At 69.0% G+C, this 57,423-nt stretch carries 46 protein-coding genes, 3 pseudogenes and 1 riboswitch (1 of these 50 only partly in view); of the genes and pseudogenes, 28 read left to right on the top strand and 21 right to left on the bottom strand.

Features of this window, described 5'->3' with window-relative positions:
- The 11 genes and pseudogenes from JCM7685_RS15650 to JCM7685_RS15600 form a co-directional block, all read right to left on the bottom strand.
- Positions 1–259, bottom strand: partial view of a type VI secretion system protein TssA gene (locus tag JCM7685_RS15650; protein WP_074967487.1) — the 5' portion only. It extends 1,070 nt beyond the left edge of the window; only the first 259 of its 1,329 coding nucleotides appear in the window; it begins with the start codon at positions 257–259; the stop codon falls past the left edge of the window.
- Between the two features lie 33 nt (positions 260–292).
- Complete coding sequence (tagH, locus tag JCM7685_RS15645; RefSeq protein WP_074967489.1) at positions 293–1,435, bottom strand: type VI secretion system-associated FHA domain protein TagH; 1,143 nt, start codon at positions 1,433–1,435, stop codon at positions 293–295.
- Between the two features lie 6 nt (positions 1,436–1,441).
- On the bottom strand, positions 1,442–2,026 hold the full coding sequence (locus JCM7685_RS15640; RefSeq protein ID WP_231964731.1) for a DUF6931 family protein: 585 nt from the start codon (positions 2,024–2,026) through the stop codon (positions 1,442–1,444).
- 92 nt (positions 2,027–2,118) lie between these two features.
- Positions 2,119–3,626, bottom strand: a pseudogene (locus tag JCM7685_RS15635) (aldehyde dehydrogenase (NADP(+))).
- Between the two features lie 10 nt (positions 3,627–3,636).
- Positions 3,637–4,548 carry a Gfo/Idh/MocA family protein gene (locus JCM7685_RS15630; protein ID WP_074967495.1) on the bottom strand — a complete coding sequence of 304 codons (912 nt, stop codon included), beginning with the start codon at positions 4,546–4,548 and terminating at the stop codon, positions 3,637–3,639.
- Positions 4,548–6,290 carry an L-arabinonate dehydratase gene (gene araD, locus JCM7685_RS15625; protein WP_074967497.1) on the bottom strand — a complete coding sequence of 581 codons (1,743 nt, stop codon included), beginning with the start codon at positions 6,288–6,290 and terminating at the stop codon, positions 4,548–4,550. Before araD ends, JCM7685_RS15630 begins: the two co-directional genes overlap by 1 nt.
- Positions 6,291–6,299: 9 nt before the next feature.
- Entirely contained in the window at positions 6,300–7,289 is a 990-nt protein-coding gene (gene araD1 / locus JCM7685_RS15620; RefSeq protein WP_074967499.1) for an AraD1 family protein, read from the bottom strand.
- A 243-nt stretch (positions 7,290–7,532) separates the two neighbouring features.
- Positions 7,533–8,144, bottom strand: coding sequence for a response regulator transcription factor (locus JCM7685_RS15615; protein ID WP_074967501.1), 612 nt, complete (start codon positions 8,142–8,144; stop codon positions 7,533–7,535).
- Positions 8,145–8,171: 27 nt separating this feature from the next.
- Positions 8,172–10,523: a cache domain-containing protein gene (locus JCM7685_RS15610; RefSeq protein ID WP_074967503.1), complete on the bottom strand. Its 2,352-nt coding sequence runs from the start codon at positions 10,521–10,523 to the stop codon at positions 8,172–8,174.
- 311 nt (positions 10,524–10,834) lie between these two features.
- On the bottom strand, positions 10,835–12,178 hold the full coding sequence (locus JCM7685_RS15605; protein ID WP_074967505.1) for a sigma-54-dependent transcriptional regulator: 1,344 nt from the start codon (positions 12,176–12,178) through the stop codon (positions 10,835–10,837).
- Positions 12,175–13,851: a sensor histidine kinase gene (locus JCM7685_RS15600; RefSeq protein ID WP_269458836.1), complete on the bottom strand. Its 1,677-nt coding sequence runs from the start codon at positions 13,849–13,851 to the stop codon at positions 12,175–12,177. Before JCM7685_RS15600 ends, JCM7685_RS15605 begins: the two co-directional genes overlap by 4 nt.
- 221 nt (positions 13,852–14,072) lie before the next feature.
- Here JCM7685_RS15600 and JCM7685_RS15595 point away from each other — a divergent pair, with 221 nt between their 5' ends.
- From JCM7685_RS15595 to JCM7685_RS15545, 11 genes and pseudogenes are all read left to right on the top strand, one after another.
- Complete coding sequence (locus tag JCM7685_RS15595; protein WP_074967509.1) at positions 14,073–15,440, top strand: dicarboxylate/amino acid:cation symporter; 1,368 nt, start codon at positions 14,073–14,075, stop codon at positions 15,438–15,440.
- A 168-nt stretch (positions 15,441–15,608) separates the two neighbouring features.
- Positions 15,609–17,878: pseudogene (locus JCM7685_RS15590) on the top strand (4Fe-4S binding protein).
- 1 nt (position 17,879) lies between these two features.
- Positions 17,880–19,811 (top strand): TAT-dependent nitrous-oxide reductase, encoded by a 1,932-nt coding sequence (nosZ, locus tag JCM7685_RS15585; protein ID WP_074967511.1) that lies wholly within the window; start codon positions 17,880–17,882, stop codon positions 19,809–19,811.
- A gap of 55 nt (positions 19,812–19,866) precedes the next feature.
- Complete coding sequence (locus JCM7685_RS15580) at positions 19,867–21,132, top strand: nitrous oxide reductase family maturation protein NosD (RefSeq protein WP_100526132.1); 1,266 nt, start codon at positions 19,867–19,869, stop codon at positions 21,130–21,132.
- Positions 21,129–21,962, top strand: coding sequence for an ABC transporter ATP-binding protein (locus tag JCM7685_RS15575; protein ID WP_074967515.1), 834 nt, complete (start codon positions 21,129–21,131; stop codon positions 21,960–21,962). The genes JCM7685_RS15580 and JCM7685_RS15575 overlap by 4 nt, the downstream gene beginning before the upstream one ends.
- Positions 21,962–22,780: an ABC transporter permease subunit gene (locus JCM7685_RS15570; RefSeq protein ID WP_074967517.1), complete on the top strand. Its 819-nt coding sequence runs from the start codon at positions 21,962–21,964 to the stop codon at positions 22,778–22,780. The genes JCM7685_RS15575 and JCM7685_RS15570 overlap by 1 nt, the downstream gene beginning before the upstream one ends.
- Entirely contained in the window at positions 22,777–23,292 is a 516-nt protein-coding gene (locus JCM7685_RS15565) for a nitrous oxide reductase accessory protein NosL (RefSeq protein ID WP_074967519.1), read from the top strand. The genes JCM7685_RS15570 and JCM7685_RS15565 overlap by 4 nt, the downstream gene beginning before the upstream one ends.
- Complete coding sequence (locus JCM7685_RS15560; protein ID WP_074967521.1) at positions 23,282–24,199, top strand: FAD:protein FMN transferase; 918 nt, start codon at positions 23,282–23,284, stop codon at positions 24,197–24,199. The genes JCM7685_RS15565 and JCM7685_RS15560 overlap by 11 nt, the downstream gene beginning before the upstream one ends.
- Before the next feature lie 36 nt (positions 24,200–24,235).
- Positions 24,236–24,736, top strand: a complete 501-nt coding sequence (locus tag JCM7685_RS15555) for a DUF2249 domain-containing protein (RefSeq protein ID WP_074967523.1) — start codon at positions 24,236–24,238, stop codon at positions 24,734–24,736.
- 77 nt (positions 24,737–24,813) lie between these two features.
- Complete coding sequence (locus JCM7685_RS15550; protein WP_074967525.1) at positions 24,814–25,356, top strand: NADPH-dependent FMN reductase; 543 nt, start codon at positions 24,814–24,816, stop codon at positions 25,354–25,356.
- A gap of 77 nt (positions 25,357–25,433) precedes the next feature.
- Positions 25,434–26,426 carry an aldo/keto reductase gene (locus JCM7685_RS15545; RefSeq protein WP_074967527.1) on the top strand — a complete coding sequence of 331 codons (993 nt, stop codon included), beginning with the start codon at positions 25,434–25,436 and terminating at the stop codon, positions 26,424–26,426.
- A gap of 13 nt (positions 26,427–26,439) precedes the next feature.
- Here JCM7685_RS15545 and JCM7685_RS15540 read toward each other — a convergent pair.
- Positions 26,440–27,199 (bottom strand): annotated as a pseudogene (locus JCM7685_RS15540) (IS5 family transposase).
- 139 nt (positions 27,200–27,338) lie between these two features.
- Between JCM7685_RS15540 and JCM7685_RS15535 the strand changes: the two are divergent.
- Both JCM7685_RS15535 and JCM7685_RS15530 read left to right on the top strand, forming a co-directional pair.
- Complete coding sequence (locus JCM7685_RS15535) at positions 27,339–28,229, top strand: DMT family transporter (protein WP_074969701.1); 891 nt, start codon at positions 27,339–27,341, stop codon at positions 28,227–28,229.
- Positions 28,226–28,702, top strand: a complete 477-nt coding sequence (locus JCM7685_RS15530; protein WP_074969699.1) for a YbaK/EbsC family protein — start codon at positions 28,226–28,228, stop codon at positions 28,700–28,702. The genes JCM7685_RS15535 and JCM7685_RS15530 overlap by 4 nt, the downstream gene beginning before the upstream one ends.
- Here JCM7685_RS15530 and JCM7685_RS15525 read toward each other — a convergent pair.
- Positions 28,699–31,800 carry an efflux RND transporter permease subunit gene (locus tag JCM7685_RS15525; RefSeq protein WP_074969697.1) on the bottom strand — a complete coding sequence of 1,034 codons (3,102 nt, stop codon included), beginning with the start codon at positions 31,798–31,800 and terminating at the stop codon, positions 28,699–28,701. The genes JCM7685_RS15530 and JCM7685_RS15525 overlap by 4 nt on opposite strands.
- Before the next feature lie 3 nt (positions 31,801–31,803).
- Positions 31,804–33,012 (bottom strand): efflux RND transporter periplasmic adaptor subunit, encoded by a 1,209-nt coding sequence (locus JCM7685_RS15520; RefSeq protein WP_074969695.1) that lies wholly within the window; start codon positions 33,010–33,012, stop codon positions 31,804–31,806.
- 396 nt (positions 33,013–33,408) lie between these two features.
- Between JCM7685_RS15520 and JCM7685_RS19675 the strand changes: the two genes are divergently transcribed.
- Positions 33,409–33,738 carry a hypothetical protein gene (locus JCM7685_RS19675; RefSeq protein WP_139218116.1) on the top strand — a complete coding sequence of 110 codons (330 nt, stop codon included), beginning with the start codon at positions 33,409–33,411 and terminating at the stop codon, positions 33,736–33,738.
- Between the two features lie 440 nt (positions 33,739–34,178).
- Here JCM7685_RS19675 and JCM7685_RS15515 read toward each other — a convergent pair whose 3' ends face one another.
- The 3 genes from JCM7685_RS15515 to JCM7685_RS15505 all read right to left on the bottom strand — a co-directional run bounded on the left by JCM7685_RS15515 (position 34,179) and on the right by JCM7685_RS15505 (position 36,430).
- Positions 34,179–34,448, bottom strand: coding sequence for a DUF982 domain-containing protein (locus JCM7685_RS15515; RefSeq protein ID WP_100526143.1), 270 nt, complete (start codon positions 34,446–34,448; stop codon positions 34,179–34,181).
- Between the two features lie 118 nt (positions 34,449–34,566).
- Complete coding sequence (locus JCM7685_RS15510; RefSeq protein WP_074969693.1) at positions 34,567–34,773, bottom strand: cold-shock protein; 207 nt, start codon at positions 34,771–34,773, stop codon at positions 34,567–34,569.
- A gap of 220 nt (positions 34,774–34,993) precedes the next feature.
- A complete protein-coding gene (locus JCM7685_RS15505; RefSeq protein WP_074969691.1) occupies positions 34,994–36,430 on the bottom strand; it encodes a helix-turn-helix domain-containing protein in 1,437 nt (478 codons plus the stop codon).
- A gap of 132 nt (positions 36,431–36,562) precedes the next feature.
- Between JCM7685_RS15505 and aceB the strand changes: the two genes are divergently transcribed.
- Positions 36,563–38,182, top strand: coding sequence for a malate synthase A (gene aceB, locus JCM7685_RS15500; protein WP_074969689.1), 1,620 nt, complete (start codon positions 36,563–36,565; stop codon positions 38,180–38,182).
- A gap of 120 nt (positions 38,183–38,302) precedes the next feature.
- Complete coding sequence (locus JCM7685_RS15495) at positions 38,303–39,913, top strand: isocitrate lyase (RefSeq protein ID WP_074969687.1); 1,611 nt, start codon at positions 38,303–38,305, stop codon at positions 39,911–39,913.
- A gap of 123 nt (positions 39,914–40,036) precedes the next feature.
- Here JCM7685_RS15495 and JCM7685_RS15490 read toward each other — a convergent pair whose 3' ends face one another.
- Complete coding sequence (locus JCM7685_RS15490) at positions 40,037–40,573, bottom strand: histidine phosphatase family protein (RefSeq protein ID WP_074969685.1); 537 nt, start codon at positions 40,571–40,573, stop codon at positions 40,037–40,039.
- Positions 40,574–40,786: 213 nt separating this feature from the next.
- On the opposite strand from JCM7685_RS15490, the gene JCM7685_RS15485 reads away from it, so the two are divergent.
- The 7 genes from JCM7685_RS15485 (at position 40,787) to JCM7685_RS15455 (ending at position 47,844) form a co-directional block, all read left to right on the top strand.
- Entirely contained in the window at positions 40,787–40,996 is a 210-nt protein-coding gene (locus JCM7685_RS15485) for a CbtB domain-containing protein (RefSeq protein ID WP_074969683.1), read from the top strand.
- A gap of 10 nt (positions 40,997–41,006) precedes the next feature.
- Positions 41,007–41,828: a CbtA family protein gene (locus JCM7685_RS15480; protein WP_074969681.1), complete on the top strand. Its 822-nt coding sequence runs from the start codon at positions 41,007–41,009 to the stop codon at positions 41,826–41,828.
- A 266-nt stretch (positions 41,829–42,094) separates the two neighbouring features.
- A riboswitch (cobalamin riboswitch) is annotated at positions 42,095–42,298 on the top strand.
- A gap of 135 nt (positions 42,299–42,433) precedes the next feature.
- Entirely contained in the window at positions 42,434–44,305 is a 1,872-nt protein-coding gene (locus JCM7685_RS15475; RefSeq protein ID WP_074969679.1) for a TonB-dependent receptor plug domain-containing protein, read from the top strand.
- Positions 44,299–45,120, top strand: coding sequence for an ABC transporter substrate-binding protein (locus tag JCM7685_RS15470; RefSeq protein ID WP_074969677.1), 822 nt, complete (start codon positions 44,299–44,301; stop codon positions 45,118–45,120). Before JCM7685_RS15475 ends, JCM7685_RS15470 begins: the two co-directional genes overlap by 7 nt.
- Positions 45,117–46,103, top strand: coding sequence for a FecCD family ABC transporter permease (locus JCM7685_RS15465; protein WP_074969675.1), 987 nt, complete (start codon positions 45,117–45,119; stop codon positions 46,101–46,103). The genes JCM7685_RS15470 and JCM7685_RS15465 overlap by 4 nt, the downstream gene beginning before the upstream one ends.
- Positions 46,100–46,855, top strand: a complete 756-nt coding sequence (locus tag JCM7685_RS15460) for an ABC transporter ATP-binding protein (RefSeq protein ID WP_074969673.1) — start codon at positions 46,100–46,102, stop codon at positions 46,853–46,855. Before JCM7685_RS15465 ends, JCM7685_RS15460 begins: the two co-directional genes overlap by 4 nt.
- Entirely contained in the window at positions 46,852–47,844 is a 993-nt protein-coding gene (locus JCM7685_RS15455; protein ID WP_074969671.1) for a DUF6925 family protein, read from the top strand. The genes JCM7685_RS15460 and JCM7685_RS15455 overlap by 4 nt, the downstream gene beginning before the upstream one ends.
- Before the next feature lie 132 nt (positions 47,845–47,976).
- Here the strand turns inward: JCM7685_RS15455 and JCM7685_RS15450 are convergent, their stop codons facing one another.
- Complete coding sequence (locus JCM7685_RS15450; RefSeq protein ID WP_074969669.1) at positions 47,977–49,353, bottom strand: short-chain fatty acyl-CoA regulator family protein; 1,377 nt, start codon at positions 49,351–49,353, stop codon at positions 47,977–47,979.
- 116 nt (positions 49,354–49,469) lie between these two features.
- Here JCM7685_RS15450 and JCM7685_RS15445 point away from each other — a divergent pair, with 116 nt between their 5' ends.
- From JCM7685_RS15445 to prpB, 4 genes are read left to right on the top strand one after another with little or no spacing between them, the layout of a single operon-like run.
- Entirely contained in the window at positions 49,470–49,856 is a 387-nt protein-coding gene (locus JCM7685_RS15445; protein WP_083412869.1) for an acyl-CoA thioesterase, read from the top strand.
- The gene (locus JCM7685_RS15440; RefSeq protein WP_074969665.1) at positions 49,856–51,379 is read left to right on the top strand and encodes an MmgE/PrpD family protein; all 1,524 of its coding nucleotides are present in this window, start codon (positions 49,856–49,858) and stop codon (positions 51,377–51,379) included. Before JCM7685_RS15445 ends, JCM7685_RS15440 begins: the two co-directional genes overlap by 1 nt.
- 9 nt (positions 51,380–51,388) lie before the next feature.
- Positions 51,389–52,558: a bifunctional 2-methylcitrate synthase/citrate synthase gene (gene prpC, locus JCM7685_RS15435; protein WP_074969663.1), complete on the top strand. Its 1,170-nt coding sequence runs from the start codon at positions 51,389–51,391 to the stop codon at positions 52,556–52,558.
- A gap of 4 nt (positions 52,559–52,562) precedes the next feature.
- Complete coding sequence (prpB, locus tag JCM7685_RS15430) at positions 52,563–53,474, top strand: methylisocitrate lyase (protein WP_074969661.1); 912 nt, start codon at positions 52,563–52,565, stop codon at positions 53,472–53,474.
- Between the two features lie 48 nt (positions 53,475–53,522).
- Here prpB and JCM7685_RS15425 read toward each other — a convergent pair whose 3' ends face one another.
- Positions 53,523–54,479 (bottom strand): ParB/RepB/Spo0J family partition protein, encoded by a 957-nt coding sequence (locus JCM7685_RS15425; protein WP_074969659.1) that lies wholly within the window; start codon positions 54,477–54,479, stop codon positions 53,523–53,525.
- Complete coding sequence (locus JCM7685_RS15420; protein ID WP_074969657.1) at positions 54,476–55,675, bottom strand: AAA family ATPase; 1,200 nt, start codon at positions 55,673–55,675, stop codon at positions 54,476–54,478. Before JCM7685_RS15420 ends, JCM7685_RS15425 begins: the two co-directional genes overlap by 4 nt.
- 595 nt (positions 55,676–56,270) lie before the next feature.
- On the opposite strand from JCM7685_RS15420, the gene JCM7685_RS15415 reads away from it, so the two are divergent.
- On the top strand, positions 56,271–57,293 hold the full coding sequence (locus JCM7685_RS15415) for a replication initiation protein (protein ID WP_074969655.1): 1,023 nt from the start codon (positions 56,271–56,273) through the stop codon (positions 57,291–57,293).
- The last annotated feature ends 130 nt before the right edge of the window (positions 57,294–57,423 follow it).

The raw sequence follows: 57,423 nt of genomic DNA, 5'->3' as shown, positions 1-57,423 counted from the left end.
GGCCCATCAGCCGCAGGTCGCGCGAACGCCGCAGAAGCGCGCGGATCGTCGCCGTCTCGGCGGCCAGATCGACCGAGCGCGGATCGAACAGCCGGTCCTCGCGTCCGTCGCCGGCATTGCCGGGAATGAAATAGCGCTCGGGCATGCGCGCTTCCGCCTCGAAGTAATAGTCGAGGAAGGCGGCATCGTCCTGCCGCTCCAGATCCGGGCCGCAGGGATCATCGGGCGAAATGGGATCGAGCAGGTTGAAATCGGACACGGCGCAAGACCTTTCATCAATCGGAGGCAGAGCCTAGGGCAGCGCGGCGTCGCCGTCATGCGCCTTGCGATAGGCTTCCGCGAAAAGCCGCAGGAATTCGTCGAGGATGCCGTTCTCGCTGGCGGTGCGGGCGTCCCAGCGGGCGACGTATTCGTCCCAGGCGCGGGCCTTGCGGTTGCCCATCAGCCCGCCGCCCTTGACCTCGCCCTCGATCCGCTCGGGGGCAAGATCGCCGACCAGCCCGATCAGCGCCGGCTGCAGCGCGGCAAACAGCGCGGTCTGGTGCCGGCGCAGGTCGCCGAGCGCCAGGTCGAACCCGGCCGCGCCGGTCAGGAACCCGGCGCGCGGGCGCAGGAACAGCGCATCCAGCGCCTCGGCGGCGTCGGGCAGGAATTTCAGCGGGTTGTTGTCGCTGGCGCCGCGCATCGTGCGCTCGGCCGAGCGGGTGAAATGCCGCGCCGCCGCCCGATCCTGCAAGCCGGCCATGACCTGCCCGGCGACGGCGCGCATGGACTGGCCAAGCGCGCGGGCGAGGTCCTCGGGGGCGACGTTGCGGGCAAGGTCCGGGGGGATGCCGGCGCCTTCGCAAAAGGCGCGCAGGAAGGCCGAGGGATCCTCGGGCGCGGCGACCGGCGCGGGCGGCGGCGGGGCGGATGCGGGTGCCGGCGCGGGCTCGTGGACCGGGAAGGCCACGAAATCGCTGGCGAAATCGGGACCGCGGCGCAGGTCCGCGGCCGGGGTCACGTCGATGGGCGCCGGCGCCGGCGCCAGGGCCCAGGGATCGTCCAGCACCGGCTCGTCCACCGGGCTGTCCACCCGATGCGCGGGCAGCGATCCGGGCGTCATCGGCCGGCCCTGCGGCTGGTCGAACAGCGCCGCCACGATATATTGCCCGACCTGGAAGCGGTCGCCGTGCGCCAGCACATGCGGCCCGTCCAGCCGGTGGCGGTGGCCCTGCAGGAAGGTGCCGTTGGTCGAGCGGTCGCGCAGCACCCAGCGCCCGTCCTCGAACCCGACGTCGAAGTGATGGCCCGAGATGTAGCGGCTGGCGTCGGGCAGCACCCAGTCCATGCCAGGCCGCCGCCCGACCTGGATGCCGCCTTCGGGCACGGCGATGCTGACCGGCCCGCCGTCGTCCAGCACATGGAAGTTCTCGATCTCAAGCGTCAGCATCATGTCTCATCAATAGGCGCGGAACAGTGCCTCGGCCATGTCCAGGAATCGGGCAAGATAGAACGAGCGCCGCGACAGGTCCGCCCGGGCGAGGCAGGACAGCACCGCGCTGTTCAGCGCCACCGGCGCCTTGTGCGGCGCCGAGCGTTCGGGGTCGTTCGGCGCCGGCGTGCCGGTGGACCAGCCCACCGCCAGCGCCAGCAGCACCGAAGGGCTGCGGGTCGGCGCCCAAAGCGCCTCGCGCATGATCTCGTGGCGCTGGCGGGTGCTGGGCTGCGCGAGCCAGGTCGCGATCCGCTCCATGGTCGGACGTTCCTGCGGTTGCAGGTGGCCGGCCATCAGCCGCAGGCATTCATAGCCCCAGCCGGCGGCCACGCTGGGCAGGGCGGCGAAGGCGGTGAAGGTGACCGCCTCCTCGGGCGTGGTCGAGGCGCGCAGCCGGTTCAGGAAGGCCAGCCCGTCCTCGCCCTCGCGCGGGCGCAGCTTGATCAGGTCGGCCAGCTGCGGGATGGCGGCGAACAGCGCCAGCGGCGGCGGCTCGCGCAGCATCCGCCGGGGAGGCTTGGTCTTTTCATCCGCCGCGTCTGCGTCCATCGCTGCCGTCTCGCCGCTGCCTTCGCACCGGGGCGACTATGAAAGCAGCGGCGCCGATCCGCAACCCGCAGGCTGGCGGCCGACCGGCGCGATCAACCGCGCAGATCCTCGGGCAACAGCGCGTCGGGCAGGTTCTGGAAGCAGACCGGCCGCAGGAAGCGGCGGATCGCCAGGGTGCCGACGCTGGTGGCGCCGAAATTCGTCGATGCCGGGTAAGGGCCGCCATGCACCATCGCATCGCAGACCTCGACCCCGGTGGGCCAGCCGTTCGCCAGCACCCGGCCGGCCTTGCGTTCCAGGACCGGCATCAGCCGCCGGGCCAAGCCCACGTCGCCGGCGTCCATCTGCAAGGTGGCGGTCAGCTGGCCGTCCAGCGCGCGGGCAAGGCCCAGCATCTCGTCGTCCGAGGTGGTGGTGACGACAAGGCCGAGCGGGCCAAAGACCTCTTCCCCCAAGGCGTGGCTTTGCAGGAAGTCCCGCGCGCTGGTCCGGTAGATGCCGGGCCGCGCATTGCGCCCCCGGCCGTCATGGTGCAGCACCGCCGCGGCATGGGTGCCGATGCGGGCGGCGCCTTCGCGATAGGCGGCGGCGATGCCCTCGGTCAGCATGACCTGTTCCGGGGCGCCTGCCAGCGCCTCGGCGGCGGCGGCGGTGAAGGCGTCGGCATCCTCGGCGCGCAGCACCAGCAGGCCCGGATTGGTGCAGAACTGCCCCGCGCCCATGGTCAGGCTGGCGGTCCAGTCCCGCGCGATCTGCGCGCTGCGCGCCGCCAGCGCATGGGGAAGCACGAAACAGGGGTTGATGCTGCCCAGTTCGCCGAAGAAGGGGATCGGCTCGGGCCGCGCGGCGCAAAGGTCGTAAAGCGCCCGGCCGCCGCGCAGGCTGCCGGTAAAGCCGACCGCCCGGATCAGCGGGTGCTGCACCAGCGCCGCGCCGACCTCGTGCCGGTCGCCGTGGATGAAGCCGAAACTGCCGGCCGGCATTCCGGTGGCGCGGATGGCGGCATGGATGGCCTCGGCCACGATCTCGCCGGTGCCGGGATGGGCGGGGTGGCCCTTGACCACCACCGGGCAGCCCGCCGCCAGGGCCGAGGCGGTGTCGCCGCCCGCCGTCGAAAACGCCAGCGGAAAGTTCGAGGCGCCGAAGACCGCCACCGGCCCGATGGGCCGCTGGATCAGCCGCAGGTCCGGGCGCGGCAGCGGCTGGCGGTCGGGCAGCGCCTTGTCGTGGCGGCGGTCGAGGTAATCGCCCTTGCGGATATGGTCCGCGAACATGCGCAACTGGCCGGTAGTCCGGCCACGCTCGCCTTGCAGCCGGGCCTCGGGCAGGCCGGTTTCCTGCGTGCCGATGGCGGTGATCGCCTCGGCGCGGGCCTCGATCTCGTCGGCGATGGCGTCGAGGAAAGCCGCGCGGTCCTCGCGCGCGGTCCAGCCATAAGTCCAGAAGGACTCTTCGGCCGCCTCGCAGGCGCGGTCCACCAGATCGGCGCTGCCGCTGGCGAAACCATGCGCCGGGCCATGCGCGGGGGCCGAGCGGAATGTCGCCCCGCCCCGACCCATTCGCCCGCGATCAGATGCTTGCCTTGCGGTGTCCAGTCCATCGGTCTTCCTTCAGAATTCGAATGCGTCCACGGTGTTGCGGCTGCCGAGGGTAAAGGCGTCCGCCACCAGCACCATCGGCGACAGGTCCACCTCGGAGGCGCCCCTGCGCACCAGTTCCGCCATGCGCGCGTAAAGCGCCGGATATTCGCCCATGATGCTGGCCTCGCCCCCGGCATCAGCACCGTCGATCTCCAGCACATTGCCGCCCAGGCGCAGCGCGAGGCGGCCGGCGTCGGTCCAGAACTCCATGTCCCAGGTCTGCGGGCCCTGCTGGCGAAAGTCGAAATCGGCGGTGATGTTACCCGACAGCGCCAGCCGCGCGGCGATGGGGGCCTGGCGGTTTTCCGGGAAATCCAGCTCGGCGGCGCGCAGATGCACCGGCATCGGCAGGATCTCGGTCAGGATCGACAGCGCGTTGATGCCGGGGTCGAAGACGCCCATGCCGCCGGCCTGAAAGATCCAGTCCTGGCCGGGATGCCATTTGCGCACATCCTCGCGCCAGGTGATCCGGCCCTCGTGGATGACACGATCAGCCAGCCATGCCTTGGCGGCGGCAACGGCATGGGCCACGCGCGAATGCCAGGTGGCATAAAGCGTCACCCCCTGCGCCTGCGCCAGGTCGCGCAGGATATGCACCTCGGCCAAGGTCGCGCCGGGCGGCTTTTCCAGCATCAGATGACGCCCGGCGCGCAGGACCGCCTGCGCGGCCTCGAAACGGGGCACGGGCGGCAGGCACAGGCTGACCGCACCGATGTCGGGGCGGGCGTCGAGCATGTCCTCGATGCGCGGGAAGGCCTCGATGCCCGGGGCGCGGCCATGGCGGCTGACCGTCGCGGCCAGTTCCCAGTCGGGGCTGGAGGCCAGCGCCGGAACGTGCTGGTCCAGCGCGATCTTGCCGATGCCGACGAGCGCGATTTTCATCAGTGGCTGTCCTTTCCGACCGGGTTGCCGCGGCAGCCGCGCAGGAAATCCAGGTCCGCGCCGGTATCCGCGCCCATGACATGCGCCTGATGCAGCCAGGCATAGCCGCTGGCGGGCTGGTCGGGCAGCGGCCTCCACGCGGCCAGCCGCTCGGCCAGTTCCGCGTCCGAAATGTCCAGGTGCAGCCGGCGGTTCGGCACGTCCAGCTCGATCATGTCGCCGTCGCGCACCACGGCCAGCGGCCCGCCCGCCGCCGCCTCGGGCGAGGTATGCAGCACCACCGTGCCGTAAGCCGTCCCCGACATGCGCGCGTCGCTGATCCGCACCATGTCGGTGATGCCCTTCCTCAGCACCTTGGGCGGCAGGCCCATGTTGCCGACCTCGGCCATGCCGGGATAGCCCCTTGGGCCGCAGTTCTTGAGCACCATGACGCAGGTCTCGTCGATATCCAGCGCCTCATCCTCGATCTTGACCTTGTAATCGTCGATGTCCTCGAAGACGACGGCGCGGCCGCGATGCACCATCAGATGCGGGCTGGCGGCCGAGGGCTTCAGCACCGCCCCATTGGGCGCCAGGTTGCCGCGCAGCACCGCGATGCCGCCCTGGTCGGTCAAGGGCCGGTCGGAGGGCAGGATCACGTTCTCGTTCCAGTTCACCACGTCCCTGACCTCGTCCCAGATCGTGGCGCCGCTGACGGTCAGCGCGTCCTTGTGCAGCTGCCCGGCCTCGCCCAGCCGCTTGATGACCACCGGCAACCCGCCGGCATAGAAGAACTCCTCCATCAGGTATTTCCCCGAGGGCATCAGGTTCACGATGGTCTTGACGTCGCGGCCGCAGCGGTCCCAGTCGTCCAGCGTCACATCGACCCCCACCCGGCCGGCCAGCGCCAGCAGGTGCACCACCGCATTGGTCGAACCGCCGATGGCGCCATTGGTGCGGATCGCGTTCTCGAACGCCTGCTTGGTCAGGATATCGCTGGGCTTCAGGTCGTCCTTGACCATCTGCACGATGCGCCGGCCCGAAAGCTGCGCCATGACGCGGCGGCGACTGTCCACCGCAGGGATCGCGGCATTCCCGGACAGCGCCATCCCCAGCGCCTCGGCCATGCTCGCCATGGTGCTGGCCGTGCCCATGGTGTTGCAGGTGCCTGATGAGCGGGACATGCTCGCCTCTGCCTCGAGGAATTCCTCCTGCGTCATCTCGCCGGCCTTCACGGCCTCGCTGAACTTCCACAGATGCGTGCCCGAGCCCACGCGCTCGCCCCGGAAATAGCCGTTCAGCATCGGGCCGCCGGTGACGACGATCGAGGGAATGTCGGTCGAGGCCGCCGCCATCAGCAGGCTGGGCGTGGTCTTGTCGCAGCCGACCAGCAGCACCGCGCCGTCCATCGGCTGGCCGCGAATGGTCTCCTCGATGGCCAGCGCCGCGAGGTTGCGAAACATCATCGCGGTCGGGCGGAAGGTGTTCTCGCTGGCCGAGAACACCGGCACCTCGACCGGAAAGCCGCCGGCCTCCCAGACCCCGGCCTTCACCTTTTCCGCCAGTTCGCGCAGGTGGCCGTTGCAGGGGGTCAGGTCGGACCAGGTGTTCAGGATGCCGATCACCGGGCGGCCGTCGAACAGGTCGTGCGGATAGCCCTGATTCTTCATCCAGCCGCGATGATAGATCGTGTCGCGGGAATTGCCGCCATACCAGTGCTGCGAGCGAAGCTGGCGGGGCCACGGGGCGGGCGTGAAGGACATGGGCGACCTCTAGAGGATGGCGACGGCGACCGGGGCCGCGTCCTGGGGCTGTTGGGTCAGGGGGTTGCGCAGCGGCAGGCCGAAGGCGTCGCAAGCGATCTCGAATTCGTCGCCGGGCCGGGTCGCGATCCCGTCGGCGAAGCTCAGCGTCGCCGTGCCGAAGAAATGCACATGCACGTCGCCGGGGCGGCGGAACAGGCCGTATTTGAAATGGTGGTGTTCGAGGTTCGCCAGGCTGTGGCTCATGTTCGCCTCGCCCGATAGGAACGGCTTTTCCCAGATCGCCGCGCCGTCGCGGATCACGCGGCTGGTGCCCTCGACATGCCGGGGCAGGTCGCCCAGCCGCAACTCGGGACCATAGCTTGCGGGGCGCAGCTTGGAATGGGCCAGCCACAGGTAATTGCCGCGTTCCGTTACGTGGTCGGAGAACTCGTTCCCCAGCGCGAAGCCCAGCCGGAAGGGCGTGCCGTCCGGGCCGATGACGTAAAGCCCGGCGATTTCCGGCTCCTCGCCCGCGTCCAGCGCAAAGCCGGGGCTGTCCAATGCCGCGCCGGGCGCCACGGCGGCATGGCCATTGCCCTTGTAGAACCATTCGGGCTGCGCGCCGACCTGGCCGGCGCCGGGCTTGCCGCCTTCGAGCCCCATGCGGAACATCTTCATGCTGTCGGTCAGCTCGTCGCCGTCCAGCTTGGCATGCATGGCATTGCGCGTCGCGGCCGAGCCGAGATGCGTCAGACCCGTGCCGGTCAGGTGCAGATGCGCCGGGTCGGGATGGTCCAGCGGCAGCAGCATCCGCCCCTCGGCCGAGGCCAGCGCCAGATCGACCGCGGCGCCCTCGCCGCGCGCCTGGGCCTCGTCGGCCAGGCTGCGGCCGGCGGCGATGGCGTCCAGCGCCAGGTCGCGGGTCGCGGTGGCGCCGGGCACCAGCCGGGCCTCGGCGCCCGTGCGCAGGGCGACGGCGCGGCTGCCGTCCGAAAACACGAGTTGCGACAGAAACATGCCCGGCCCCTTCTGCTTGCGTCCCGTCCGGGTCGGCGTGGCCGGCCCTGCGGCCCGCAAGCCCAGTCGTGAACGATTCCCCCTTGGCGGCTGCGGCCGCCACGCCGGCCCGGCCTTGCAGCGGGCTCTGGGCCGGACGATAGCAAGCCGACGACATGATGATAAAATTACATTAAAGGCATTCGTCATGCCGTAAACGATATGTATGCGCGATGCCCGGCCGTTGCCGCCGGCTGGTCGCCGCTACTTGCCGGCCAGGGCGATCAGTTCGGCCACGGATTTCACGTTCATCTTTTCCAGGATGCGGGCGCGATGGTGGTCGACGGTGCGTGGGCTGATGCCCAGGGCCGCGGCCAGTTCCTTGCTGGAAATCTCGGAGGGGCGGTCGATCATGCGCGCGACGATTTCCTGTTCGCGCGCGGTCAGCCGCTCGAACCGGGCGCGCTGGCGGCGAGCCTGCTCGTCGCGGGCCAGGCGGTCGCGGGCGATGGCGAAGGCGGTTTCGATCCGCTCGACCAGATCGCCCTGGCGGAACGGCTTTTCCAGAAAGTCGAGCGCGCCGGCCTTGATCGCCTGCACCGATTCCGGCACGCCGCCATGGCCGGTGATGAAGATCACGGGAATGGTCGCGCCGCGCTGGTTCAGGTGGCTTTGCAGTTCCAGCCCGTTCATGTCCGGCATGCCGTAGTCCAGCACCAGGCAGCCCGCCCGGCGCGGGTCGAAACCCGCCAGGAACGAGGCGGCGGAAGCGTGGCTTTCCACCGCATAGCCGCGTTTTTCCAGCGCGCGCTGCAGGGATTTGCGGATGTCCTCGTCGTCGTCGATCACGAAGACGGTCAGGATCGGGTCGGGCATGGCATTCCTGCATTCTGGGTCATCGGGTCACGCTCCGGCATCGGCCGCGGCCTGGCAGAGCGGCAGGGTAAAGACGAAACGCGCGCCGCGCGGCGGCACCGCCTCGTGCCACAGCGCGCCGCCATTCGCCGCCAGGATCGAGCGGCAGATGGACAGGCCAAGGCCCATGCCGCCGGGCTTGCTGGTCTCGAACTGCGCGAACAGGCTGATGCCGGGGGCGACGCCGGGGCCGTTGTCCTCGACGGCGATGCGGACCTGGGCGCCCTCGCGCCGGGCGCTGAGGATGACGCGGCGCTCGGCCGAGGGGTCGGGCGCGCAGCCGGGCGCGGGCGCCAGCGCCTCGATGGCATTGCGCAGCAGGTTCACCAGCACCTGCGCGATCTGGACGCGATTGCCGCGGATCGGCGGCAGGTCGCCGGCCAACTCGGTCTGCACCACGACCCGGGCCTCGGCGGCCTCGGCCTGGATCAGATGCAGGGTCTGGCGCACCAGGTCGGCCAGGTCGAAGGCGGTGGCCGCGCCCTCGTCCTTGCTGATGAAGCCGCGCAGCGCGCGGATGATCTCGCCCGCGCGCAGGGACTGGCCCTCGATCTCGGTCAGGATGTCGCGCAGTTCCGGCTCGTCGATGGCCAGCTGGTCCAGGATCAGCAACGCGGTGTCGGCGTTCTGGGCGATGGCGGTCAGCGGCTGGTTCAGCTCATGCGCCAGGCCCGCCGCCATCTGGCCCATGGTGTTGCCGCGCGCCAGATGCGAGATGTCGCGGTTCAGCTGCACGATCTGCGCCTCGGCGCGCTTGCTGTGGGTGATGTCGTCCATGGTCAGCACGGCATGCAGCGGCTTGCCCTGCTCGTCCCGGACCAGGATCTCGTTCAGGGTGATCCAGATGGTGCTGCCGTCCTTGCGGACGCAGCGCATCTCGCGGTTGACGGCGAAATCGCCGCCGTCGGTGGTGAAGAAGGCGCCGACGAAGGTCGGGTCCTCGGGGTGGACCAGTTCGCGCAGCCGCATCCCTGCCAGTTCCGCAGCGCTGTAGCCGGTGATCTGGCAGATGCGGGCGTTCACGCGGATGAAGCGGCCGCTGTCGGGCGCGATCTGCGCCATCCCGCGCGAGGACATCTCGAAGGTCTGGCCGTATTCGTGCTCGGTCTTGCGACGCAGCGCGATCTGCTGGACCAGCGCCGCATTGGCGCGTTCCAGTTCCTTGTAGGTCTTGGGCAGCGGCGCGTCCGGGTCCAGCTCTCCTTGCGAGATCAGGGCCGTGCGCACGGCGAAGGCCCGCACCGGGCGGTGGATCGCATCGGCCAGCGCCAGACCCAGCAGCCTGGTCAGCCCAGCGACCAGCGCCGCCAGCCAGATGTTCAGCGTGCGGTTGCGCTTCAGCGCGCCGGTGAAGTCGCCCTCGGGGGCATAGACGGCGATGGTCCAGGGCAGCGTGTCGCTGATGACCGGCATGATGGTTGAAACGTAGGAGGCGCCCTGATAGTCGAAACGGCCGGGGGTTTCCGTCTGCACCGGAATGGCGCCGGCCAGTTCCAGCGGGCCGAAGGCGGCGCGGGCGATGGGATCGCCGATCTCGCGGATGTCGGCGAAGCGCAGCGTGCCGTCGGCGTTGCGGGCCTTGATCAGGCTGGCGTCGGGATGGGCGATCACGTCGCCGTTGCGGTTGATGATCAGCGCCCGGCCGTGCTGGCCGATGTTCAGCCGCGCCAGGAATTCCGAGATCATGCTGATCTCGATGTCGACGCCGACCGCCCCGCGCAGGTTTCCGTCCGGCCGCAGCACCGGCGCCGACAGGGTGATGCCCGGCTGCTGGGACGAGAAGAAGATATAGGGGTCGGTCCAGACCGTCGCCCGCCGCTCCTTGGCGCCTAGATACCAGGGCCGACTGCGGGGGTCGAAGCGGTCCGCGGGATCCTCGCGCCGCTCCACCACCGCGAAATCGTCGCTGCGCCAGATGAATTCGGTTCGGCGCTTTCCGTCCGGGAACGAGATGATCTTGGTGCGGAACTCGCCCGGGCCGTCGGGGCTGCGCATCACATAGACGAAACTGCCGTCCTCGCGCCCGAAATAGAGCCCGGCGAATTGCGGCGCGATCTTCAGCTGCTGGAACAGCAGCCGTTCCAGCATGGGCGTGTCGTCGCTGGCGATGACGCTGTTCTGCGCCAGCTGCGCGGCCAGTTCGGCGGCGCCCTGCGCCGGCTTCAGGAAGCCGCGGGAATGCTCGATCGTGTTGACGCCCACGTCGCGCAGCAGGTCGCGGGCATGGCGCATCAGCGCCTGTTCCGAACTGAGATAGGAGGAAAAGACCACCAGCAGGATGGCCAGGAATTGCAGCCCGGCCAGCCCCAGGGCCAGCGTCGCCCCCAGCGATTTCCTCATCGCGGACCTTCTCCGGTCGCGGGGTCGCGCAAGCGTCGCCTCTTTCCCATGCCGAGCCGCCCCCAGGATGCGGATCGCGCGCCTGAATGTCGCGCGCCGAGCTTCCATACCGCCGCCCCGGAGGCGGGCATAGGGTGGGCGGCTGTTTTGCCACGCGGGCGTTGCAGCGGCGCCTAGGCAAAATTGCCTATTCAGACCCAGGGCTCCGGCCGGCGGAAAGAAATGCCGTTGCGGTGCCGGCCGTTGTCCCGGATGCGAGGCGGCTCGGCCGCCGCCGGGGCGGGCGGGGCGCGGCGGTCCGGCCGCTTGCGTCAGCCGCCGCCGGCGCGGAAATCGGCGGGGCGGATGCCGTGGCGGGCCAGCTTGTCGTAGAAGGTCTTGCGCGGCAGTTTCAACCGCGCCATCGCCTGGGTGGCATGGCCCTCGGCCCGGCGCAGGGCGTCGCGGATCAGTTCGGCCTCGTATTCCGCGACCAGATCGGCCAGCCCCGCCGCCGGCTCATGCTCGGCGCCATCGCCGGTAAAGGAGGCCAGCCCCAGCGCGTGGCTTTCGGCGAATTGCTGCAACTCGGCCAGGTTGCCCGGCCAGTCGTGGCTGGCGAGCCGCGCCTTGACCGCGCCCGTCACCGGCGTCACCGGCAGGTTCAGCCGCTGGCAGGCCTGCAGCAGGAACTGCCGGAACAGGGCCGGGACATCCTCGCGCCGCTGCGCCAGGGCCGGCATCTGCAGGCTTGCGGCCGCGATGCGGTAATAGAGGTCGCCGCGGAACGTGCCGGCCTCGACCATCTGCGCAAGATCGCGGCCGGTCGAGGCGATCAGCCGCAGGTCCAGGGGCCGCGGCGCGGCGGCGCCGGCGGGCCAGATCTCGCCCGCCTGCAGGATTGCCTGCAGGCGCGCCTGCAAGGCCGGGGCCAGGGCGTCGATCTCGTCCAGGAACAGCGTGCCGCGATGGGTCTTTTCCAGCTTGCCGGCCTGGCGGGCCATGCGGGTGCCGGGCGCCTCGATCCCCATCAGCTCGGCGTCGAAGCGGGCCTCGTCCAGCGCCGCGCATTGCACATGGGTAAAGGCGCGGGCGCGGCGCGGGCTTTGCCGGTGGATCGCGCGCGCGGCGGTGCGCTTGCCCGCCCCCTCGGGCCCGGTGATCAACACGTCGCCGCCCAGCTGGGCCAGCCGTTCGATGCTGTCGCGCAGATGCACCATGACCGGCGAGGCGCCGCTGAGCCCGATCTCGGTCCGCGGCTCGTCGCCCTGGCGGGCGCGCAGGGCGCGGTTTTCCAGCACCAGCGCCCGCGCGGATGCCGCCCGCGCCAGCGCCGCCGCCAAGGGGCCGCCGCCGATGGGCTTGGTCAGGAAGTCGTAAACGCCCTGCTTCAGTGCCGCGACCGCCATCGGCACGTCGCCATGCCCGGTCAGCAGGATCACCGGCAGTTCCGGGTCCAGCGCATGAATGCGCTGGAACAGCTGGAACCCATCCATGCCCGGCATGCGCACGTCGGACAGAACCACGCCTGGCCAGTCGGGGCCAAGGCCCTGCAGCGCCTCGGCGGGGTCGTCGAAGGTTTCGGCCCGAAAGCCGGCCAGCTTCAGCGCCTGCGCCTGCGCGGCCAGAAGATCGGGGTCGTCGTCGACCAGGCGGACGAGCGGGACCTCGGTCATGGCAGCCTCGGCAGGTCCAGGTGGAAGCTGGCACCCTGCCCCGGCTCGGAGGGTGCCGCGGTCAGCTCGCCGCCGAAGTCGCGGGCGATCTCGCGCGAGATCACCAGCCCCAGCCCCAACCCGCGCGGCTTCGAGGTGGCGAAGGGCGTGAACAGCGTCGCGGCGATGCCGGGCGCCAGCCCCGGCCCGTTGTCGCGGATGGTCAGCCGCACGCGGTCGGGCTGCTCGTGCAGTTCGATGCGCAATTCGGCGTCCGGTCGGCCCGAGAGCGCCTCTTGCGCGTTCTGGATCAGGTTGACGAGGATCTGCTCCAGCCGCACCCGCTCGGCCCGCACGGTCAGGCCGGGCGGGATCTGCGGCAGCACCATGCGGATGCCCTCGGCCCGGCGACGGCTGGCGACCAGCAGCAGCGCGGCGTCCAGCGCCTCCTTCAGCGCCACGGGACCCAGCTCGCCGGTGGCCTTGCGGGCAAAGCCGCGCAGCTCGGTGGTGATCTGGGCGATGCGGTCGGACATGCGCAGGATCTGGTCCAGGTTGCCGGCCACATCCGGCGCCGCGCCCTCGGGCAGCATCTGGCGGCCGTTCTCGGCTAGCAGGCGAATGGTGGCGAGCGGCGTGTTCACCTCATGCGCGACGCCGGCGGTGATCTGGCCCAGCGTCGCCAGCTTGTTGGCCTGGACCATCTCGCCCTGCAACTGGGCCAGCCGCTGCTCGGCGGCGCGGCGCTCGCGCATCTCGGCGGTCAGGTCGCGGGTGCGTTCGTCCACGGCACGTTCCAGGTCGGCGCGGTAACGCCGCTCGGCCTCGGCGCGGCGGGCGGCGCGGGTGCGGGCGCGCGCGGCCCAGACACCCCCGCCCAGGGCCAGAGACAGCAGGAAGCCGACCGTCCCCGTCGCCAGCACCGCCGCCGCGGTCGCCTCGGCGGCGGGTGCCCGGATCACCAGCCGCCAGTCGGCGCCGGGCACCGGCAGCGCCGCCGCCACCTCGCCCGGGCCGGACGCCGGCAAGGGGCCGAAGCGCAGCGCCGGGGTGCTGGACAGGATCACCTGCCCGGCGGCATCGGTCACGAAGATGCGCTCGCCGGCCTGCGACCAGTTCGCCTCGGTGCGGTCGAATTCGACCTTGACCACGATCACCCCGCGCGGCCGGCCGGCCACGGCCACGTCATGCGACAGATACAGGCCCGGCCGCTTGCTGACCGTGCCCAGGGCGAATTGCGTCGCCTCGCCCCGCAGCAGCGCCTGGCTGAAATAGTCGCGGAAACCGTAGTTCGAGCCGACGAAGCTGGCCTCCTCGTTCCAGTTCGAGGCGGCGATGGCCAGCCCGTCGCGGTCCAGCAGATAGATCACGGCACTGTCCGTCGCCTCGCTCAACCGCTCCAGCTTGTGCGAGGCCCGTGCCGCCGTCCCGGCCGCGGGATCGGCCAACGCCTCGCGCATCAGGCTGTCGTCGGACAGCACCACCGCCACCGCGCGCTGCTTGGCCAGCACGCTTTCCAGCGCCTGCACCCGGGTGCGCGCCGTCACCTCCAGCCGCTGGCCCAGGTCGCGCACCGCCCGGTCCCGCACCAGGGTAAAGGTCAGCGCCAGCAGGCCCAGAAACAGCGCCAGCACCACAAGCACCGCGGCCAGACGCCGCGGTGCCGCCAGCGCCCGCATCGAATCAGCCGTCACCGCCGGGTCCCTGTGTCGCAAGCGCCCTCTCCGCCCTGTGTGGATTTTCACACTAGCACGCCGGCACTGTGTGGAAAACCGCACGATTTCCGCGGCGTTCCGCCGCCAAAAATCCATGATTACAATGCATTGCTGCCATGCGCCCGGCTTTTGGGCGCCAAAGCCCGCCGCTTTATCATGGCTGTCACATACCCGTCATTCGCAGGTCGGAGGAGGCCCCCATGCAAATCGACACCTCGGCAGCGCCCGTCGTTCACGCGCCGCGCCCGTTCTATCGCCACCTGTATTTCCAGGTGCTGATCGCCATCGCCGCCGGCGCGCTGATCGGCCATTTCTATCCGCAGACCGGCGAGGCGCTGAAGCCCCTGGGCGACGCCTTCATCAAGCTGGTCAAGATGATCATCGCCCCGGTCATCTTCCTGACCATCGTCACCGGCCTGGCCGGCATGGGCACGCTGAAGGGCGTGGGCTCGGTCGTGGGCAAGGCCTTCGGCTATTTCCTGACCTTCTCGACCCTGGCGCTGATCGTCGGGCTGATCACCGCGAACGTCATCCAGCCCGGCGCCGGCATGAACATCGACCCGGCGACGCTGGATGCCAGCAAGGTCGCCGACTATGCCGCCAAGGCGCATGAGACCTCGCTGACCGGCTTCGTCATGGACATCATCCCGACCACGATGACCTCGGCCTTCGTCGAGGGCAACATCCTGCAGGTGCTGTTCGTCGCCATCCTGTTCGGCATCGGCCTGATCCTGATCGGCGACAAGGGCAAGCCGGTCGTCACGATGTTCGAGGCGATCAGCCACGCCGTGTTCCGCATGGTGGACATCCTGATGAAGGCCGCGCCCATCGGCGCCTTCGGGGCCTTCGCCTTCACCATCGGCAAATACGGCATCGCCTCGGTGGTGAACCTGGCGACACTGGTCGGCACCTTCTACCTGACCTCGGCGCTGTTCGTGGTGGTGGTGCTGGGCACGGTCTGCATGCTGAACGGCTTCTCGATCTTCAAGCTGATCGCCTATCTCAAGGCGGAGCTGCTGCTGGTGCTGGGCACCTCGTCCTCGGAATCCGCCCTGCCCTCGCTGATGGAGAAGATGGAGAAGGCGGGCTGCAAGCGCTCGGTCGTGGGACTGGTGGTGCCGACGGGCTACAGCTTCAACCTGGACGGCACCAACATCTACATGACCCTGGCGGCGCTGTTCATCGCCCAGGCCACCAACACCGATCTGTCGCTGCAACAGCAGGTGCTGCTCTTGCTGGTCGCCATGCTGTCCTCGAAGGGCGCGGCGGGCGTGACCGGGGCCGGCTTCATCACCCTGGCGGCGACGCTGTCGGTGGTGCCCACGGTGCCGGTCGCCGGCATGGCGCTGATCCTGGGCGTGGACCGCTTCATGTCGGAATGCCGCTCGCTGACCAATTTCATCGGCAACGCGGTCGCCACCGTGGTGGTCAGCCGCTGGGAGAACGCGCTGGACCGCGAGCAGTTCGACCGGGTCCTGAACGGCGGCGCCGAGGGTGTCGCGCATCCGGTCCACGACCTGCACGGCGCCCCCGCAGGCCTGCAACTGAACGAGGCCAGCGCCGACTGACCGGCAAGGGCCGGAAAAGCACCAAAGGTCGGCGCGCTGCAGATCGGCGCGCCGGCCCTTTTCGTTCCCGGCAGGCCCCTGCGCCGGACATTGCGGCGGCGCAAAGTCGAGGGCGGCGAAAGCTGCGATCCTGAGACCCGTATTGGAAGAAGCCGCCGGGGTTCCGGGATGAGATTTCGCAATCTGACCGCATGGGTGCTGCCCCTGGTGCTGCTGGCCGCCTGCTGGCTGGCCGCACCCGCCGCCATGGCCCTGACCCTGGCCGAGGCCCTGGACAAGACGCCTGCGGCGACGCTGTTCCAGGGTGCCGACGCCTATGGCCCGCCCGAGGGCGACCCGGCCATCGTGCCGGTGCTGAAGGGCGGCGAAAAACTGGGCTATGCCTATCTCAACAGCGATTTCACCGCCTCGACCGGCTATTCCGGCAAGCCGATCCGCATCGTCGTCGGCATCGACCCGCAGGGCGTCATCCGCGGCATCAACCTGGTCGAGCATCACGAACCCATCGTCCTGATCGGCATCCCCGAGCCCAAGGTTCTGGCGGCACTGAACGGGCTGATCGGCGCCGACCTGGGCCGGGTCGCGGCGGGCGAGGCGAAACCGCCGCAGGCCGAGATCGTGTCCGGCGCCACGGTGACGGTGCTGGTGATGGGCGACAGCGTCGTGCGCTCGGCCGTCAAGCTGATCCGCTCGGGGCGGCTGGACGGCCTCGGCGCCGCTGCGGCCCCGGCCGAGGTCAAGCGCGAACTGGACCCCGCCGTCACCGCGACCGAGGACTGGCAGACGCTGCTGGGCGACGGCTCGGTCCGGTCGATGGTGATGAGCGTGAGCGAGGTCAGCAAGGCTTTCGAGGACGCCGGCCAGCCGCTGGCGGCCGGACGGCCCGAGACCGCGAACCCCGAGGACGATTTCATCACGCTTTACCTCGCCCCGGTCTCGGTCCCCGCCATCGGCCGCAGCCTGCTGGGCGACGTGGCCTATGAGCGGATGGCGGCGAAACTGCAGCCGGGCCAGGCGGCGGTGCTGGTCGCGGGCGACGGCGCCTATTCCTTCAAGGGCTCGGGCTATGTGCGCGGCGGCATCTTCGACCGGATCGAGCTGTTGCAGGACGGCCAGGGCCAGCGCTTCCACGACCGCGACCATACCCGCATCGCCGCGCTGGCCGCCCCCGGCGCGCCGCGGCTGAAAGAGATCGCGCTGTTCGTGGTGCCGCAGGACTTCGCCTTCGACGTGACCCGGCCCTTCGACCTGCAATTGCTGGTCCAGCGCGCGACCACGGGCCGCGACAAGGCCACCCTGCCCTTCGACCTGGCCTATCAGATCCCGGAACGCTACCTGCTGCCCGCCCCGAACCCGCGCCTGCGGCGGCAACGACCCCCGCCCCGACGCAGGTCGGCGAGCCCGTCGAGGACGACGAAGGCCCCGCCCTGTGGAAGACCATGTGGCAGATGAACCAGGTCAACATCGCCATCCTGGGCGTGGCGCTGGCGGTGCTGACAGCGATCTTCTTCTTCCAGGATGTGCTGGTGAAACACCCGCGCACCTTCCTGTGGCTGCGCCGCGCCTATCTGGCCTTCACCCTGGTCTGGCTGGGCTGGCTGGTGAACACGCAGCTGTCGGTCGTGAACGTGCTGACCTTCGCCAATGCGCTGCTCTCGGGCTTTTCCTGGGAATATTTCCTGTCGGCGCCGCTGGTCTTCATCCTGTGGTGCGCCGTCGCCGCCGGGCTGCTGTTCTGGGGCCGCGGCCCGTTCTGCGGCTGGCTGTGTCCCTTTGGCGCGCTGCAGGAACTGTCGAACACCGTCGCCCGCAAGCTGCGCTTTCCGCAGATCACCCTGCCCTGGGGCCTGCACGAACGGATATGGCCGGTCAAATACATGATCTTCCTGGGGCTGTTCGGCCTGTCGCTCTATTCGCTGTCCGACGCCGAGGTCTATGCCGAGGTCGAGCCCTTCAAGACCGCGATCATCCTGAAATTCATGCGCGAATGGGGCTTCGTGCTGTTCGCCCTGGCCTGCCTGCTGCCGGGGCTGTTCATCGAACGCTTCTATTGCCGCTACCTGTGCCCCCTGGGCGCGGCGCTGGCGATCCCGGGGCGGATGCGAATGTTCGAGTGGCTGAAACGCTGGCCGGAATGCGGCAGCCCCTGTCAGCGTTGCGCCAACGACTGCCCGGTCCAGGCCATCCACCCCGAAGGGCAGATCAACGTCAACGAATGCATCTACTGCATGAATTGCCAGGTGCTCTACCACGACGACACCCGCTGCCCGCACATGATCACCCTCAAGGCCCGGCGCGAAAAGATCGCGCGCAGCGGGGCACCGAACCTGGGCGCAGGCGCCCCCGCCCCGGCGAAAAGCGCCGGAAAGGCGCCCCCGGCCTTTCAGGCGCAAAGGGCGGCACGGCCCGCATCCATCCCCGATTCCAAAGGAGCATGACATGACCAAAGACACCGATCACCGGTTGAACCGCCGCCAGTTGCTGGGCAGCGGCATGGCGGTCGCCGCTACGGCCGGCACCGTGGCGCCGCGCGCGCTTCTGGGCGCCGGGGCGGGGCTAGCCGCCGCCGGCATCGCCGGGCAGGCGGCCGCCCAGACCGGCGAGCGTCCCGCCTATGAGGTCGCGCCGGGCGAGCTGGACGAATATTACACCCTCGTCTCGGGCGGCCATTCGGGCGAGGTGCGCATCGTCGGCCTGCCCTCGATGCGCGAGCTGATCCGCGTGCCGATCTTCAACCGCGAAAGCGCCACCGGCTGGGGCCAGACCAACGAGTCGCTGAAGGTGCTGACCGAGGGGCTGACCCCCGAGACCCGCGCGTTCCTCAAGGATAAGGGCGGCATCTATACCAACGGCGACGCCCACCACCCGCATCCCTCGTTCACCGACGGCACCTATGACGGGCGCTATTTTTTCATCAACGACAAGGCCAATACCCGTGTCGCCCGCGTGCGGCTGGACGTGATGCGCTGCGACAAGATCATCGAGCTGCCGAACCAGCATACCGTCCACGGGCTGCGGGTGCAGAAATACCCGCGCACCGGCTATGTCTTCGCCAATGGCGAGGACGGGGTGCCGCTGCCGAACGACGGCTCGGTGCTGGACGATCCCAAGCAGTATTTCTCGATCTTCTCGGCCATCGACGGCGACACGATGCAGGTGGCCTGGCAGATCAAGGTGGACGGCAACCTCGACAACGTCGATGCCGACTACCAGGGCAAATACGCCTTTGCCACCTGCTACAACTCGGAAGGCGGGGTGACGCTGGAAGAGACGATGGAGAAGGACCAGGACTGGCTGACCGTCTTCAACATCCACGCCATCGAGGCCGCCGTGAAGGCCGGCGAGGGCGAGGAGCGCGGCGGCGTGCGGGTGCTGGACGGCACCGGCGACAAGAACAAGCTGGTGCGCTATATCCCGGTCGCGAACGGCCCGCACGGCATCAACACCGCGCCCGACGGCATCCATATCGTGGCGAACGGCAAGCTGTCGCCCACGGTCACGGTCTTCGACGTGCGCAAGTTCGACGATCTCTTCGCCGACAAGATCGGGGGCCGCGACTGCGTGGTGGCCGAGCCGGAGCTGGGCCTGGGGCCGCTGCACACCGCCTATGACGGGCGCGGCAACGCCTATACGACGCTGTTCATCGACAGCCAGATCTGCAAGTGGAACATCGAGGACGCGATCCGCGCCTATAACGGCGAGCAGGTCGATCCCATCCGGCAGAAGCTGGACGTGCATTACCAGCCCGGCCACAACCACACCTCGATGGGCCAGACCAAGGAAGCGGACGGCAAATGGCTGATCTCGCTCAACAAGTTCTCGAAGGACCGCTTCCTGAACGTCGGACCGCTGAAGCCGGAATGCGACCAGCTGATCGACATCTCGGGCGACGAGATGAAGATCGTCCACGACAACCCGACCTTTGCCGAGCCGCATGACGCGACCATCGTCCACGCCTCGAAGATCAACCCGGTCTCGATCTGGGACCGCGCCGATCCGTTCTTCGCCGACGCGGTCGAGCAGGCGAAAAAGGACGATATCGACCTGATGACCGACAGCGAGGTGATCCGCGACGGCAACAAGGTGCGGGTCTACATGACCTCCTCGGCGCCGGCCTTCGGGCTGGAAAGCTTCACCGTCAAGCAGGGCGACGAGGTCACCGTCTATGTCACCAATATCGACGAGGTCGAGGACCTGACCCACGGCTTCAGCATCATCAACTACGGCATCAACATGGAGGTCGCGCCGCAGGCCACCGCCTCCGTCACCTTCAAGGCCGACCGGCCGGGCGTCTATTGGTATTACTGTTCGTGGTTCTGCCATGCCATGCACATGGAGATGAAGGGCCGCATGCTGGTGGAGCCGGCATGAGGCTGCGCCTTGCCCTTGCCCTGCTGCTGACGGCCCCGCCGGTTGCGGCGACGGTCTGGCAGCCGGCGGACGATGCCGCTCTGGCCTCGGCGCTGCAGCGGGCGGGGCGGGCGACGAAATCCTGCTGGGGGCCGGGCGCTGGCGCGGCCCCCTGACCATCGCCGCGCCGCTGGCGCTGCGGGGACAGCCCGGCGCCGTGGTCGATGGCCATGGCGCGGGCCATGTCATCCTGGTCGATGCGCCCGACGCGACGGTGACGGGGCTGACGATCACCGGCTCGGGCAGCGACCTCGACCGGATGGATTCCGGCGTCTTCCTGACCAGGAAGGCGCTGCGGGCGCGGGTCGAGGGCAACGTTCTGACCGACAACCTGCACGGCATCCGCATCCAGGGCGCCCGCGACAGCCTGGTCGCCGGCAACCGCATCACCGGCCGCCTGGGCCGGCAGTCCCAGCTGGGCAACGGCGTCACCGTCTGGAACGCCCCCGGCGCCGTGGTCGAGCGCAACGAGATCACCCAGGGCCGCGACGGCATCTTCGTCTCGGTGTCCAAGCAGAACACCTTTCGCGACAACGACATCCACGGCACCCGCTTCGCCATCCATTACATGAACACCTCGGACAGCCGGATTACCGGCAACCGCTCGCGGGACAACGGCATGGGCTATGCGATCATGTTCTCGGACCGGCTGGAGATCACCGGCAACACCTCCGAGAACGACCGCGACTATGGCTTCCTGTTCAACTCGGCCAACCGCTCGATGATCGAGGGCAACCGCGTCGCAGGCCACCCCGCGCCCGAAAGCCGCTGGCGCGACGCCGGGCAAAGCGCCGAGGCGGGCGTGCCCGTGGCCGAGGCCTCGACCGGGGCGCGGATCGCGCCGGAGAAATGCGTCTTCATCTACAACGCCAACCGCAACAGCTTTGCCGGCAACCGCTTCGAGGGCTGCGCCATCGGCATCCATTTCACCGCCGGGGCCGAAGGCAACCACATGTCCCGCAACGATTTCATCGGCAACCGCGTGCAGGTGAAATACGTGGGCTCGCGCTATCTGGAATGGTCGCAGGACGGCATCGGCAACTACTGGTCCGACAATGCCGGGTTCGACCTGAACGGCGATGGGCTGGCCGACAGCGCCTATCGTCCCAACGATATGGTGGACAAGGTGATGTGGACCGCCCCGCAGGCGCGGATGCTGCTGACCAGCCCGGCGGTGCAGATCCTGCGCTTTGCGCAAAGTCGCTTTCCCGCGCTGCTGCCCGGCGGCGTCACCGACAGCCACCCGCTGATGTTTCCCAATTCCGAAAGGCCCCTGCCATGACCGTCGTGATGGACCGCGTGACCAAGACCTATGCCGGCCGCGACGTGGTCGCCGACCTGTCCTATGCGCTTGAGCCGGGCCAGGTGGTGGCGCTGGTCGGCCACAATGGCGCCGGCAAGACCACGCAGATCAAGATGATGCTGGGCCTGACCCGGCCGACCTCGGGCCAGGTCGAGGTGCTGGGCGCCCGCGCCGGCGACCGCGCCGCCCGGCGCGCGCTTGGCTATCTGCCCGAAAGCGTGCAGTTCCACCTGGGCTTTTCGGGACGCGAGACGCTGGGCTTCTATGCCCGGCTGAAGGGCCTGCCCGCGCGCGGCCATGACGCCCTGTTCGCCCGCGTCGGCCTGTCGGATGCCGCCGACCGGCCGGTGCGGACCTATTCCAAGGGGATGCGTCAGCGGCTGGGGCTGGCGCAGGCGCTCTTGGGCCGGCCGCGGCTTCTGCTGCTGGACGAGCCGACCTCGGGCCTCGACCCCGCCCTGCGGCGCGAGCTTTACGGCATCGTCGCCGAGATGGCCCGGCAGGGCGCGACGGTGCTGCTATCCTCGCACGCGCTGACCGAGCTCGACGGCCATGCCGAGCGGGTGATCGTCGTCAACCGCGGCCGCAAGATCGCCGACGGCACGCTGGACGAGCTGCGCCGGCTGGCCGGCCTGCCCTCGCGCCTGCGCTGCCGGCTGGACGGCGCCCCGCGCCTGATCGAACTGTCCGAAGCCGAAAAGCCCCGCGTGCTGCGCGAGTTGCTGGACGCCGGCGCCAGCGAGATCACGCTGGAGGACCCCAGCCTCGACGACATCTATGCCCATTTCCTGCGCAGCGAGGCCGCCTGATGACCCAGATCCTGACCATCGCCCGCCGCGAACTGGCCGAGGGCATGCGCAACCGCTGGGTCGTGTCGATGACCGCCGTGATGGCGGCGCTGGCGGGCACCATCGCGGCGCTGGGGTCGGCGCCCACCGGCACGACCGCGACCGGGGCGCTGGATGTGGTCGTCGTCGGCCTTGCCAGCCTGACCATCTTTCTGGTGCCGCTGATCGCGCTTCTGCTGTCGCATGACAGCATCACCCGCGAGGCCGAGCGCGGCACGCTGCTTTTGCTGCTCAGCCATCCGCTGTCGCGCTCGCAGGTCGTCGCGGGGAAATTTCTCGGGCAATTGGCGATCCTGGCGCTGGCGACGGTGATCGGCTTCGGCCTAGCCGCGGCCTTCGTGGCCTGGCGCCATGGCGCGGCAGGCTGGCAGGCCTTCGCCATGATGACCGCGATCTCGGTGCTGCTGGGCGCGGTGTTCCTGGCGCTGGGGGTGCTGGCCTCCAGCATGGTGCAGGAAAGCTCGACCGCCGCCGGCATTTCCATCGGGCTGTGGCTGTTCTTCGTCGCGCTTTACGACATGGCGCTGCTGGCGGCGCTGGTCGCGATGGGCGGCCACGCCCTGTCCGGCTGGCTGATGGACGCGGCGCTGCTGGCCAACCCGACCGACGCCTATCGCCTGCTGACGCTGGGCGAGGGCGCCTCGGCCATGTTGTCGGGCATGGGCGGGGTCTATGACAATTCCACGCTGACGCCGGCGCTGCTGGCGGGGATGCTGCTCGTCTGGTGCCTCGTGCCGCTGAGCCTGGCCATGGCACTGTTTTCGCGGAGGAATCTATGAAAGCCCTGCTGATCGCCGCCCTTCTGGCGCTGCCGCTGATGGCCTGCCGCGACGAGACCACGGCCCGGCTGCCGCCCGAGACCATGACCGCCGAGGCCGTCGGCCGCTATTGCGGCATGAACCTGATGGAGCACGAAGGCCCCAAGGGCCAGGTGGTGCTGTCTAAGGAGATGGGCGCCTATTGGTTCTCCTCCGCGCGCGACGCCGTGGCCTTTTCGATGATGCCGGACGAGATCAAGGATCACGGCGGGCTCTATGTCTCGGACATGGCCAAGGCCGAAAGCTGGGCCGATCCCGGCGCCGACAACTGGATCGACGCGAAGGCGGCCTTCTATGTCGTCGGCTCGTCGGTCGAGGCGGCGATGGGCGGGCAGGAGCTGGTGCCCTTCGGCAGCCGCGAGGCCGCCGAGGCCTTCGCCCGGGACAAGGGCGGCACGGTCCAGACCTTCGACGCGCTGACCCCGGCCGAGGTGCTGGGCAATGGCGAAAGCGAGGCCGCCCATGCGCATTGACCGCCGCCGCTTCCTGACCATTTCCGCCGCCGCCATGGGCGCGCCGCTGCTGGCCCATGCGGCGCCCCAGGCCGCCACCTGGCGGGGGCAGGCGCTCGGCACCTCGGTCCAGTTGATCCTGAACCATCCCGACCGCGCCCGCGCCGACGCCCTGCTGCGCGAGACGGCGGCCGAGCTGCGCCGGCTGGAGGCGATCTTTACCCTCTACCGCGCCGATTCGGACCTGTCGCGGCTGAACCGCGACGGCTGGCTGCTGGCCCCGCCGCCGGAATTGGTCGAGGCGCTGGAACTGGCCCGCAAGGCGCATCGCGCCACCGGCGGCCGCTTCGATCCCAGCATCCAGCCGCTGTGGCTGGCCCATGCCGCGGGCGACGCGGCGGCCATCGCCCGCGCGCGCGATCTGGTCGGCTATGACCGCGTCCGCATCAGCCGCGACCGCATCCTGCTGCGCCCCGGCATGGCGCTGACGCTGAACGGCATCGCGCAAGGCGCCATCACCGACCGCATCACCGCGCTTCTGCGCGCCGGCGGCGCCGAGCATACGCTGGTGGACATGGGCGAGATCCGCGCCATCGGCGGCAAGACCGCGCGAGAACCCTGGCGCATCGCGCTGGCCGGCGGCGGCGAGGCGCTGCTGGCGGATCGCGCCCTGGCCACCACCGAGCCCGCGGGCTTCACCTTCGACGCCGCCGGCCGGCTGCCGCATCTGATCGACCCGGCGACCGGGACGGCGCGGGCGGAATGGGCGCGGCTCAGCGTCCTCGCCGAAAGCGCCGGGCTGGCCGATGCGCTTTCCACCGGGTTGTGCCTGGCGCCGGCCGCCGCCATCCGCGCGGCGCTGGCGGCGCTGCCGGGGGTCGAGGTGCGCGCGCTGGACGGCCGCGGCCACGAGACCCGCTTTGCCTGATCCCGCCGCAATATCGCTTTGCTCACGAGGCACGCCATGACCGAGATCGTCACCCTGGATGTCCGTCCCCTGCTGGCGCGGGGGGACGAGCCGCTGGCCGCCATCATGGCCGCCGCCGACGCGCTGACGCCGGGGCAATCCCTGCGCCTGCTGGCGCCTTTTCGCCCGGTGCCGCTGTTTCGGGTGATGGAGCGGCGCGGCTACCAGCATCGCGAGACGCCGCTGGGCGGCAGCGACTGGCAGATCGACTTCAGCCGGGCCGAGCAGGCGCTGAGCCAGGGCAGCACGCTGGAAGCCTTCAGCTGGCCCGAGCCCTCGGCCTTTCTGGACCTGACCGCCCTGCCTTCGGCCGAGGCGGCGGCGCGCCTCGCCACGGCGATGCTGGGGGTCGCGGCCGGAGACGTGGTCTTTGCGCTGCTGGGCGAAGAGCCGGCGGCGCTGCTGCCGGCGTTGGACGCCGCCGGCCACCAATGGGCGGGCAACCACGCCGCCGACGGCAGCGGCTACCGGCTGCTGATCCGGCGGGGAGACGCCTGAAACCGGCGCTTTCCGGCAAGGCGCTTGCCGGCGGGGTCCGCGTCGGGCGTAATCCTTGCAGCAAGAAAGGAAACGCCATGACCAAGACCATCCTGGGACTCAGCGGCAGCCTGCGCCGCGCCTCGTTCAACGCCGGCCTGCTGCGCGCCGCCGCCGAAGTCGTGCCCGAGGGCACCCGGATCCAGATCGGCTCGATCCGCGAGGTGCCGCTTTATGACGGCGACCAGGAGGACGCCTCGGGCCTTCCCGAATCCGTGCGGCAGCTGCAGGCGCAGCTGGCGGCGGCCGACGGGCTGCTGCTGGTCACGCCGGAATACAACAACGGCGTGCCGGGCGTGTTCAAGAACGCCATCGATTGGATGTCGCGCGGCGACGGCCTTGCGATGTTCGTGGGCAAGCCGGTGGCGGTGATCGGCGCCTCGACCGGCGGTTTCGGCACCATCCTGGCGCAAAGCCACTGGCTGCCGGTGCTGCGCACGCTGAAAACGGATTTCTGGGCCGAGACCCGGCTGATGGTGTCGCGCGCCGAAAAGGTCTTCGACGATCAGGGCAACCTGACCGACGACAAGACGCGGGACGCGCTGCGCAACTATCTTGCCGGTTTCGCGGCCAGCCTCTAGGCCCGCGCCGCGAAAGCGGCCTCGCCCTCGGGCCCCTGCGCCGCTATCCTGTCGCCGACAGGGCAAGGGAGAACGACATGGAACACCGCCGCTTGGGCATTCTCGAGGTCTCGGCCATCGGGCTGGGCTGCATGGGGCTGAGCCAGTCCTATGGACATCAGGACGAAGCCGCCTCGGTCGCGACGCTGCATCGGGCGGTGGATCTGGGCGTGACCTTCTTCGACACGGCCGAGGTCTATGGCGTCCATCACAACGAATCGTTGCTGGGCCGGGCGCTGAAACCCCATCGCGACCGGGTGGTGATCGCCACCAAGTTCGGTTTCACCTACGACCGCGACCCGCAGGGCTTTGGCGAGATCACCGGCACCGACGGCAGCCCGGCGAACGCCCGCGCGGTGGCCGAGGCGTCGCTGCGTCGGCTGCAGACCGATATGATCGACCTTTACTACCTGCACCGCGTCGATCCGGCCGTGCCCGTCGAGGAAACCGTCGGCGCCATGGCCGATCTGGTGGCCGAGGGCAAGGTCCGCGCCATCGGCCTGTCCGAGGTCTCGGCCGAGACGCTGCGCCGCGCCCATGCGGTCCACCCGATCACGGCGCTGCAAAGCGAATATTCGCTGTGGACCCGCGATGTCGAGGAAAACGGTGTGCTCGCCGCCTGCCGCGAGCTGGGCGTCGGCTTCGTGCCCTTCAGCCCGCTGGGGCGCGGCTTCCTGACCGGCAAGGTGCAGACCGAGACGCTGGGCCAGGACGATTTCCGCCGCCGCCTGCCCCGCTTCCAGCCCGAACACGCCGAGACCAACCGCAAGCTGGTCGCTGAGGTCGAGGCGGTCGCGCGCGACAAGGGCGTCAGCGCGGCGCAGGTGGCGCTGGCCTGGGTGCTGGCCCAGGGGCCGGACATCGTGCCGATCCCGGGTGCCAAGCGCATCCCGAACCTGGAACAGAACGCCGCCGCCGTCGAAATCGCGCTGACCGAGACCGAGCGCGCCCGGCTGGAACGGGCCTTCGCGCCGGGCAGCGTCTCGGGCGGGCGCTATCCGGCCAGCTTCGCGGCCATGTCGCAAAGCTAGGTTCTTTGGACATTTACCTGATCCATAGGACGATTGCTGCGATGGTGACGACAGCAAGGTAATTTCTGGCGGTTTTCTCGTATCGTGTGGCGACCCTTCGGAATTGCTTGAGCCTTGAGAAGCAACATTCGATCAACTGCCGTTGTGCGTAGAGATGCCGGTCGAGCGGATACTTGCGGGCGCGCGACGGGTTGTTTGGAATAACGGCGACAGCCCCTTTCTGTGCAACCGTCTCGCGCAGGCGGTCGCTGTCATAGGCGGTGTCGGCCATGATAACCTCGGCGGGCAGGTCTGCGATCAGGGCTTCGGCCTGCGGCGCATCTCCTCGCTGCCCGGCGGTCAGGGTGAAGCGGATCGGGCAGCCAAGGCCCCGGACGGCCATGTGGAGCTTGGTGCTCAGGCCGCCACGGGATCGGCCAAGGGCCTGATCTTCAGCCCCTTTTTTGCACCGGAGGCGTGTTGATGGGCGCGGATGATGGTGCTGTCCACGATCAGGTATTCAAAGTCTGCGTCATCCGACATCGCCGCGAATATCCGCCACCAGATCCCTTGCAGCTCCACCGGCTGAAACGGCGGAACATGCTGTTCCACGACCCGAACACGTCGGGCAGGTCGCGCCACGGCGAACCCGTCCTCACGATCCACAGAACCGCCTCGACGAACATGCGATTGTCGCGCCCGCTGATGCCGCGCGTCCGCTCATCCCCGATGATATGCGCCGAAAGCCGGTCCCATTGCCCGTCCGACAGCACAAGCCGATCCAACACTCCCATCGCAAACCTCCATGCAACGGGAAACTTGAATCACCCCTTCAGACAAAAAGAAATCCCAAGAGTCCAAAGAACCTAGCCGGCGGTTGCCGCCCCGGCGCCGATCCGCTAGCCCTTCGGGGCCAAGCTGGGAATGACGCCGATGCCGACCACGACCGAGACCCGCCCGCTGCTGGCCGCCGCCTGGATGATGGGCGCGGTCGCGGCCTTCACGCTGATGGCGGTCGCCGGGCGCATGGTCTCGCACGAGCTCGACACCTTCGAGATCCTGGCTTGGCGCTCGCTGATCGGGGTGGCGATCATCGCGGCGACCCTGACCCTGCGCGGCGGCCGGGGCGCGGTGAACCTGCGCCGCCCGGGCCTGCACCTGACCCGCAACCTGACGCATTTCGTCGCCCAGAACCTGTGGTTCCATGCGCTGTTCACCATCCCGCTGGCACAGGTCTTCGCGCTGGAATTCACCGCGCCGCTGTGGGTGCTGATCCTGGCGCCGCTGCTGCTGGCCGAACGGCTGACGCGGGCGCGGGCGCTTTCGGCGGGGCTGGGGTTTCTCGGCATCCTGCTGATCGTGCAGCCGGGCGCGGCCGGGGTCTCGGCCGGGGTGGCGGCGGCGGCGCTGGCGGCGGTGGGCTTCGCGGTGACCTATATCTGCACCAAGAAGCTGACCGCCGTGGCCGAGGCCAGCTGCATCCTGTGGTGGATGTCGGTGATGCAATCGCTGATGGGGCTGGCCTGCGCCGGGGTGGACGGGCGGGTCGCGCTGCCCTCGGCGGCGGCGGCGCCTTGGGTCGCGGTGTTGGGTGCGACGGGGCTGGGGGCGCATTTCTGCATCGCCAAGGCGCTGCGGCTGGCGCCGGCGACGCTGGTCATGCCCTTCGATTTCCTGCGCCTGCCGGTGATCGCCGTGGTCGGGCTGCTGCTTTACGGCGAGCCGGTGGGCCTGGCGCTGGTGGCCGGCTCGGCGCTGATCCTGGCCGGCAACTACATCAACATCCGCGCCGCCGACCTGCCCGGCCGGGCCCGCCCGGCATGAGCGGCGCGACCCCGGCCACGCAATGGCTGCGCCGCGCGGGCATCGCCTTCCGCGCCGTCGAATACCGCTATGACCCGGGGGCGGAACGCGTGGCCCTGCAGGCCGCGGAGGCCATCGGCCTGCCGCCCGAGCGGCTTTTGAAGACGCTGATGGTCGAGGTGGACGGCCGCCCGGCCTGCTGCGTGGTGCCGGGCGACCGCAACCTGTCGATGAAGCGGGTGGCGGCGGCTTTCGGCGGAAAGGCGGCGGCGATGATGCCGCCCGACAAGGCCGAGCGGCTGACCGGCTATCGCACCGGCGGCATCAGCCCCTTTGGCCAGCGCCGCCCGGCGCCCACGCTGTTCGAGACCGCCGCGCTGGCGATGGGCGAGGTGGCCGTCAACGGCGGCAAGCGCGGGCTGTTGCTGCTCTTGGACCCGCAGGCGGCCCTGGCCGCGCTTGGCGCCGGCGCGGCGGCGCTTTGCGTCGGCTAGCCGCCGCGCCTGCGGCCGGCCAGCCCCACGCCGCGCAGCACCACGACATAGAACACCGCCACCAGGAAGATGCCGATCACCGCCGAGGCCGCGATGCCGCCCAGAACGCCGATGCCGATCGAGCGCTGCGCCGCCGCGCCCGCGCCGCTGGCCACCGCCAGGGGCAGCACGCCCAGCATGAAGGCCAGCGTGGTCATCAGGATCGGCCGCAACCGCATCCGCGACGCCTCGACCGCCGCTTCCAAAAGCGGCTTGCCCTGCTTGTGCAGCTGTTCGGCGAATTCCACGATCAGGATGGCGTTGCGCGCGGCCAGGCCGATGGTCGTCAGCATCCCGACCTTGAAATAGACGTCGTTCGACTGGCCGAAGACCAGAGCCGCCGCCATGGCGCCGACGATGCCGATGGGCACGGTCATCATCACCGAGAGCGGCACCGACCAGCTTTCGTAAAGCGCGGCCAGGGCCAGGAACACCACCAGCGCCGACAGCGCGAACAGCATCGGCGCCTGATTGCCCGACAGCCGCTCCTGATAGGACAGCCCGGTCCAGGCGGTGCCATAGCCGCCGTCCATGCCGGCGACCAACTCCTCCATCACCTCCATGGCCGTGCCCGAGGACACGCCCTGCGCCGCCGCGCCGGTGATCTCCAGCGAGCGGGTGCCGCCATAGCGCGCCAGGCTCTGCGCCTGCTCGGACCACTCCTGGCTGGTGAAGGCGGCAAAGGACACCATGTCGCCGTCCTTGTTCCTGACATACCATTTCTCGATGTCGTCGGGCTGCATCCGCGCCTCGGCGGCACCCTGGACGATGACCGGGCGCAATTCGGTCCCCAGCGCGAAATCGTTGACGTTGGCGCTGGCGAAGATCACCGACAGCGTGGTGTTCAGCTCGGCGATCGACAGCCCATAGGCCGCCGCCTTCTGCTGGTCGATGTCGATGCGGCGCGAGGTCTCGAAGGGCGCGTCGTTGCCTTGCAGGCTGGTGACGCGGCCGTCCTCGGTCGCCTGCCGGACCAGTTCGTCGGCGGCGTTCGCCAGCGCCTCCTGCCCGCGGCCGGACTGGTCGATCAGGTGCATGGTGAAGCCGGCGCTGTTGCCCAGCCCCTGGATCGCCGGCGGCTGCAGGAAGAACACCTGGCCGTTGCGGTTCGCCATGAAGCGCATGTTGCCCCGCGTCGCCATCGAGGCGGCGTCGAAACCTTCGCGCGCAGCGAAATCCTTGAGCTTGATGAAGATCATCGCATTGCGCGCGCCGCTGCCGCCGAAGCCGAAGCCGAGCGCGGCAAAGACGCTTTCGGCGGTCTCGGTCTCTTCGGTCAGCACGAATTGCTCGACCTCCTCGACCAGCGCCCGGGTGCGTTCGGCGGTCGAGCCCTCGGGGGTCTCGACCATGACCATGAGCACGCCCTGGTCCTCTTGCGGCAGGAACGAGCCGGGCAGCTTCTGGTAAAGCATCCAGGCGCCGAGACCGAAGGCGGCCAGCACCGCCAGAAAGATGAACGGCCGCTTGACGAAGGCGCCGACGGTCGAGGCATAGCCGCCCGTGGCCCGGTCCAGCATCCGGTTGAACCAGCGCGCCGGTGCGATGCCCGCGCCATGCCCGCGCGGCCTGAGCAGCGTCGCGCAAAGCGCCGGCGTCAGGATCAGCGCCACCGCCAAGGACAGCACCATGGCCGAGATGATGGTGACCGAGAACTGCCGGTAGATCACCCCGGTCGAGCCCGACATGAAAGCCATGGGCAGGAACACCGCCGACAGCACCAGCACGATGCCGACCAGAGCCGAGGAAATCTCGTCCATGCTCTTCTCGGTCGCCTCGACCGGGCCGAGGCCCTCTTCCTCCATCACCCGCTCGACGTTCTCGACCACGACGATGGCGTCGTCGACCAGAAGGCCGATGGCCAGCACCATGGCGAACATGGTCAGCGTGTTGATCGACATGCCGAAGAAGGCCAGCACGCCGAAGGTGCCCAGAAGCACCACAGGAATCGCCAGCGTCGGGATCAGCGTCGCCCGCCAGCTTTGCAGAAAGACCAGGATGACGATGAAGACCAGAACCACCGCCTCGATCAGCGTGTGATAGACTTGGCTGATCGATTCCTCGACGAAGGGCGAGGTGTCGTAGGGATAGGCGATCTGCACGCCCGCGGGCAGCGCGCCCTGCAGCCCGTCCAGGACCTTGCGCACCGCCTCGGCCGTGTCCACGGCATTGGCCCCGGTGGCAAGGTTCACGCCGAATCCCGCCGCCGGCTTGCCGTTGAAGCGCGACGCACTGCCGTAATCCTCTTGCCCGATCTCGATATTCGCCACGTCGCCCAGGAAAACGGTGGCGCCGTCGCTGTCGGTGCGCAGCAGGATGCTCTCGAACTGGGCCACGGATTTCAACTGCGATTGCGCCGAAAGCTGGACGTTCAGCTGCTGGCCCTTGACCGTCGGCTGGCTGCCGAGACTGCCCACGGTGACGTTGGTGTTCTGTTCGCTGACGGCCGAGACCACATCCGAGGGCGTGACCTGGTATTGCAGCATCCGGTCCGGATCCAGCCAGATCCGCATCGCATAGCCCGAACCAAAGCTCTGCACCGAGCCGACGCCATTGGTGCGCTTGACCGGGTCCTCGATCACCTGCGCCACCAGGTCGCCCAGTTCCAGCGAGGTCATCGCGCCGTCGGTCGAGGTCAGCGCCCCCACCAGAAGGATCGACGAGGTCGACCGGCTGACCGAGACGCCCCTTTGCTGCACCGATTCCGGCAACTGCGGGGTGACCAGCTGCAGCTTGTTCTGCACCTGGACCTGGGCGATGTCCGCATCGACGCTGTCGTCGAAGGTCAGCTGGATCGCGCTCGCCCCCTGCGACGAGGTCGAGGTCATGTAGATCAGCCCGTCGATGCCGGTCATGCCGTCCTCGATCACCGAGGTCACCGAGTTCTCGACGATGTCGGGCGAGGCGCCGGTATAGGTGGCGCTGATCCTGACCGTGGTCGGGGCGATGTCGGGATATTGCGCGATGGGCAGGCTGGAAAGACCGAACACCCCGGCCAGCATGGCGATGATCGCCAGGACCCAGGCGAACACCGGGCGGTGGATGAAGAAACGGGCCATGGCCTACTCCGCCGGCTTTTCGGCGGCGGGGGCGGCGCCTTCGGTCGCGGGCGCATCCGTTGCGCCGGTCGCGGGCAGATCGCGCACGACGCCGTCCTCGTCGATCTCGACCGGCACGGGGCTGACCGCGGCGCCTTCGGACAGGTTGGCGCCGCCGTTGACGATCAGCGATTCGCCCGCCGCCAGCCCGGCGGTGACGATCCAGGCGTTCCCATGCACGCCCTCCTCGGCCAGCACGCGCTTGACCGCCTTGCCGTCGTCCGCCACCCAGGCGGTCAGCCGGCCGTCGCGGCTGCGCGCGGCGGCCATCTGCGGCACCAGCACCGCCTCGATGCGGCCGATCTCGATGGTGCCGCGCACGAACATGCCGGGCAGGATGCGGCGCTCGGGGTTTTCGAAGCGGAAGCGGAAGTCGATGGCCCCGGTCGAGGTCGAGACGGTATATCCCGGCGCCACCATCTGGCCCTTGGCGGCATAGGTGGTGCCGTTTTCCAGCGTCAGCTGGGCATTCAGGCTTTCGCTGCGCCGGATTTCGCCGGACTCGACCCGCTCGCGGATGCGCTGCAGCCGGGCCGAGGGCTCGAACATGTCCACGTCGATGGGATCCAGCTGCGTCACCGTCGCCAGCGCGTCGCTTTGCCCCGCGGTAACCAGATCGCCCGGCGAAACCGCGGCGACCGAGGGCAGACCGTCCAGCGGGCTGGCGATGGTGGTCCAGGACAGCTGCGTCTCGGCCAGTTTCAGCGCCGCATCGGCCGCCTTCTCGGCCGCCTGCGCCTGTTCCATCGCCGCCTGCGCCTCTTCCAGCGACGAGCGGCTGGCCGTGCTGCCCTGCAGCCGCTTGGTGCGCTCATAGGCGGCTTCCGCCTGCGGCACGGCGGCCTTGGCCGAAGCCAGGTTGGCGCGGGCCTGTTCGACCGCGGCCTCGTATGTGGTCGCATCGATGCGGAACATCGGCGTGCCGGCGGTGATCGGCCGGCCGGGGCTGTACAGCACCTCGGTCACGAAGCCGTCGACGCGCGGGCGGATCGCCACCGCGTCGCGCGCCACCGCCCGTCCGGGCAGGGTCGCGATCAGAGGCACGGATTGCGTCGCCACGGTAACCACGCCCACCTGCCGCGGACCGCCGGCCCCCGGCTGCTGCTGCGCCTGCGCGCCGCCGGCCAGAACCAGCGCCGCAAGGCCGAAAAGGGAAAGATGGCGAAGGCTCATGCGTGTCGTCCTTGCTCGATTGCGCTGCGGCGGACCCGGGCGGGCCGGTGCCAAGGTTTGCAGATTTGCCGTGGAAGGCAAGCGGCATCCCTGTCGGTTTCCGTCCTTGGGGGCCCAAGGCCGGCGGTCGGCCGGTTTTCCTCCCGACCGGAATCGGGGGGCGGAACAGCCGATATTTCGGCCCTGCGGCGCGTCGTCCGTCCGGCCGCTGCGCGGTTGGCCGGAACGCCGGGCAGCCCCGTCCTGCCCGCGGGCGTGCGGCGATCTTGGAGCGGGGCCGTTTCTGTCGTCGAGACGAAGATAGGGCGGCGCGGGCCTGGGGCCCGGCGGGCTTGGGCCGAGGCTGCGTGGAGGCCCCCTTCGTATGCCAGGCTTCCAGGAGAGCGGAAGTCCAGCATGGCGGGTTTCGCCGAGGGCATGCAGCGCAGCCAGGCAGTGCTTTCTTCGGATCGGCCGGAAGGCTGGGGCGGCAAGGGTGATCCTGTTCGTGTCGTCGATTTGTTGGTCGACACGAGTGTCGTGGACACGACGCCTAAACCGCCTGGGCCGGGCTCGCTTTTGCTCGGTCGCGCCAGCCGCTGCGGCGCCGGCCTGACCCATGGCGCAGTCGAGGCAATCAGCGGCGCCCGCCTGCGCCTGGCCCGCACCGCGGCAGATCGGACCATGCGCGCGGCCAGCGGCTGCGGCGCCACAGGCGCAGCATCGGGTTCGGGGGCTTCGGACTGAAGGACGCGATGGAGACCGGGAAACAATCGCGCCATAAGGGGTCTTGCACGGGGGGATGACCAGTAAGGTCCCGAGCGCCGCCAGAGGCGCCAAGCGCGAAGCCGGCGGCATCCGCTCGCCTTCCCGACCGTTGCGGCGCATTGCGGCCCGGCCGGCGCTATCGCCGCAAGGACCGGAACCGTTACGGTCGCCTTCTGTGTCCGGAAGGGGGCGCGGCGCGGCAGGGTTGCGGCCACCACGGCCTTGATCGGGAATCGCTGCATCGGACGGGCCTTGCTTCGGGATGCGAAGCCGGCACGCTAGCCGCCGACGATGTCCCGCTCAGGTCCGCATGGTAAGGAAATCTTGCCCACAGGCACGAATTTGCAACCGGATGTTGCCGCGCGGTCGGGCAGCAATCTTTCGTTACGCCCGATAGCGGGCGCCGGGTGCGGGGGCGATCAGGCCCAAGCGGCCTTTCCCGAGGCGCCCTCGGGCCGGAAGCCGGCGGATTTGGCGGCAGCGATGAAGGACCGGCGGGCTTGGCCGACCGGAACCATGCAGTTCATGGCGGCCTCGACCTCGTTCAGGGCGCGGCCCCGGGCGCCGTCCGAGACCGGCCATTTGCGGCGCAGCCAGTAACGGGCCTTCTCGATGGTGCCGAATCTTTGCACCTCGCCCCCCGGCGAGACGACGAAGGACAGGGGCTCGCCCCAGTGAATCTCGATCATGTCATGTTCCTTGATGAAAATTGCCCGGCTGCGGCGCAAGGCCGGCCGACGGCGCAAAATAAAGAAAGGCGGGGCCGACATTGCGCCGGCCCCGCCTGATGCAATCTGCGCGATGCTCTTAGGCGAGCACGAGGTTGGTCGCCGATTCACGACCGTTGCGGTCGCGCTCGATGTCGAAGCTGACGGCCTGGCCGTCATTCAGGCCGCGCAGGCCCGCACGCTCCAGCGCGGTGATGTGGACGAAAACGTCCTTCGAGCCGCCTTCCGGAGCGATGAAGCCGAAGCCTTTGGTGGTGTTGAACCATTTCACGGTGCCGTTGGCCATCGTGTCATTCCTTCTGATAGATGCCGCTCACACAACGCAGCGGCCCGGCAAAGCTGAAGATCGAAAGCTGAGCCGAAAAGGAATCAGGTCCGAAAATAGGTATGCCGACCCTACATAGCGCATCCAGACCGGGTTTTCGAGGGGTCGGCGAAAATTATCCGCAGCCCGCCGGTCCCTGCCCCACGACGCCGGGGATCCGGGTGGCCTGCGCGCCGGGGCGTCACGGCCGCGTCTCGAAATCGAAGATCGCCAGGCTGCGCTCGCGCTCGTTGACCTTCAGGCGGCGGTTGATCGGGGCATGGGCGCGGGCCGAGCAGTCGGGCCGCTCGCAGAGATAGCAGTTCAGCCCGATGTCCACCGGCCGGGTCCGGTCCAGATCGATGCCGTCGGCATAGACCAGCCGCGGCGCATAGGCCACGTCGCAGCCCAGCCCGATCGCCAGGCGCTGCGCCGGCTGGCCATAGGTGCCGCCCGCGCGCGTCACCGTGCGGGCGATTGAGAAATAGCTGGCGCCCTCGGGCATGCGGATCACCTGCGCCGAGACCCGCTCGGGCGTCTCGAAGGCGGCATGGATGTTCCACAGGGGACAGGTGCCGCCGAAGCGCGAGAAGGGAAAGCGCCCGGCGCTGAAGCGTTTCGAGATATTGCCGGCGCGGTCCACCCGCACGAAGAAGAAGGGAATACCCCGCGCCTCGGGGCGTTGCAGCGTGGACATGCGATGCGCGCATTGCTCGAAACTCGCGCCGAAGCGGTGGCCCAGCAGCTCGACGTCGTAGCGCGCCGATTCGCAGGCGGCCAGGAAGCGGCCATAGGGCATCATCAGCGCGGCTGCGAAGTAATTCGCCAGGCTGACCCGCATCAGCGCCGAGGCGGCGGCGTCGGCCAGCCCGGCCTCGTCCACCAGACGCGCGATCAGCGGCTCCTGCTCCAGCCGCGCCAGCAGCACCCCGATCTGGAAGCGGCGGCTGGATTGCGCCAGCAGTTCCGACAGCAACAGTTCGCGCCGGTGCAGGTCGAAGCGGCGCAGCCGCTCGCCCATCAACGGCGCCGGCAGGATGCGCACCGCGATGCAATGCGCCGCCAGCCGGGCGGTCAGCGCCATATGCGGCTCGTTCCGGTGCAGGGCCAGTTCCTCGGCCAGCGCCTCGGCGGCGCGGTCCAGCGCATCGACATGGTTGCGGCGGGCGTAGAACCAGCCGCGCACCGCATCGACCGGGCGCGAGGTCTCGGCCAGGGCCTCGACCTTGTCGCGGTCGGTCATCGGATTGTCGTCGGCCAGAGGTCGCAGCAGCGCCTCGCGGTGATTGTCGTGCAGCCGCAGAAACGCTTGGGCGATGCGGGGCGAGGCTTGCAGCACCGCCTCGATCTCGGCACGGGGCACGGCGCCGGCGCCAAGCGCGGGGTCCTTGAGCGCGCCGGCGAAATCCGCCGCCAGCTGCGAATCGGTGGCGGGCGACAATTCGGCAATGTTCAGGTCATAGACCTCGGCCAGCTTCATCAGGAAACGCGCCGAGGCCGGGCGCTGGTCGGCCTCGATCAGCGTGACATAGCTGGCCGAAACCCCCAGCTCGGCCGCCATCTGCGCCTGGGTCAGCCCCAGCGACTGCCGCAACACCCGCAGCCTTTGGCCGATGATCAGCTTTTCGCCTCGTGCCATGTGACAAACCTTACAAATTTTGCGGGTGCGCGGTGACAATACTGACCATCGCACCCAATGCCTTCAAGATCATAATGCATGCGCAGCATGACATTACTACTGTGACATTACACGGAATCACAGGAGACCGCCATGCCGCTCGACCGCAATGCAGCAACGCTTCCGCCCGTCGTCCTGCGCGCCGTCGCAGGCGGCGACCATGTGCTGACCCCCGAGGCGCTGGCCTTTGTCGCCCAGTTGCAGGCCCGCTTCGGGCTGCGGCTGCACGCGCTCATGGTCGCCCGCGCCCGCCGCCAGGAACGCATCGACCGCGGCGAGCTGCCCGACTACCTGCCCCACACCCGCGAGATCCGGCACGGCATCTGGCGGGCCGCGCCGATCCCTGCGGCGCTGGCCGACCGCCGGGTCGAGATCATCGGCCCCCCGGACCGCCGGACGATGATCGCCGGGCTGAACTCGGGCGCGCGCGTGTTCCTGGCCGATTTCGAGGACGGCACCGCGCCCGGCTTCGCCAGGATCGTCGCCGGCCAGGCCAACCTGATCGAGCACCGCGACGGCACGCTGGAGCATGACGACCCCGCCACCGGCAAGCGCCTGCGCCCGGACCCGGATCCGGCGCTGCTGATCATCCGGCCGCGCGGCCTGCACCTGTCCGAGGCAAATGTCCTGATCGGCGGGCAGCCGGTCTCGGCGGCGCTGTTCGATTTCGGCCTGTCGCTGTTTCACTGCGGCCGCGCGCTGGCGGCCACCGGCCGCGGGCCGTTCTACTGCCTGCCCAAGCTGGAATCCCACGGCGAGGCGCGGTTCTGGAACGACGTCTTCCTGTTCGCGCAGGAACGCTCGGGTCTGGCCGAGGGCACGATCAAGGCCACGGTGCTGATCGAGACCCTGCCCGCCGCCTTCGAGATGGACGAGATCGTCTGGGAATTGCGCGACCATATTGCCGGGCTGGCCTGCGGCCGCTGGGACTATGTCTTCAGCTACATCAAGACCCTGCGCAACCACCCCGCCTATGTGCTGCCCGAATGCACCCAGCTGGCGATGGAGGACGCCTTCCTGGCCGCCTATGCCGCGCGGCTGGTCAAGGTCTGCCACCGCCGCGGCATCCACGCCCTGGGCGGGATGTCGGCAGCGATCCCGACCCCGGGCGATGCGGGTGCGAACGAAGCGGCCTTCGCTCAGGTCCGCGCCGACAAGACGCACGAGGTCGGCATGGGCTTCGATGGCGCCTGGGTCGCCCATCCCGACCTGGTTCCGGTCGCGCGCGCGGTCTTCGACGCCGGCATGCACGGGCCGAACCAGATCGCCCGGCCGCGGCAGGAATGGCGGGTCGAGCCGGCGATGCTGCTGAAACCGCATCAGGGCACCATCACCCAGGCCGGCGTGCGGCTGAACATCGAAACCGCCATCGAATATCTGGCGAACTGGCTGCAAGGCCGCGGCACGGTGTCGATCCGCGGCAGGATCGAGGATGCCGCCACGGCCGAGATCAGCCGCGCCCAGCTGTGGCAGTGGATCCGCCACGGCGCCGAGGTCGAGACCGGCCAGGGCCCGCGCCCGCTGACCGCCGACTGGCTGGGCGAACTGGTCCAGGCCGAGATCGTCGCGGTGCTGGAACGGCTGGGACCCGCCGGCTTCCACCGCGGGCATTACGCCAGCGCGGCGCGGATCGTGCAGGAGGCGGCCACCGCCGCGACCCTGCCCGATTTCATCATCCCCGCCGCCTATGACGTGCTGAACGCGCTGGACTGAGGCCCCGCATGGACAGCATCCGCATCTATTCCCCGTTTGGCGGGCCGTTCCTTCAGCGCCCCCTCCCTGAGGCACGGCCCGTCAAAACCCAATCCGACCCTGTTGAAAGAAGGAAGAACCATGACCAGCCGAAAGACTTTCTCGGAGATCCATGCCGAGCTCATGTCCCGCTACCCCTCCGGTCGCACGCCGGGTGGCGTCTCGGTGGATGACATGGTGCAGCTGCGGCTGCAGAACACCTATGACACGCATCTGGACATCGCCCGGGACATGGCCACGGTCATGCGCGCCGACATGGCGGCCTATGACGCCGACAGCAGCAAGTTCACCCAGTCGCTGGGCTGCTGGTCGGGCTTCCATGCCCAGCAGATGATCAAGGCGGTGAAACGCATGCGCGGCACCGCGAAGGGCACCTATGTCTATCTTTCCGGCTGGATGGTCGCGGGGCTGCGCAACCGCTGGGGCCACCTGCCCGACCAGTCGATGCATGAAAAGACCGCCGTCGCCGATCTCATCAACGAGATCTACGTCTCGCTGCGCCAGGCCGACGAGGTCGCGATCAACGACCTGTTCAAGGCGCTGAAAGCCGCCACCAACGACGTCGAGCGCGCCGAGGCGATCGCGGCGATCGACGGCTTCGAGACCCATGTCGTGCCGATCATCGCCGACATCGACGCCGGCTTCGGCAACGAACACGCGACCTATCTGCTGGCAAAGGAGCTGATCAAGGCCGGCGCCTGCGCGCTGCAGATCGAGAACCAGGTCTCGGACGCCAAGCAATGCGGCCACCAGGACGGCAAGGTCACCGTCCCGCGCGAGGATTTCATCGAGAAGCTGCGCGCCTGCCGCCTGGCCTTCGAGGAGCTGGGGGTGGACGACGGCGTCATCGTCGCCCGCACCGACAGCCTGGGTGCCGGCCTGACCCAGAAGGTGCCGGTCAGCCAGCGGCCGGGCGATCTGGCCTCGGACTATATCAAATGGCTGAAAACCGAGCCGATCACCGAGGCGAACCCGATCCGCGAAGGCGAGCTGGCGCTGTTCAAGGACGGGCAGTTCGTGAAGCCGGCCCGTCTTCCGAACGGGCTGTTCCCCTTCCAGGAAAACACCGGCCGCCAGCGCGTGATCGAGGATTGCATCGCCAGCCTGAACGAGGGCGGCGCCGACCTGCTGTGGATCGAGACCGACACCCCGAACGTGGACGAGATCGCCGGCATGGTCGCCGAGACCCGCAAGGCGGCGCCGGGGGCGAAGCTGACCTACAACAACTCGCCCAGCTTCAACTGGACGCTGAACCTGCGCAAGCAGGTGCGCACGCAATGGCTGGCCGAAGGCAAGATCAACAAGGCCGACTATCCCGAGGGCAACGAGCTGATGCGCGCGGAATACGACGACAGCGCGCTCGGGCTCGAAGCGGATGCGCGGCTGCAGCGCTTCCAGGCCGACATCTCGGCCCGGGCCGGGGTGTTCCACAACCTGATCACGCTGCCGACCTTCCACCTGACCGCCAAGTCGATGGACGAACTCAGCCGCGGCTATTTCGGCGAACAGAAGATGCTGGCCTATGTCGCGACCGTGCAGCGCGAGGAAATCCGCCGCGGCATCAGCGCGGTCAAGCACCAGCACGAGGTCGGATCGGACCTGGGCGACACCTTCAAGGAGATGGTCGCCGGCGAACGCGCGCTGAAGGCCGGCGGACATGCCAACACCATGAACCAGTTCGCCGCCGAATAGGGGGCGACAGGAAAGAGGGCCGGCTTTCCTTCGCGGGATTCGGCCAGTCTGGCCCTCTGTGCGCCGTCCCCTCGGGGGCGGCGCATCTTTGTCCGGGCGCCTTGTCCGGTCGCGGGGCGTGCGTCAGGGCTCGATCAGCAGCGACCAGCGGCGGCCGTCATGGGTCAGCCGGGTCCGCGACAGCGGCCGGACCCCGATGCGGCCGGCCGCTTCCAGCGGCGCGCCCAGCACATGGACCATCGCCGCCTGGATCGGACCCGGGTGGGTCACCGCCACCAGGCTGCCGCCCTGCCCCGCCTGCCGTTCCAGCCAGGCGGCGACCCGCGCCACCATCTGGGCCAGGCTTTCGCCGCCATGCGGCGCGGATCGCGGGTCCGCGCGCCACAGCGCCAGGCCGGCGGGGTCCTCGGCCAGCAGCGCCTCGGGCGCGCGTCCGGCCCAGCGTCCGAAATCGGCTTCCGCCAGGGCCGGGTCCGGCCGGGCGTCCAGGCCCAACGCCGCCGCCGTCTGCCGCGCGCGCAGCAGCGGCGAGGTCACGCCGTCAGAACCGACCGCAAGCCGGCCGACCCGGGCCAGGGCGGCGGCGGGGGCGGGGTCGTCCCCGGGAAAGACCGGCCGTTCGGGGGCCAGCGAGCAGATCAGCAGGATGCGGTTTGCCATGCGGCAAAATCGGCCAAACGTCCTGAAACCGCAAGTTTGCTTTGACATTCGTTCGCCGCGGGCGCAGCGTCCCGGACATTGTTCCGCAGAAGGAAGCCGGTGGAATTCCGGCACGGTCGCGCCACTGTAACCGCCCGCAGCAAGGGCGGAAGTCAGACCCGGAGGCGGAGCATGTGACACCCCAGATGGACGCGTATCCGAAGGAGATTTCCGATGGCCTATACCCACGCCGCCCCCGACAGTCGCAGCGCCCCGATTCCCTTGGGCGAATGGGCGCCCTGGGCGATCTTTGCCGGCCTGGTCATGCTGCTGGCGCTGTATTTCGTCAGCACCGAGCAAGGCGCGGTCGCGCTGTTCGACGGCACCAACGTGCATGAATTCGTGCATGACGCCCGGCACCTGCTCGGCTTCCCCTGCCACTGAGGAAGCGGACATGACAGGACGTTACTTGCTGCTCGGCATGATCGCCGGGCTGATCGCGGGTGTGCTGGCCTTCGGCGTCGGCAAGGTCTGGGGCGAGCCGCCGGTGGCCGCCGCCATCGCCATCGAGGAGGCGGGCTCGGAAGCCGAGGCCCCCGCCGGGCACGACGCGGAACACAGCCATGACGCCGCCGCGGGCACGGTGACCGCGGACAGCGCCGCCGAGGCCGAGCCGGCCGGGCATTCGCATTCGCATGGCGACGAGGAAGGCTTCAGCCGCGAGACCCAGGCCGGGCTGGGCCTCTTGACCGGCATGGCGGTCTTCGGCGCCGGGCTGGGCGGGCTGTTCGCGCTGGCCTTCGCCTTTGTCCAGGGGCGCTTTTCGCATCTGAGCGCGGCGGGCACGGCGGCGGTCATGGCGGCGCTTGGCTATGTCGCGGTGGTGCTGGTGCCCTTCCTGAAATACCCGGCCAACCCGCCGGCCGTCGGCCATGGCGAGACCATCGGCCTGCGCACGCAGGTCTTCTTTGCCATGATGGTGCTGTCGCTGGTGGCGCTGGCGGTTTCGGTCGCGGTCGCCCGCAGCGGCAGCGACCGCTGGCGCTGGGGCATCCTGGGCGGGGTGGTCTATCTGGCGCTGGTCACGATCGCGGGCCATGTGTTGCCGGCGATCAACGAGGTTCCGGCGACCTTCCCCGGCGATCTGCTGTGGCAATTCCGCACCGTGTCCCTGGTGGTCGAGGCCGTGCTCTGGGCCGGGATCGGCCTGATCTTCGGCCAGCTGGTGCAGCGGACGCTGGCCCGCGATCCGGGCTTGCGGCAGCGGCTGGCCTGATCCCGCAGACGGAAAGGCCCGAGGCGCCGGTTCGCCGGCGCCTTTCGCATGGGCGCTGGCAAGATCGGCGGCAGCCTCCAGCCTTGGCCGCTCCCGAGGATCTTCTTCGGCCATCGCATCGGCATCCCGGCGGCGAAGTCGCTGACCTGGCAGGCACGGCCCCGGCGGAATCCGCATTGCGCCCCGCCGCGCCGGCGTCAAACGCGGGGCCCGGGTGCGACGTTTGCGCGACGCCGATGCCTATTGACAGCTCACGCTTCCGTGCGCCAATTCGATCCTGCTTCGGTTCCCGCCGATTCCGGCGGGTGAAAAGGGAATCCGGTGCGCCCCTTTGGGGCCAATCCGGAGCTGCCCCCGCAACTGTAAGCGGTGAGCGACGGTCAAGGATGCCACTGGGGCGCAAACCCCGGGAAGGCAGACCCGAGCGATGATCCGCCAGCCAGGAGACCTGCCGCGGCGTTCACCCATTTCCGGCGCGGGGCGCGCATGGAAAGCGGCCATTCCGCAGAGGTGACGATCACCGTCCTGGGGCGGGGACCGTCGGTCCTTTCCACGGGGCAACTCTGCAATTCGCAGGCCGCGGCCTGCGTTGGAAAGGTCAAGGCATGATCCGAACCCAAGCCTCTCTTCTGGCCCTGGCAGCGGCGGTTTCGCCGGGTCTCGCGCTGGCGCAGGATGCCGTCACGCTCGATCCGGTCATCCTGTCGGCGGGCTTCTCGCCCATCGCGAGCGACGCCTACGGCCGCGCCCATACGGTGCTGACCGCCGAGGAAATCGAGCAGCGCGGCATCGCCACGGTCCAGGACGCGCTGCGCGCCGTGCCCGGCATCGCGGTTTCGGCCACCGGCTCGACCTTCACCCAGGTCCGCATCCGGGGCGGCGAGGGCAACCACACGCTGATCCTGATCGACGGCATCGAGGCCGTGGGCGGCGGCGACGAATATATCCTGACCGGGCTGGAGACCGCGAACATCGAGCGCATCGAGGTGCTGCGCGGGCCGCAATCGGTCTATTACGGCTCGAACGCCTCGGCCGGGGTGATCAACATCATCACCCGCAAGGGCGGCGAGGGGTTGGAATACGGCGGCGCGGTCGAGGCGGGCAACGGCGCCGCGGCCTCGGCCTATGTCAGCCGCAACGGCGCGCGGGGCGGGCTGGCGCTGAACCTGTCGGCCCGCGACGACCACGGCTATGACCAGTCGGGCGACGGCGGCGAAAAGGACGGCATCATCCGCAAGACCATCGGCGCCTCGGGCTGGCTGCAGGCCACCGACGACCTGCGGCTGGGCACCACGTTGCGCCGGTCCTGGGAAAAATACGATTACGACGCGCTCAACTATCTGGCGACCACGGCCGACGACTATGTCGTGGACGACCCCGCGCTCTACAGCAAGCGCGACGAGTTCCAGGGCGCGCTTTGGGCCGAGTTTTCCAGCCTCGACGGCCGGCTGACGCATCGGCTGGAATATCAGGACACCGTGTTCAAGCAGAGCAGCAACGGCGGCGCCTGGACCACCGGCAAGACGCGCAAGCTGAAATACCGCGGCAGCTTCGGTCTGGACGGCCGGGCGGTGACGGAATCGGCGCATATCCTCGGCCTGCTGGCCGAGAAGCAGAAGGACGAATCCTCCGCCGCCCCGGATTACGACCGCGAGATGACCTCGGTGGCGCTGGAATACCGCGGCTTCCTGGACAACGGGCTGGATCTGCAGGCGGGCCTGCGCCGCGACGACAACAAGGTGTTCGAGGATTTCACCAGCTGGAACCTGGGCCTGTCCTGGCAGGTGCCGGACCAGCCCTATCGGCTGCATGCCTCGGCCGGCGCGGGGCTGGTGAACCCGTCCTATTACGAGCTTTACGCCGATGACACCTATACCCGCGGCAATCCCTCTCTGAAGCCGGAAAAGAACCGCGGCTTCGACCTGGGCGTCGAGTTCCAGCTGCCCGACGACCGCGGCACCGTCGACCTGACCTGGTTCAAGGAAAAGCTTGAGGACGAGATCGCCTATGTCTATGGCGCCGCCCCGGACGGTCGGGCGAGTTATGAGAATCAGCCCGGCAAAAGCCCGCGCGAAGGCGTCGAGCTGACGGCGCGGATCCGCGCCACCCAGACGCTGGACCTGGCGCTGAACTATACCTACCTGGACGCCAAGAACCCCGACGGCTCGGTCGAGGTGCGCCGGCCGCGGCACGAACTGGGCCTGGCGGCGACGCTGGCCTTCCTGGACGGGCGCGGTTCGGTCACCGCCGATGTCCGCCGGGTCGCGGGCAATTACGACAGCCGGTTCTTCGGCGATTATGCAACGGCGGAACTGCCCGCCTATACGGTCGTGAACCTGGCCGCCGGCTATGATCTGACCCGGAACGTCCGGGTGACCGGCCGGGTGACGAACCTGTTCGACAAGGAATATTCCGACGTCTGGGGCTATGCCTCGCAGGGGCGGACCGCTTATGCCGGATTGCAGGCGCGATGGTGATCCGCTGGCTTCTGGCGGGCTGGCTGGCCTGCCTTGCCCTGCCCGTCGCGGCCGACGCGCCGCGCCGGGTCGTTTCCGTGAACCTGTGCACCGACCAGCTGGCGATGATGCTGGCGGCGCCGGGGCAGTTGGTCTCGGTCTCGTATCTGGCGCGGGACCCGGCCTCTTCGGCGATGCCCGAGGCGGCGGCGGGGCTGCCCCTCAACCACGGGCTGGCCGAGGAGATCTTCCTGCTGCGGCCCGACCTGGTGCTGGCGGGGACCTGGACGACGCCGGCCACCGTCGACCTGCTGCGCCGGGTCGGCGTTCCGGTGGCGGTGTTCCAGCCCGAAGACGACCTCGCCGGCATCCGCGCCAACATACGCCGCATGGGCGAGGTGCTGGGCCGCGAGGCCGAGGCCGAGGCGCTGATCGCCCGTTTCGAAGCCGATCTGGCGCGGCTGGACGATGCGCCCGCGCCGCGCCCCCGCGCCGCGATCTATGCCGCGAACGGCTATACCCTGGGCAGCGACAGCCTGGCCGGGCAGATCGTGATCCTGGGCGGCCATGCCAATATCGCCGACGAGCTGGGCCTGGCCGGCGGCGGCACGCTGCCGCTGGAATCGCTGCTGCTGTCGCAGCCCGACCTGCTGATTCTGGGCCGGCGCTATCCCGGCCATTCCCGGGGCGAGGACATGATGGACCATCCGGCCCTGCGCAGCGTCATGCGCGACACGCCTTTCGTGGTCATGTCGGACCCCGACTGGGTCTGCGGCACCCCCCGCATCCTGCGCGCCGCGCAAAGCCTGCGCACCGCCGGGGGGCTCGCGCCATGACCCGCTATGCGCTGCTGCTGGCGCTGCTGGGCCTGTTGGCCGCGGCGCTGTTCCTGGCCTCGCTGCTGACCGGCCCGGCGGGCGTGGGCATCGGCGACAGCCTTGCCGCGCTGGTCCGCGGCGACGGCATGCTGGGGCTGGTGATGCGCGAGATCCGCCTGCCCCGCGCCATCCTGGGCCTGCTGGTCGGGGCGGCGCTGGGGCTGGCCGGGGCCGCGATGCAGGGCTTTCTGCGCAACCCCCTGGCCGAGCCGGGGCTGATCGGGACCTCGTCCTCGGCGGGCCTGGGCGCGGTGCTGGCGATCCAGACCGGGCTGGCGGCGGCCTGGTCCCTGGGCCTGCCGCTGGCGGCTTTGGCCGGGGCGGCGCTGTCGGTGCTGCTGGTGCTGGCGCTGGCCGGACCGCGGGGCGGCGCGCTGGCGCTGATCCTGGCCGGCATCGCCATTTCCGCCCTGGCCGGGGCCGGGACATCACTGGTGCTGAACCTGTCGCCCAACCCGTTCGCGGCGAACGAGATCATGTTCTGGATGATGGGATCGCTGGCCGACCGCTCGATGCTGCATGTCTGGATCGCGGCGGCGCTGATCCTGCCCGGCGCGGCGCTGCTGCTGACGACCGGCCGGGCGCTGGACGCGCTGACGCTGGGCGAGGACGCGGCGGCGTCCAGCGGGATCGACCTGCGCTGGCTGCGGCTGCGGCTGGTCATGGGCACCGCGGCCCTGATCGCGGGTGCGACGGCGGTGGCGGGCGCCATCGGCTTCGTCGGGCTGGTGGTGCCGCATCTGCTGCGCCGTGCGGTCGGCGCACGGCCGTCGCGGCTGCTGGCCGCCTCGGCGCTTGGCGGCGCGGCGATGGTGCTGGCGGCGGATATCGCGGTGCGGCTGATCCTGCCCGGCCGCGACCTCAAGCTGGGCGTGCTGACCGCGCTGGTCGGGGCGCCGCTGTTCTTGCATCTGATCCTGAAGACCCGGAGGCAGGCATGAGGCTGGAGCTTGCGAATCTGACCTGCCGCCGCAACGGCCGCGCGGTGATCGACGGCATCGACCTGACGGTGGGGCCGGGCGAATTCGTGGGCCTGCTGGGTCCCAACGGCGCCGGCAAGACCACGCTTCTGCGCACCGCGCTGGGGCTGCTGCCGGCCGAGGGGCGCAATTCGCTGGCGGCGCTGCCGGCGGCGCAGCGCGCCCGCGCGGCCGCCTTCATGCCGCAGGGACGCGAGATCGCCTGGCCGGTGACGGTCGAGACCCTGGTGGCGCTGGGGCGCGTCGCCCATCCCGACGCGGCGGGCGATGCGGACCATGCCGCGGTCGAGGCGGCGCTGGCCGCGCTGTCGCTGCAAGAACTGCGCCATCGCCCCGCCACCCAGCTGTCGGGCGGCGAGCAGGCCCGCGCGCTGCTGGCCCGGGCGCTGGCGCAGGACACCCCGCTGCTGGTCGCGGACGAGCCCATCGCCGGGCTGGACCCGGCCGCGCAGATCGGCGTCATGCGGCTGTTCCGCGGGCTCGCAAACGAGGGGCGGGCGGTCCTGGCCTCGCTGCACGACCTTGGCCTGGCGGCCCGGCATTGCAGCCGGCTGATCCTGCTGCAGCGCGGCCGGATCATGGCCGACGGCCCGCCCGAGACGGTGCTGACGGACGAAAACCTGGGCCGCTGCTTCGGCGTGACGGCCCATGTCGCGCATGGCCCGCAGGGGCCGATCCTGCAATTGCTGGACACGATCACGGAGACGACATGACGCTTGAAAACCGCCTGCGCGACGCGATGCGAAACCCCGGCACCGGCTGGTCGATGGGCTCGTTCGGGGCCATCGCCGAGTTCCACCATGTCGCCGGCGATCCCGCCGCGACGCCCCTGCCCGGCTGCGGCATCGTCACCGCGCGCGGCGGCATCCGGCTGGAGAACATCGCCGCGATCCGCCCCGTCGCCTGGGAGGGGCTGAGCCCGCGCCCGCATCGCTGGCAGCAGGGCGTGGCGCTGTGCCTGCCCGAGGGCGAGACCGGCACGGCCCGCCGCAGCGTGCTGACCGAACTGGGACCCGACACGGGGGCGCTGCGCGACCAGGACCGCGAGGCGGTGCTGTTCGACCTGGGCCTGGACCAGCCGCAGGTCGATTTCTGCGTCAGGACCAGCGATCCCGCGCTGATCGCGGCGCTGCGGGCCGAATGCGGCCGCGGGGTTTTCGAGAGCCATGCCATGGCGGCGATCCTGCCCGCGCATCCGCATCGGGTGGCGCTGACCGGCATCGGCCGCGTCGAAGTGTTCCAGAAGATCGGCGGCCCGGACACCGGCGGCGTCTCGCCCCCGGGGCCGCATACGCATGTGCTGCCCAAGCTGCTGCGCAGCCGGCGCACCCATTCCGCCAATACGCCGATCCCGCCCGGGCTGGTGCCGGTGGCCGGGCTGCACCCCGAAAGCCCGGTCATGGACACGATGGGCGCGGATCGCGATTTCGACGCGGCAGCCTTCGCGGATTTCCAGCGGATGCTGGCCGAATGGGGCGACGGCGGACGCAACGCGCTGAAGGCGCGGGTCTGGGCGGCGCTGGCCGAGGGGGTGGCGCCCGGGGATTTCCCGCCGCCCGACGACCGCCATGCCCGCACCGCCCTGCGCGTCGCCCTGCGCCAGGCCGAGCGCCGGGACGGCCCCTCGCCCGCGCTGGCCGCCTGGCGCGCCGCATTCGACCGCGACACGGCCGAGCCGGACGAGGATGCGCCCGGGCACTAAAAGCCTGCCGAGAGCGTGCCGGGACGAAAATGGTTCCGGCTTCCGAGAAGATCGGCCTGACATCGACCTGTCAGGCCGTTGCGGGTCCGATTTTCTGACGCGCCGCCGCGTCCACCCTGTTTCAGCGGTCCGCTAGGCGCCGCTGTAGGGGGCGAAGCGGGCTTCCGTCGCGGTGACCGCCAGCGGCCGGCCGACCATGGGAAAGGCGCGCTGCGGGCAGGCCGGACGCTCGCAGACCTTGCAGCCCGGACCGATGCGCGTCGCCAGCGCCGGGTTCTTCAGGTCCAGCCCGCGCGCATAGACCAGCCGGTCGGCATGGGCCAGGTCGCATCCCAGCGCCACCGCGAAGGTCTTGACCGGCGCCCCGAAACCGCCCTGGCCGTGGCTGACCATGCGCGCGATCCACAGGTAGCTGCGCCCGTCCGGCATCTGGGCGATCTGGCGGGTGATCTCGCCCGGCCGGCTGAAAGCCTCATAGACGTTCCACAGCGGGCAGGTGCCACCGATGCGCGAGAAGTGGAAATCCGTGGCCGATTGCCGCTTCGAGATGTTCCCGGCCCGGTCCACGCGGATGAAGAAGAACGGCACGCCGCGCGCCTCGGGCCGCTGCAGGGTCGAGAGCCGGTGGCAGGTGGTCTCGAACCCGACGCCGAAGCGGCGCGCGATCAAGTCGATGTCATAGGCCGTGGCCTCGGCCTCGCGCAGGAAGGCGGCATAGGGCAGCACCAGCGCCCCGGCGAAATAATTCGCCAGGCCGATGCGCAGCAGGGCCTGGGCGTCGGGGGCAAGGCCGGGACCTTCGGACAGTCGGGCCAGGGTCTCGCCCTGTTCGAGAAAGGCCAGCTGCGTCGCGATCTGGAACGCCTGCTGGCCTTCGTTCAGATGCGGCGCCAGATGCAGGATGCGCGCGCCGGCATCGAAGCGGCGCAGGCTGTCGCCGTCCAGCGCGATGCGGATGCCGTGCCGGCCCGCCAGCCGGTCGATCAGCCCCGCGGCCATGCGGCCGGGCGGCAGGGCAAGGCCGATGGCCTCGGCCGGGGTTTCCAGTTCCGGCACATGGTTGCGGCGGTCGTAGAACCAGTCCCGCACCGCCTCGAAGGCGGCCGGCGCCGCGGCTTGCGGTTCGGTCAGCCGGCCCACCAGCAGGTCGGCGCGTTCCGAGGTTTCGCGCAGCCGTGCCTGCATGGCGACGATCGTCCGTGCCACCCCGGGCATGTTGGCGGCCAGCTCGCGCAGCTCGGCCATCGCCGCCGGCGCGCCCTGATCGGCCAGCGCCGCGCGCAGGTCCGCGATCAGCCGAGCCTCTTCCGCATCCGAGAACAGCTGCACGTCCAGGCCGAAGGCGCCGTTCAGCTTCAACAGCACCGGCACGGTCAGCGGGCGCTGGTTCTGCTCGATCTGGTTGAGATAGCTGGGCGAAATCCCCAGCGTCCGCGCCAGCGCCGCCTGGGTCAGGCCGCGTTCCTCGCGCAGCCGGCGCAGCCGGACGCCCATGAAAGCCTTCGACATCTTCGCAACCTTCGCAATTCACAAGCGCGATCTTCGCAATCCCACGCTTTTTCAGCAGTTTATCCGAAGTCCTGCTTTGTGAATAGATCCATCTGCAAATCTTGCGAAGGATGCCCATGCCCGCCCCGGTCCAGATGGTCGAGATGATCTTTCCCGAACAGGCCAACCATTACGGCACACTGTTCGGCGGCCACGCGCTGGCGCTGATGGCCAAGGCCGCCTTCGTCGCGGCGACGCAACACGCGCGCATGGCGGTGGTCATGGCGCGCTCGGACCGGGTGGATTTCGCCACGCCGGTGCGGGTGGGCGAATTGCTGGAACTGACCGCCCGCGTCACCCGCAGCGGGCGCAGCTCGATGACGGTCGAGGTCGCGGCGACGGCCGGAGCGCTGACCGAGCAGGCCCGGCGCGAAGTGCTGCGCGGACGATTCGAGATGGTGGCGGTGGATGGGCGGGGACGGCCCTGCCCCATCGCGCAGGAACAAGGAAAAGGATGCGAATGATGACGATTCACGACCTGAGAAGCTGGAAATCGGCCGAGCACCTGCCGCGCGACGAGCAGTTGGCCTGGAAGATCGCCGAAGTCGCCGCCGACCCGGTCGAGGTCGAGGCCGAGGTGACCGAGATGATCGTGAACCGGATCATCGACAATGCGGCGGTGGCGGCGGCCTCGCTGGCGCGGCGGCCGGTCGCCTCGGCCCGGGCACAGGCGCGGGCACAGGCCTTCTGCCATCCCTTGCAATGCGGCGCCACGGTCTTCGGCCTGGACGATTCGCTGCGGGTCAGCCCGGAATGGGCGGCCTGGGCCAACGGGACCGCGGTGCGCGAACTGGACTTTCACGACACCTTCCTGGCCGCCGACTACAGCCATCCGGGCGACAATATCCCGCCGGTGCTGGCGGTGGCGCAGCATTGCCTGCGCTCGGGCCGCGACCTGATCCGGGGCATCGCCACCGGCTACGAGGTGCAGGTGAACCTGGTGCGCGGCATCTGCCTGCACGAACACAAGATCGACCATATCGCGCATCTCGGCCCCTCGGCCGCCGCCGGGATCGGCACCTTGCTGAACCTGCCCGCCGCGGTGATCTATCAGGCGGTGCAGCAGGCGCTGCACGTCACCACCACCACCCGGCAAAGCCGCAAGGGCGAGATTTCCAGCTGGAAAGCCTATGCCCCGGCCTTTGCCGGCAAGATGGCGATCGAGGCGGTGGACCGGGTGATGCGCGGCGAAGGCGCCCCCAGCCCCGCCTGGGAGGGCGAGGACGGTTTCATCGCCTGGCTGCTGTCCGGTCCCGAGGCGCGCTATCAGGTGCCGCTGCCGGGCCAAGGTCAGCCCAAGCGCGCGATCCTGGACACCTATACCAAGGAGCACTCGGCGGAATATCAAAGCCAGGCGCTGATCGACCTTGCCCGCCGCCTGGGCCCGCGGATCGGCGACCTGTCGCAGATCGACAGCATCGTGATCCACACCAGCCACCATACGCATCACGTCATCGGCACCGGCGCCAACGATCCGCAGAAGATGGACCCCCATGCCTCGCGCGAGACGCTGGACCACTCGATCATGTATATCTTCGCGGTGGCGCTGGAGGACGGCGGCTGGCACCACGAGCGCAGCTATGCCCCCGAGCGTGCGCAACGCCCGGAAACCGTGGCGCTGTGGCGCAAGATCTCGACCGTCGAGGACCCGGAGTGGTCGCGGCGCTATCACGCCCGCGACCCCAAGGAAAAGGCCTTCGGCGGCCGCGTGGTGGTCGCGCTGAAGGACGGCCGCGTGGTCGAGGACGAACTGGCCCTGGCCGATGCCCACCCCGATGGCGCCCGCCCCTTCGTGCGCGAGAACTATATCCGGAAGTTCATGACTCTTTCGGACGGGATCGTCGCCGCGGCCGAACAGCGGCGCTTCCTGGACGCGGCGCAGAGCCTTCCCGACCTTCCGGCCGGCCGGCTGGGAGAGCTGAATTTCACCGTCACGCCCGACAAGCTGGGCGCCCCGGTGCCGCATGGCATCTTCGACTGGAAATGAGGTGACGACATGAGCGACATTGTTGCCAAGCCCAAGAAGTCGGTGGCCCTTTCCGGGGTCGTCGCCGGCAATACCGCCCTGTGCAGCGTCGGCCAATCGGGCAACGACCTGCATTATCGCGGCTTCGACATCCTGGATCTTGCCGAGGCCTGCGCCTTCGAGGAGGTGGCGCATCTGCTGGTGCATGGCACCCTGCCCTCGCAGGCGGAACTCGCGGCCTACAAGGCCAAGCTGCGCGGGTTGCGCGGGCTGCCGCTGGCGGTGCGGCAGGTCCTGGAATCGATCCCGGCCGCGGCGCATCCCATGGACGTGCTGCGCTCGGGCGTCAGCGCGCTCGGCTGCGTGCTGCCCGAGGCCGCGGACCACAACACCCCCGGCGCCCGCGACATCGTGGATCGGCTGATCGCGGCGCAGGGCTCGATGCTGCTTTACTGGTATCATTTCGCCCAGAACGGCCGCCGCATCGAGGTCGAGACCGCGGACGACAGCATTGCCGGCCATTTCCTGCACCTGCTGCACGGGGCACCGGCTGCGCCCGAGCATGTCCGGGCGATGCACACGACGCTGAACCTGTATGCCGAGCATGAATTCAACGCCTCGACCTTCACGGCGCGGACCATCGCCGGCACCGGCTCGGACCTGTACAGCTGCGTCGCCGGCGCCATCGGTGCGCTGCGCGGGCCGAAGCATGGCGGCGCCAACGAAGTCGCCTTCGAGGTGCAGAAGCGTTACGACAGCCCCGAAGAGGCCGAGGCCGACATCCGCGCCCGGGTCGCGGCGCGCGAGGTCGTCATCGGCTTCGGCCATCCGGTCTATACCGTCTCGGACCCGCGCAACGTGGTGATCAAGGATGTGGCCCGGCGGCTGGCCCTTGCGGCCGGAGCGACCAAGATGTTCCGCATCGCCGAACGGATCGAGGCGGTAATGGCCGATGCCAAGGCGATGTTCCCGAATCTGGACTGGTATTCCGCGGTCTCCTATCACCTGCTGGGGGTGCCGACGGCGATGTTCACGCCGATCTTCGTGCTGGCCCGCACCGCCGGCTGGGGCGCGCATGTGATTGAGCAGCGGCTGGACAACAAGATCATCCGGCCCTCGGCCAATTACATCGGACCGGACAACCGCGCATTCACCCCCATCGCGCATCGCGACGGCCATCTGGCCGCGGCGGCGGAGTAGAGCCATGCCCTATCTGATCGGCTCCGACCTGCCCGAAGCCCCGGCTGGCGCCCGCTTCCGCGCCGCGCTGGCCCGCCCCGGCATCTTGCGCCTGCCCGGCGCCCATAACGGCATGGCGGCACTGCAGGCCAAGGCGGCGGGCTTTCCGGCGCTGTATCTGTCGGGCGCGGCGATGACCGCCGGCATGGGTCTGCCTGACCTGGGCATCATCACCGTCGACGAGGTCGCTTTCTTCATCCGCCAGATCGCCCGCGCCAGCGGCCTGCCGTTGCTGGTCGACGGCGACACCGGCTATGGCGAGGCCCTGAACGTCATGCATATGGTGCGCGTGTTCGAAGAGGCCGGCGCCGGCGCCGTGCATCTGGAGGACCAGCTGCTGCCCAAGAAATGCGGACATCTGAACGACAAGAAGCTGGCGCCGGCCACCGAGATGGCGGCAAAGGTTGCGGCGGCGGTGCGGGCGCGGCGGCATCTCTTCGTGATCGCCCGCACCGACGCGGCGGCCTCCGAAGGCATCGAGGGCGCCGTGGCCCGCGCCAGGCTCTATGTCGAGGCCGGGGCCGACGCGATCTTTCCCGAGGCGCTGACCAGCATCGAGATGTTCCGCGAACTTCGCGCCCGACTGCCGGGGGTGAAGCTGCTGGCCAACATGACCGAGTTCGGCCGCACGCCGGCCTTGACCGCGCAGGAATTCCAGGACCTGGGCTATGACATGGTGATCTGGCCGGTGTCGTCGCTGCGGATCGCCAACCGGGCGCAGGAACGGCTTTATGCCGCCCTGGCGCGCGACGGCGCCACCACCGCCCTGCTGCCCGAGATGCAGACCCGGGCCGAGCTTTACGATCTGATCGGCCTCAACGCCTTCGAGGCGCTGGACCGCTCGATCGCGCAAAGCGCCTTGCCCGGGGCCGACTAACCAGAAATGTTCCCTTAATGTTCTGAAAATTGCCAGTTGGCAATCCGATCATTTCTGGAAATGCCCGGCCAGATAGCTCTCGAAGCCGGCGCGCAGATCGGCCTCGGAGATGCTGTCGGGGAACTCCAGGCGGACCTTGCGGCCCCGGTGCTCGATGGTCAGCGCGCCGGCGAGCAGCTGCTTTTCGGCCGCCGGCTTGGAACCATAGGCCGCCGCTTTCAGTCGGGCCAACACCTTCGGCACCGGGACGGGGCTGCCCTGCCCTGCCCGCGCCTGGGCCTGTTCCTGCGCGATCGCGGCGGCTTCGGCCAATACCTTGCCTTCCGCATCCTGCAACAGCGGCCGGATGCTGCGGGCATGCAGCTCGCGAATTTCGGTCAGTTGCGGAAAGGCATCCAGGATCGCCTTGGGCAGGCGCGCCAGATGCAGATAGCGCGACAGCCAGGCTTCCGAGACCTCCAACCGCGCGGCCATCGTCTTCTGCTTGCCGCCATAATAGATGTCCAGCGCCTGCAGATAGTCGCAGGCCCTTTCGTAGTCGCTAAGGTCGGCGCGGTCGCGGTTCTCGATGTCGGCCAGGCGGAAGGCCTCTTCATCGGTCAGGTCGCGGACCTCGATCAGATAGCGGAACTGCGAATAGTTGTTGGCGCGCAGCCAGCTGACGGCGAAATGCCGGCGGGCGCCGCAGATCACCTCGTATTCCGGCCCCTGCCCCGGCGGCAGCTTGCGGACGATGGCCGGAAACTCCTGCTGGCCCTGAGCCTTGAGGCTGTCGATCAGGTCGCGGCAATTGTCCTCGGTCAGCAGATCGTAGGCGCGGTTATGCCTAGCCCACATCACGCAGCTGGCCGGATCGACCCAGCGCAGCACCTTTTCTTCCCGTTCGCCGCTGTCGGCCAGGGCGTTGGTCCGCTTCAGGAACCGGGCACCGGCCTTGTCGGCGGCCGGCTGGGCGGACAGATCCTTCAGCACATCGTCGAAGATCGCATCATGGCGCTTGCTCACAGCAGGCCCTCCTTGCGCAGTTGGCGGTGATGGCTGGGCCAGGTCTTGCGGATCAGCAGCTCGACCTCGCGGCCGACGGCGTCCAGATAGGCCCGGCAGCGCTTGTGGGTCTCGGTGCGGGTCGCCGGACCGGTCAACTCGTAGACGGTCATCAGATTGGCGGTGGCATTGTCGATCTCGGCCGAATCCTTCAGCGCCGCGGTCATCATGTCCTGCGGAAAAACCGCGTCCATCATGCGCTTGATCGCCTGATGCGCGGATTTCTGGTCGTTCATCTTCGAGGTCAGGATCTTGACGAAACTGTATTCGCGCGCGCCGCCGTGGCGCGCCAGTTCGGCCAGGGTCGATTCCATCATCTTCAGGAAATGCGCGGTCGAGGCGAAGTCGATATTGTTCGGCGGCGCCGGAATCAGCAGCGCATTGGCCGCGCGCAGCACCGAAAGAGACAGCATGCCAAGCGCCGGCGGCGGGTCCAGCAGGATGATGTCGAACTGGTCGGCGATCGAGGCCACCCCTTCGCGCAAGCGGTCGAGGATGAAGGTCGGATCGCGGGCCATGCGGGCGGCGAATTCGTATTCCGCGTCGTACAGCCCCAGGTTCGCCGGGATCAGCGCGATGCCCGGCCAATAGGTGGCACGCAGGGCGTAATGCAGGCTTTTCGGACCGCCGTGTTGCAGAAAGGGATACAGCGTATCCTCCTCCTCATCCACGTCGACATCCGGGTTCAGGCCGAAGACCGCCGTGGTCGACGCCTGAGAATCGCAGTCGATGACGCAGACGCGATAGCCTCGCAACGCCAGGAACTGCGCCAGGTGAACCACCAGCGTCGACTTACCGACCCCGCCCTTGAAATTCTGCACCGCCATGACCAGGGGCGGATCCTCCGCGGCACGATGCGGCAAGGTGCCGAAAACCTCGCGCATCCGGTTCACCTCGGCCAGGGTATAGCCGTTGCGGCGGTTGGTGGTGGCATCCTTGGCCGGCTCGGGCAAACGTCCGTCGGATTCCGCGTCCCGGAGGGCCTTTTCCGAGCGGCCGACCATTTCGGCTGCCGTTCGCACGTTGAAAAGCAGGTCGAGCTGCTTCTGGCTGCCGGGTGCGAAGACGCGTTCGCGAAGGCGTTCGATGACCATGGAAGCGCGCTGGCTGAGCACGGCGAGTTCTTCCAAGGTGACTGGAGGAAGTGCGGGGTTCATGGGATGACTTTTCTGCTCGTTTTCCGGCACTATGGCGGAAATCAGGGAATGCGTAAAGTTCGGTTTTGTCGCAATGTCTGCCCAGAAACCGATAGTGGCATGGAGAGGCCTCTGCGAGCGTTATCTTGCCTTGCGAACCGCATAGAAAGCGGAGCGAAGGCTTTTCGCATCCCGATTTGTAAGGCTTTGACGCATTGCTTTCCATCTTCCCCCTGGAAATCCTGTGGATAAAACCACTTGGTTTCGGTTCAGATTCAAAGGATTCTGGATTCGGGATAGGTAGCTTCTTGGTAACACTGGAAAATATTGTGTAATCCTTACGTTTCGGGATGTTTCGCGATTCTTTTCGGGACGGCAGTGCTTACGTATCGGGCGGCCAGGGCTTACAAAGCGGGCTCCCTGCTGCGCTTACATTTCGGGTGACGCGAATCGCTGGTCGAATCGGCTGGAAAATGTCCAGTGAAAGCAAGAGCCTGCGAATCACCTTCTCATGCTGTGCTGCGGCTTGGCTTACATTTCGGGTGCGACGTCCCGGACCGCTTGAAATCTTACGTTCTGTCGAATACAAAAGTAAGGTCTTCGATGTAGGGGAACGATGGCCGAGTCCAAGATCCGAACGGTGGAAGCGCGGCCGAACGCCGACAGCTTGGTCAAGCCCGGCGAACTCGTCGATCTGATCGAGGTGACGCCGCTGACACTGAACGACCGCCGGATCTATAATCAGCTGCTCGAAAACGCTTGGGAAGCGATCGACAAGCCGGTGACGCATGTCATCTCGAAATCGACTCTGCGGGGCAGTCATAACTCCAACGACCGGGTGGGCGAAAGTCTGGAAAGGCTGATGTCTGCCATCGTCAAGGTTGCGGTCATCTGGGACGGCGAACCCGCCATCGAGCGCGTGCAGCTGCTGGGCGGAAACCTGGAAAGCGGCCGCAGCGACGGTCTGCTGGAATATGAAATTCCGGCGCGGCTGCGCAAGATCATCCGCAACAGCCAGGTTTTTGCCCGGCTGCAGCGCGAGGTTATGTTTGCGCTGTCCTCGAAATACGCGCTGACGCTTTACGAGATGGTGCAGAAACGCGGCAACCTGCGCTGGAAGGCGTCGGAGCGGTTCACGCTTGAGGCGTTGCGCGGCATCATGGGGGTCCCGAAAGGTAAGCTTTCCTCCTGGTCGAACCTGAAGCTGCGCGCCATCGACCCGGCCGTGGCCGAGGTGAATGCGCTTTCCGACTTCCTGGTGGAGATCCAGCCGATCAAGACCGGCCGCGCGGTGACCCATGTCGAGATGCGCTGGTGGCGCAAGGACGGCGATGCCAGCGGTGCCGCCGATCGCGCCTTGCAGTTCTCCAAGGTCGGCCGGCGCGTGAAGGCCGAGGGCCGCACCGAGGAGGTCTGTCCGGCGCCAGCGGCCCGGCCGCGGCCGGCCTGGATGGAGTCCCGCGGCCCGGCCTTGCAGACGGCGACCTACGAGACCGCGCGCTTGCGCCATCCGGGCTATGACATCTATTTCGTCGAAAGCGAGTGGCGCGAATGGAGCGCCCGCAAGGAGCCGGCCAAGGATCCCGACCGCGCCTATCTGGCCTTCTTCCGCAGCTATGCCGAGAAGAACCCGCTGTAATTGCCAATTGGCAATTTCCAACCGTATAGACCAAGCAGGGCAGGGGCCTTATGTGTGCCGTTTATGCGTGCTTGCAAGTGCTCCGCATAATCGCTGGATTTTGCGGCTTACTTTACCTTGACCCGGGTCA

Origin of the sequence: Paracoccus aminovorans (assembly GCF_900005615.1) — a bacterium.
Classification (GTDB): domain Bacteria; phylum Pseudomonadota; class Alphaproteobacteria; order Rhodobacterales; family Rhodobacteraceae; genus Paracoccus; species Paracoccus aminovorans.
The sequence above is the reverse complement of the archived record's forward strand: the minus strand, read 5'-3'. Positions and strand labels throughout refer to the sequence as shown.

Bases quoted from the DNA above. Each gene is read 5' to 3' on its own strand.
- JCM7685_RS15470 (WP_074969677.1), top strand. From the start codon at position 44,299: ATGGTGATCCGCTGGCTTCTGGCGGGCTGGCTGGCCTGCCTTGCCCTG.
- JCM7685_RS15440 (WP_074969665.1), top strand. From the start codon at position 49,856: ATGACGATTCACGACCTGAGAAGCTGGAAATCGGCCGAGCACCTGCCG.
- prpB (WP_074969661.1), top strand. From the start codon at position 52,563: ATGCCCTATCTGATCGGCTCCGACCTGCCCGAAGCCCCGGCTGGCGCC.
- tagH (WP_074967489.1), bottom strand. From the start codon at position 1,435: ATGATGCTGACGCTTGAGATCGAGAACTTCCATGTGCTGGACGACGGC.
- JCM7685_RS15510 (WP_074969693.1), bottom strand. From the start codon at position 34,773: ATGGCCAACGGCACCGTGAAATGGTTCAACACCACCAAAGGCTTCGGC.
- JCM7685_RS15515 (WP_100526143.1), bottom strand. From the start codon at position 34,448: ATGATCGAGATTCACTGGGGCGAGCCCCTGTCCTTCGTCGTCTCGCCG.
- JCM7685_RS15565 (WP_074967519.1), top strand. From the start codon at position 22,777: ATGAAAGCCCTGCTGATCGCCGCCCTTCTGGCGCTGCCGCTGATGGCC.
- araD1 (WP_074967499.1), bottom strand. From the start codon at position 7,289: ATGTTTCTGTCGCAACTCGTGTTTTCGGACGGCAGCCGCGCCGTCGCC.
- JCM7685_RS15640 (WP_231964731.1), bottom strand. From the start codon at position 2,026: ATGGACGCAGACGCGGCGGATGAAAAGACCAAGCCTCCCCGGCGGATG.
- JCM7685_RS19675 (WP_139218116.1), top strand. From the start codon at position 33,409: ATGGCGGGTTTCGCCGAGGGCATGCAGCGCAGCCAGGCAGTGCTTTCT.
- JCM7685_RS15550 (WP_074967525.1), top strand. From the start codon at position 24,814: ATGACCAAGACCATCCTGGGACTCAGCGGCAGCCTGCGCCGCGCCTCG.
- aceB (WP_074969689.1), top strand. From the start codon at position 36,563: ATGCCGCTCGACCGCAATGCAGCAACGCTTCCGCCCGTCGTCCTGCGC.
- JCM7685_RS15555 (WP_074967523.1), top strand. From the start codon at position 24,236: ATGACCGAGATCGTCACCCTGGATGTCCGTCCCCTGCTGGCGCGGGGG.
- JCM7685_RS15610 (WP_074967503.1), bottom strand. From the start codon at position 10,523: ATGAGGAAATCGCTGGGGGCGACGCTGGCCCTGGGGCTGGCCGGGCTG.
- JCM7685_RS15505 (WP_074969691.1), bottom strand. From the start codon at position 36,430: ATGGCACGAGGCGAAAAGCTGATCATCGGCCAAAGGCTGCGGGTGTTG.
- JCM7685_RS15465 (WP_074969675.1), top strand. From the start codon at position 45,117: ATGACCCGCTATGCGCTGCTGCTGGCGCTGCTGGGCCTGTTGGCCGCG.
- JCM7685_RS15490 (WP_074969685.1), bottom strand. From the start codon at position 40,573: ATGGCAAACCGCATCCTGCTGATCTGCTCGCTGGCCCCCGAACGGCCG.
- JCM7685_RS15595 (WP_074967509.1), top strand. From the start codon at position 14,073: ATGCAAATCGACACCTCGGCAGCGCCCGTCGTTCACGCGCCGCGCCCG.
- nosZ (WP_074967511.1), top strand. From the start codon at position 17,880: ATGACCAAAGACACCGATCACCGGTTGAACCGCCGCCAGTTGCTGGGC.
- prpC (WP_074969663.1), top strand. From the start codon at position 51,389: ATGAGCGACATTGTTGCCAAGCCCAAGAAGTCGGTGGCCCTTTCCGGG.
- JCM7685_RS15450 (WP_074969669.1), bottom strand. From the start codon at position 49,353: ATGTCGAAGGCTTTCATGGGCGTCCGGCTGCGCCGGCTGCGCGAGGAA.
- JCM7685_RS15495 (WP_074969687.1), top strand. From the start codon at position 38,303: ATGACCAGCCGAAAGACTTTCTCGGAGATCCATGCCGAGCTCATGTCC.
- JCM7685_RS15460 (WP_074969673.1), top strand. From the start codon at position 46,100: ATGAGGCTGGAGCTTGCGAATCTGACCTGCCGCCGCAACGGCCGCGCG.
- JCM7685_RS15525 (WP_074969697.1), bottom strand. From the start codon at position 31,800: ATGGCCCGTTTCTTCATCCACCGCCCGGTGTTCGCCTGGGTCCTGGCG.
- araD (WP_074967497.1), bottom strand. From the start codon at position 6,290: ATGTCCTTCACGCCCGCCCCGTGGCCCCGCCAGCTTCGCTCGCAGCAC.
- JCM7685_RS15605 (WP_074967505.1), bottom strand. From the start codon at position 12,178: ATGACCGAGGTCCCGCTCGTCCGCCTGGTCGACGACGACCCCGATCTT.
- JCM7685_RS15520 (WP_074969695.1), bottom strand. From the start codon at position 33,012: ATGAGCCTTCGCCATCTTTCCCTTTTCGGCCTTGCGGCGCTGGTTCTG.
- JCM7685_RS15545 (WP_074967527.1), top strand. From the start codon at position 25,434: ATGGAACACCGCCGCTTGGGCATTCTCGAGGTCTCGGCCATCGGGCTG.
- JCM7685_RS15480 (WP_074969681.1), top strand. From the start codon at position 41,007: ATGACAGGACGTTACTTGCTGCTCGGCATGATCGCCGGGCTGATCGCG.
- JCM7685_RS15445 (WP_083412869.1), top strand. From the start codon at position 49,470: ATGCCCGCCCCGGTCCAGATGGTCGAGATGATCTTTCCCGAACAGGCC.
- JCM7685_RS15615 (WP_074967501.1), bottom strand. From the start codon at position 8,144: ATGCCCGACCCGATCCTGACCGTCTTCGTGATCGACGACGACGAGGAC.
- JCM7685_RS15475 (WP_074969679.1), top strand. From the start codon at position 42,434: ATGATCCGAACCCAAGCCTCTCTTCTGGCCCTGGCAGCGGCGGTTTCG.
- JCM7685_RS15455 (WP_074969671.1), top strand. From the start codon at position 46,852: ATGACGCTTGAAAACCGCCTGCGCGACGCGATGCGAAACCCCGGCACC.
- JCM7685_RS15535 (WP_074969701.1), top strand. From the start codon at position 27,339: ATGCCGACCACGACCGAGACCCGCCCGCTGCTGGCCGCCGCCTGGATG.
- JCM7685_RS15530 (WP_074969699.1), top strand. From the start codon at position 28,226: ATGAGCGGCGCGACCCCGGCCACGCAATGGCTGCGCCGCGCGGGCATC.
- JCM7685_RS15420 (WP_074969657.1), bottom strand. From the start codon at position 55,675: ATGAACCCCGCACTTCCTCCAGTCACCTTGGAAGAACTCGCCGTGCTC.
- JCM7685_RS15415 (WP_074969655.1), top strand. From the start codon at position 56,271: ATGGCCGAGTCCAAGATCCGAACGGTGGAAGCGCGGCCGAACGCCGAC.
- JCM7685_RS15560 (WP_074967521.1), top strand. From the start codon at position 23,282: ATGCGCATTGACCGCCGCCGCTTCCTGACCATTTCCGCCGCCGCCATG.
- JCM7685_RS15630 (WP_074967495.1), bottom strand. From the start codon at position 4,548: ATGAAAATCGCGCTCGTCGGCATCGGCAAGATCGCGCTGGACCAGCAC.
- JCM7685_RS15485 (WP_074969683.1), top strand. From the start codon at position 40,787: ATGGCCTATACCCACGCCGCCCCCGACAGTCGCAGCGCCCCGATTCCC.
- JCM7685_RS15570 (WP_074967517.1), top strand. From the start codon at position 21,962: ATGACCCAGATCCTGACCATCGCCCGCCGCGAACTGGCCGAGGGCATG.
- JCM7685_RS15575 (WP_074967515.1), top strand. From the start codon at position 21,129: ATGACCGTCGTGATGGACCGCGTGACCAAGACCTATGCCGGCCGCGAC.